This is a genomic window from Pseudomonas sp. PDM03 (assembly GCF_014852385.1).
GTDB classification, from domain to species: Bacteria; Pseudomonadota; Gammaproteobacteria; order Pseudomonadales; family Pseudomonadaceae; genus Aquipseudomonas; species Aquipseudomonas migulae.
The window spans coordinates 1-57,671 of the sequence record NZ_JACVBM010000003.1; the positions used below are offsets into that span (position 1 = coordinate 1).

At 60.2% G+C, this 57,671-nt stretch carries 47 protein-coding genes, 9 tRNA genes and 2 pseudogenes (1 of these 58 running past the window's edge); 16 read left to right on the forward strand and 42 right to left on the reverse strand.

The window, feature by feature from the left end; all coding sequences use genetic code 11:
* Positions 1-191: 191 nt before the first annotated feature.
* Positions 192-268, reverse strand: a tRNA-Val gene (locus IB254_RS06840).
* A 183-nt stretch (positions 269-451) separates the two neighbouring features.
* On the opposite strand from IB254_RS06840, the gene IB254_RS06845 reads away from it, so the two are divergent.
* Positions 452-1,735, forward strand: coding sequence for an NAD(P)/FAD-dependent oxidoreductase (locus tag IB254_RS06845; protein WP_192416848.1), 1,284 nt, complete (start codon positions 452-454; stop codon positions 1,733-1,735).
* 53 nt (positions 1,736-1,788) lie between these two features.
* On the opposite strand, the gene IB254_RS06850 is transcribed toward IB254_RS06845, so the two are convergent.
* The 15 genes from IB254_RS06850 to truA all read right to left on the reverse strand — a co-directional run bounded on the left by IB254_RS06850 (position 1,789) and on the right by truA (position 15,430).
* Positions 1,789-4,191 (reverse strand): TonB-dependent receptor, encoded by a 2,403-nt coding sequence (locus IB254_RS06850; RefSeq protein ID WP_192416849.1) that lies wholly within the window; start codon positions 4,189-4,191, stop codon positions 1,789-1,791.
* 67 nt (positions 4,192-4,258) lie between these two features.
* Entirely contained in the window at positions 4,259-5,206 is a 948-nt protein-coding gene (locus IB254_RS06855) for a FecR domain-containing protein (protein WP_192416850.1), read from the reverse strand.
* Complete coding sequence (locus IB254_RS06860) at positions 5,203-5,712, reverse strand: sigma-70 family RNA polymerase sigma factor (RefSeq protein ID WP_008037616.1); 510 nt, start codon at positions 5,710-5,712, stop codon at positions 5,203-5,205. The genes IB254_RS06855 and IB254_RS06860 overlap by 4 nt, the downstream gene beginning before the upstream one ends.
* Before the next feature lie 248 nt (positions 5,713-5,960).
* Positions 5,961-6,037 (reverse strand) — tRNA-Asp (locus IB254_RS06865).
* A 102-nt stretch (positions 6,038-6,139) separates the two neighbouring features.
* Positions 6,140-6,216 (reverse strand) — tRNA-Asp (locus IB254_RS06870).
* A gap of 54 nt (positions 6,217-6,270) precedes the next feature.
* A tRNA-Val gene (locus tag IB254_RS06875) sits at positions 6,271-6,346 on the reverse strand.
* 234 nt (positions 6,347-6,580) lie between these two features.
* On the reverse strand, positions 6,581-7,357 hold the full coding sequence (locus IB254_RS06880) for an SDR family oxidoreductase (protein ID WP_192416851.1): 777 nt from the start codon (positions 7,355-7,357) through the stop codon (positions 6,581-6,583).
* Positions 7,354-8,565, reverse strand: coding sequence for an O-succinylhomoserine sulfhydrylase (locus IB254_RS06885; protein WP_192416852.1), 1,212 nt, complete (start codon positions 8,563-8,565; stop codon positions 7,354-7,356). The genes IB254_RS06880 and IB254_RS06885 overlap by 4 nt, the downstream gene beginning before the upstream one ends.
* A 61-nt stretch (positions 8,566-8,626) precedes the next feature.
* A complete protein-coding gene (gene purF / locus IB254_RS06890; RefSeq protein WP_007935163.1) occupies positions 8,627-10,132 on the reverse strand; it encodes an amidophosphoribosyltransferase in 1,506 nt (501 codons plus the stop codon).
* Between the two features lie 41 nt (positions 10,133-10,173).
* Complete coding sequence (locus IB254_RS06895; RefSeq protein ID WP_192416853.1) at positions 10,174-10,734, reverse strand: CvpA family protein; 561 nt, start codon at positions 10,732-10,734, stop codon at positions 10,174-10,176.
* Between the two features lie 99 nt (positions 10,735-10,833).
* A complete protein-coding gene (locus IB254_RS06900; protein ID WP_008037624.1) occupies positions 10,834-11,499 on the reverse strand; it encodes an SPOR domain-containing protein in 666 nt (221 codons plus the stop codon).
* Complete coding sequence (gene folC / locus IB254_RS06905) at positions 11,483-12,790, reverse strand: bifunctional tetrahydrofolate synthase/dihydrofolate synthase (RefSeq protein WP_192416854.1); 1,308 nt, start codon at positions 12,788-12,790, stop codon at positions 11,483-11,485. The genes IB254_RS06900 and folC overlap by 17 nt, the downstream gene beginning before the upstream one ends.
* Positions 12,787-13,707: an acetyl-CoA carboxylase, carboxyltransferase subunit beta gene (accD, locus tag IB254_RS06910; RefSeq protein ID WP_008028281.1), complete on the reverse strand. Its 921-nt coding sequence runs from the start codon at positions 13,705-13,707 to the stop codon at positions 12,787-12,789. Before accD ends, folC begins: the two co-directional genes overlap by 4 nt.
* A 211-nt stretch (positions 13,708-13,918) precedes the next feature.
* The gene (locus IB254_RS06915) at positions 13,919-14,542 is read right to left on the reverse strand and encodes a phosphoribosylanthranilate isomerase (RefSeq protein ID WP_192226362.1); all 624 of its coding nucleotides are present in this window, start codon (positions 14,540-14,542) and stop codon (positions 13,919-13,921) included.
* A gap of 63 nt (positions 14,543-14,605) precedes the next feature.
* Positions 14,606-15,430: a tRNA pseudouridine(38-40) synthase TruA gene (gene truA / locus IB254_RS06920; protein WP_192417003.1), complete on the reverse strand. Its 825-nt coding sequence runs from the start codon at positions 15,428-15,430 to the stop codon at positions 14,606-14,608.
* Between the two features lie 191 nt (positions 15,431-15,621).
* On the opposite strand from truA, the gene IB254_RS06925 reads away from it, so the two are divergent.
* Positions 15,622-16,281: a M24 family metallopeptidase gene (locus IB254_RS06925; protein ID WP_192416855.1), complete on the forward strand. Its 660-nt coding sequence runs from the start codon at positions 15,622-15,624 to the stop codon at positions 16,279-16,281.
* A 188-nt stretch (positions 16,282-16,469) separates the two neighbouring features.
* Here the strand turns inward: IB254_RS06925 and IB254_RS06930 are convergent, their stop codons facing one another.
* The 7 genes from IB254_RS06930 to leuC form a co-directional block, all read right to left on the reverse strand.
* The gene (locus IB254_RS06930; protein ID WP_192416856.1) at positions 16,470-19,133 is read right to left on the reverse strand and encodes a FimV family protein; all 2,664 of its coding nucleotides are present in this window, start codon (positions 19,131-19,133) and stop codon (positions 16,470-16,472) included.
* 208 nt (positions 19,134-19,341) lie between these two features.
* Complete coding sequence (locus IB254_RS06935; protein WP_192416857.1) at positions 19,342-20,352, reverse strand: aspartate-semialdehyde dehydrogenase; 1,011 nt, start codon at positions 20,350-20,352, stop codon at positions 19,342-19,344.
* 262 nt (positions 20,353-20,614) lie between these two features.
* Entirely contained in the window at positions 20,615-21,727 is a 1,113-nt protein-coding gene (gene asd, locus IB254_RS06940; RefSeq protein ID WP_008037636.1) for an aspartate-semialdehyde dehydrogenase, read from the reverse strand.
* A gap of 68 nt (positions 21,728-21,795) precedes the next feature.
* Positions 21,796-22,878 (reverse strand): 3-isopropylmalate dehydrogenase, encoded by a 1,083-nt coding sequence (gene leuB / locus IB254_RS06945; protein ID WP_192226354.1) that lies wholly within the window; start codon positions 22,876-22,878, stop codon positions 21,796-21,798.
* A 79-nt stretch (positions 22,879-22,957) separates the two neighbouring features.
* On the reverse strand, positions 22,958-23,725 hold the full coding sequence (locus tag IB254_RS06950; RefSeq protein ID WP_192226352.1) for a class I SAM-dependent methyltransferase: 768 nt from the start codon (positions 23,723-23,725) through the stop codon (positions 22,958-22,960).
* A 134-nt stretch (positions 23,726-23,859) separates the two neighbouring features.
* Positions 23,860-24,504 (reverse strand): 3-isopropylmalate dehydratase small subunit, encoded by a 645-nt coding sequence (gene leuD / locus IB254_RS06955; RefSeq protein ID WP_008028298.1) that lies wholly within the window; start codon positions 24,502-24,504, stop codon positions 23,860-23,862.
* A 10-nt stretch (positions 24,505-24,514) separates the two neighbouring features.
* Entirely contained in the window at positions 24,515-25,933 is a 1,419-nt protein-coding gene (gene leuC / locus IB254_RS06960; protein ID WP_008028300.1) for a 3-isopropylmalate dehydratase large subunit, read from the reverse strand.
* Positions 25,934-26,079: 146 nt separating this feature from the next.
* Between leuC and IB254_RS06965 the strand changes: the two genes are divergently transcribed.
* Positions 26,080-26,970, forward strand: coding sequence for a LysR family transcriptional regulator (locus IB254_RS06965; RefSeq protein ID WP_008028303.1), 891 nt, complete (start codon positions 26,080-26,082; stop codon positions 26,968-26,970).
* A 66-nt stretch (positions 26,971-27,036) separates the two neighbouring features.
* On the forward strand, positions 27,037-30,315 hold the full coding sequence (locus IB254_RS06970; protein ID WP_192416858.1) for a PAS domain S-box protein: 3,279 nt from the start codon (positions 27,037-27,039) through the stop codon (positions 30,313-30,315).
* Between the two features lie 191 nt (positions 30,316-30,506).
* Here the strand turns inward: IB254_RS06970 and IB254_RS06975 are convergent, their stop codons facing one another.
* From IB254_RS06975 to gltX, 10 genes are all read right to left on the reverse strand, one after another.
* The gene (locus tag IB254_RS06975; RefSeq protein ID WP_192416859.1) at positions 30,507-30,953 is read right to left on the reverse strand and encodes an Hsp20 family protein; all 447 of its coding nucleotides are present in this window, start codon (positions 30,951-30,953) and stop codon (positions 30,507-30,509) included.
* 133 nt (positions 30,954-31,086) lie between these two features.
* Positions 31,087-32,046, reverse strand: a complete 960-nt coding sequence (locus IB254_RS06980) for a tRNA dihydrouridine synthase (protein ID WP_192416860.1) — start codon at positions 32,044-32,046, stop codon at positions 31,087-31,089.
* A gap of 202 nt (positions 32,047-32,248) precedes the next feature.
* Entirely contained in the window at positions 32,249-32,686 is a 438-nt protein-coding gene (locus IB254_RS06985; protein WP_008037643.1) for an acyl-CoA thioesterase, read from the reverse strand.
* 48 nt (positions 32,687-32,734) lie between these two features.
* Positions 32,735-33,568 carry an alpha/beta fold hydrolase gene (locus IB254_RS06990; RefSeq protein WP_192416861.1) on the reverse strand — a complete coding sequence of 278 codons (834 nt, stop codon included), beginning with the start codon at positions 33,566-33,568 and terminating at the stop codon, positions 32,735-32,737.
* A gap of 31 nt (positions 33,569-33,599) precedes the next feature.
* Positions 33,600-34,139 carry a TetR/AcrR family transcriptional regulator gene (locus IB254_RS06995; RefSeq protein WP_008037648.1) on the reverse strand — a complete coding sequence of 180 codons (540 nt, stop codon included), beginning with the start codon at positions 34,137-34,139 and terminating at the stop codon, positions 33,600-33,602.
* Positions 34,140-34,322: 183 nt separating this feature from the next.
* Positions 34,323-34,398: transfer RNA gene (locus tag IB254_RS07000), tRNA-Glu, on the reverse strand.
* Positions 34,399-34,478: 80 nt separating this feature from the next.
* A tRNA-Ala gene (locus IB254_RS07005) sits at positions 34,479-34,554 on the reverse strand.
* A 53-nt stretch (positions 34,555-34,607) separates the two neighbouring features.
* A tRNA-Glu gene (locus IB254_RS07010) sits at positions 34,608-34,683 on the reverse strand.
* A gap of 79 nt (positions 34,684-34,762) precedes the next feature.
* A tRNA-Ala gene (locus IB254_RS07015) sits at positions 34,763-34,838 on the reverse strand.
* Between the two features lie 239 nt (positions 34,839-35,077).
* A complete protein-coding gene (gene gltX, locus IB254_RS07020) occupies positions 35,078-36,559 on the reverse strand; it encodes a glutamate--tRNA ligase (protein WP_008037650.1) in 1,482 nt (493 codons plus the stop codon).
* 220 nt (positions 36,560-36,779) lie between these two features.
* Between gltX and IB254_RS07025 the strand changes: the two genes are divergently transcribed.
* Positions 36,780-37,829 (forward strand): HlyD family secretion protein, encoded by a 1,050-nt coding sequence (locus IB254_RS07025; protein ID WP_192416862.1) that lies wholly within the window; start codon positions 36,780-36,782, stop codon positions 37,827-37,829.
* 49 nt (positions 37,830-37,878) lie between these two features.
* Positions 37,879-39,321, forward strand: a complete 1,443-nt coding sequence (locus IB254_RS07030) for an MDR family MFS transporter (RefSeq protein WP_192417004.1) — start codon at positions 37,879-37,881, stop codon at positions 39,319-39,321.
* Positions 39,322-39,506: 185 nt separating this feature from the next.
* On the opposite strand, the gene uvrB is transcribed toward IB254_RS07030, so the two are convergent.
* A complete protein-coding gene (gene uvrB, locus IB254_RS07035; RefSeq protein ID WP_192416863.1) occupies positions 39,507-41,522 on the reverse strand; it encodes an excinuclease ABC subunit UvrB in 2,016 nt (671 codons plus the stop codon).
* Between the two features lie 338 nt (positions 41,523-41,860).
* Between uvrB and IB254_RS07040 the strand changes: the two genes are divergently transcribed.
* Positions 41,861-43,057: an amino acid aminotransferase gene (locus tag IB254_RS07040; protein ID WP_008028323.1), complete on the forward strand. Its 1,197-nt coding sequence runs from the start codon at positions 41,861-41,863 to the stop codon at positions 43,055-43,057.
* A 235-nt stretch (positions 43,058-43,292) separates the two neighbouring features.
* On the forward strand, positions 43,293-43,502 hold the full coding sequence (locus tag IB254_RS07045; protein WP_192416864.1) for a hypothetical protein: 210 nt from the start codon (positions 43,293-43,295) through the stop codon (positions 43,500-43,502).
* Here the strand turns inward: IB254_RS07045 and IB254_RS07050 are convergent.
* Entirely contained in the window at positions 43,499-43,729 is a 231-nt protein-coding gene (locus tag IB254_RS07050; RefSeq protein ID WP_008007186.1) for a hypothetical protein, read from the reverse strand. The genes IB254_RS07045 and IB254_RS07050 overlap by 4 nt on opposite strands.
* Positions 43,730-43,956: 227 nt before the next feature.
* On the opposite strand from IB254_RS07050, the gene IB254_RS07055 reads away from it, so the two are divergent.
* Positions 43,957-44,032, forward strand: a tRNA-Asn gene (locus IB254_RS07055).
* 218 nt (positions 44,033-44,250) lie between these two features.
* On the opposite strand, the gene IB254_RS07060 is transcribed toward IB254_RS07055, so the two are convergent.
* Complete coding sequence (locus IB254_RS07060) at positions 44,251-45,768, reverse strand: nucleobase:cation symporter-2 family protein (RefSeq protein ID WP_008028327.1); 1,518 nt, start codon at positions 45,766-45,768, stop codon at positions 44,251-44,253.
* Between the two features lie 253 nt (positions 45,769-46,021).
* Here IB254_RS07060 and IB254_RS07065 point away from each other — a divergent pair, with 253 nt between their 5' ends.
* A complete protein-coding gene (locus tag IB254_RS07065; RefSeq protein ID WP_192417005.1) occupies positions 46,022-46,306 on the forward strand; it encodes a BrnT family toxin in 285 nt (94 codons plus the stop codon).
* Positions 46,307-46,309: 3 nt separating this feature from the next.
* Entirely contained in the window at positions 46,310-46,642 is a 333-nt protein-coding gene (locus IB254_RS07070) for a BrnA antitoxin family protein (protein ID WP_192416865.1), read from the forward strand.
* A gap of 1 nt (position 46,643) precedes the next feature.
* Here IB254_RS07070 and IB254_RS07075 read toward each other — a convergent pair whose 3' ends face one another.
* Both IB254_RS07075 and IB254_RS07080 read right to left on the reverse strand, forming a co-directional pair.
* The gene (locus tag IB254_RS07075; RefSeq protein WP_192416866.1) at positions 46,644-47,471 is read right to left on the reverse strand and encodes an arylamine N-acetyltransferase family protein; all 828 of its coding nucleotides are present in this window, start codon (positions 47,469-47,471) and stop codon (positions 46,644-46,646) included.
* Positions 47,472-47,583: 112 nt separating this feature from the next.
* The gene (locus tag IB254_RS07080) at positions 47,584-48,378 is read right to left on the reverse strand and encodes an exodeoxyribonuclease III (protein WP_192416867.1); all 795 of its coding nucleotides are present in this window, start codon (positions 48,376-48,378) and stop codon (positions 47,584-47,586) included.
* Between the two features lie 127 nt (positions 48,379-48,505).
* On the opposite strand from IB254_RS07080, the gene IB254_RS07085 reads away from it, so the two are divergent.
* Positions 48,506-49,093, forward strand: a complete 588-nt coding sequence (locus tag IB254_RS07085; protein ID WP_192416868.1) for a GNAT family N-acetyltransferase — start codon at positions 48,506-48,508, stop codon at positions 49,091-49,093.
* A 30-nt stretch (positions 49,094-49,123) separates the two neighbouring features.
* Here IB254_RS07085 and IB254_RS07090 read toward each other — a convergent pair whose 3' ends face one another.
* Together IB254_RS07090 and IB254_RS07095 are read right to left on the reverse strand one after the other, a co-directional pair.
* The gene (locus tag IB254_RS07090; RefSeq protein ID WP_192416869.1) at positions 49,124-50,695 is read right to left on the reverse strand and encodes a GGDEF domain-containing protein; all 1,572 of its coding nucleotides are present in this window, start codon (positions 50,693-50,695) and stop codon (positions 49,124-49,126) included.
* Between the two features lie 64 nt (positions 50,696-50,759).
* A pseudogene (locus tag IB254_RS07095) lies at positions 50,760-51,065 on the reverse strand (class II aldolase/adducin family protein); the annotation flags it as partial.
* Here IB254_RS07095 and IB254_RS07100 point away from each other — a divergent pair.
* A pseudogene (locus IB254_RS07100) lies at positions 51,049-51,669 on the forward strand (LysR substrate-binding domain-containing protein); the annotation flags it as partial. The pseudogenes IB254_RS07095 and IB254_RS07100 sit on opposite strands and share 17 nt — an antisense overlap.
* Positions 51,670-51,773: 104 nt before the next feature.
* On the opposite strand, the gene IB254_RS07105 reads toward IB254_RS07100, so the two are convergent.
* Together IB254_RS07105 and IB254_RS07110 are read right to left on the reverse strand one after the other, a co-directional pair.
* Complete coding sequence (locus IB254_RS07105) at positions 51,774-52,565, reverse strand: lipopolysaccharide biosynthesis protein (protein WP_192417006.1); 792 nt, start codon at positions 52,563-52,565, stop codon at positions 51,774-51,776.
* Between the two features lie 135 nt (positions 52,566-52,700).
* The gene (locus IB254_RS07110) at positions 52,701-54,446 is read right to left on the reverse strand and encodes a L,D-transpeptidase family protein (protein WP_192416870.1); all 1,746 of its coding nucleotides are present in this window, start codon (positions 54,444-54,446) and stop codon (positions 52,701-52,703) included.
* Between the two features lie 81 nt (positions 54,447-54,527).
* On the opposite strand from IB254_RS07110, the gene IB254_RS07115 reads away from it, so the two are divergent.
* From IB254_RS07115 to IB254_RS07125, 3 genes are all read left to right on the forward strand, one after another.
* Positions 54,528-55,232, forward strand: coding sequence for a murein L,D-transpeptidase catalytic domain family protein (locus tag IB254_RS07115; RefSeq protein ID WP_192416871.1), 705 nt, complete (start codon positions 54,528-54,530; stop codon positions 55,230-55,232).
* Positions 55,233-55,347: 115 nt separating this feature from the next.
* Entirely contained in the window at positions 55,348-57,039 is a 1,692-nt protein-coding gene (locus IB254_RS07120) for a copper resistance system multicopper oxidase (protein WP_192416872.1), read from the forward strand.
* Between the two features lie 10 nt (positions 57,040-57,049).
* Positions 57,050-57,671, forward strand: partial view of a copper resistance protein B gene (locus IB254_RS07125; protein WP_192416873.1) — the 5' portion only. 266 nt of this gene lie beyond the right edge of the window; only the first 622 of its 888 coding nucleotides appear in the window; its start codon is at positions 57,050-57,052; its stop codon lies off the right edge, out of view.

Sequence of the window (57,671 nt, forward strand, 5' to 3'; positions counted from 1 at the left end):
CTTGATCGACGACCGACAATTTAAAGGTCAGCGTGTAGTCTCGCTGACTACGCCTTTTTACTGATTCCATTACGTCCTCCTGAAAAACAGATCAGAAGGTGTAAACCTTATTCAGGACGGGACACAGACAACAAAAAAGGGCCCACCTTTCGGTGAGCCCTTCTAGACCGCCCAGCAGAGCGGATTTTGTTTGGTAGGCGCGATTGGACTCGAACCAACGACCCCCACCATGTCAAGGTGGTGCTCTAACCAACTGAGCTACGTGCCTGCTGTGAGGCGGCATTCTACGGAATTCCGGAGGGGTGTCAACACCTTTTTTCGAGCTAACCCTATGAATATGCAAAATATTTAATTTCGCGGCTGCAAGGAAGATTTTGCGGTGGCTGGCGGTCGATTTTTAACTCGGGTAGGATCGATGCACTCGTAAAATATATTAAACAGAGGCAGCAGGATGGCGAACACACCCTACCCAGAGTCCTACTACGCCGCATCGGCCAATGCGGTTCCGCCGCGCCCGGCCTTGCAGGGTGATGTAGAGACTGATGTCTGTGTGATCGGTGCCGGTTACACCGGCCTGTCCTCGGCCCTGTTTCTGCTGGAGAACGGTTTCAAGGTCACGGTGCTGGAAGCCGCCAAGGTGGGTTTCGGTGCATCGGGTCGTAACGGTGGCCAGATCGTTAACAGTTATAGCCGCGACATCGATGTGATCGAGCGCAGCGTTGGCCCCAAGCAGGCGCAGTTGTTGGGGCAGATGGCGTTCGAGGGTGGGCGGATCATTCGTGAGCGGGTCGCCAAATATAATATTCAGTGCGACCTGAAGGACGGCGGTGTGTTCGCTGCGCTCACCGGCAAGCAGATGGGCCACCTGGAATCGCAAAAGCGTCTGTGGGAGCGTTTTGGTCACACGCAGCTTGAGCTGCTGGATCAACGCCGCATTCGTGAAGTGGTGAACTGCGAGCAATACGTTGGCGGCATGCTCGACATGAGCGGCGGGCACATTCATCCGCTGAACCTGGCACTCGGCGAAGCCGCGGCGGTCGAGTCGTTGGGGGGTACGATTTATGAGCAATCGCCGGCAGTGCGCATCGAGCGCGGCGCAACCCCGGTAGTGCACACGCCTCAGGGCAGGGTCAGGGCCAGGTTCATCATCGTGGCGGGCAACGCATACCTCGGCAATTTGGTGCCGGAATTGGCAGCCAAGTCGATGCCGTGCGGAACGCAGGTGATTACCACCGAGCCATTGGGCGAAGCGTTGGCCAAGAGCCTGTTGCCGCAGGATTACTGTGTCGAAGACTGCAACTACCTGCTCGACTATTACCGTCTGACCGGCGACAAGCGCCTGGTTTTCGGCGGTGGCGTGGTGTACGGCGCGCGGGACCCGGCGAACATTGAAGCGATCATCCGACCGAAGATGCTCAAGGCTTTCCCGCAGCTCAAGGACGTGAAGATCGATTACGCCTGGACCGGCAATTTCCTGCTGACCCTGTCGCGTCTTCCGCAGGTTGGACGCTTGGGCGACAACATCTACTACTCCCAGGGTTGCAGTGGCCACGGCGTGACGTACACGCACCTGGCAGGCAAGGTGCTGGCCGAAGCGTTGCGCGGCCAGGCTGAGCGTTTTGACGCGTTTGCCGACCTACCGCACTACCCTTTCCCCGGCGGGCAATTGCTGCGCACGCCGTTTGCGGCGTTGGGCGCCTGGTACTACGGATTGCGAGACAAGTTCGGCTACTGAGCAACACCGCACTACTTTGTGGGAGCGAGCGTGCTCGCTCCCACAGGTTCGATTCAGAAATCGACAGTCGCCGAAAGCAGGTACGTGCGCGGCGTCGACAGCGTCAATCCCGGCTCGCTGTCATCCGAAGCACCGGCCGAACTCCAGTAGCGCTTGCCCGCCACGTTCTCGATGTTGGCGCGCAAGGTGATGTTCTTTTCCTCGACCTTGAACGCGTAGCGGGCGCCTACATCAAAACGCTCCCACGAATCGATTTCCTTGACGTTGGACTGGTCCAGATACTGCGAGCTGGAATAGATGCCGCGACTGGTCAGGGTCAGCCCCTGCAAGGTCGGTACATCCCACTCGGCGCCGAGGTTGACGTTGTATTTCGGCGTCGCCGGCGCGTGGTTACCGTCGAAGGTGCCGTTGGCGGTGTTGGTCAACTCGCTGTCGATGTACATGACACCGCCGAGCAGACGGAAACCCTTGAGCGGCTCACCGAACACACTCAGTTCCACACCTTCGTTTTGGCGCTTGCCGTTCGGGCCGAAGACGCGGGTCGTGGCGTTGGTTTCATAGGCCGGCTGCTTGATCCGGAACACCGCAGCGGTCACGGCGAACGCACCTGCGTCATACTTGGCGCCGACCTCGACCTGCCGGCTGATGAACGGCGGGAAGATTTCGTCCTCGTTCACCGAAGTCGATGGCGCGATCTTGCCCTGGCTCAAGCCTTCCATGTAGTTGGCGTACAGCGACAGCTTGTCGGTTGCCTTGAACAGGATGCCGCCCGACGGCGAAACCTTTTCTTCATCGTAGGCCGTGTCGCCTTTGACATCGTCCGTCCAGTCGTCAACCTTCACCCGCTGCCAGCGGGCGCCGAGGGTCAGCAACACACGGTCATCGAAGAACCCCAGCGTGTCGGACAGCGCCAGACCGCTGAAGCGGTTCTCGGTGTAGACCTTCGAATCGAGTCGAGTGGGCCTGACAGGTGTCGGCGTTACCACCGGGTTATAGAGGTTGCTGTTGGCCGTGGCATAACGGGCACCGCCATTTTCGAAGTCCATGTAGAAATAGCTGGCCGCCAGGTTGACCTCATGGCTCACCGGACCGGTATGGAACCAGTTGCGCACCCCGGCGGTAGCCGTCCGGACACTTTCGTCACGGGTGAAGTCACGGGGTTGAACGCTAAAGTCGCCCCGATTGTTGGTGACCGCAACAGCATGACGAAGGAAGTCATGATTGCTTTCGCGCGCGCCCACACCGCCGTACAACATGACGTTATCGCTGACATCGAACTCACCGTTCACCGTGCCGAACGTGTCGTTGGTACTCGCCTTGCTCCAGGGTTGCGCATAGTTGTGACGGACATCGCTGGCGTGCGGAACCTGAGCGGTGGCGCCGACTTGCACGCGCTCCTGCGGGGCGTCGGTATCGCGCTCGGTGCGCCCCAGGTCGGTCGAGAGTCGCAGACGCTCACCGCGAAAATCCAGCCCCAGTACGGCCATCTCGCGGTCGACATTCTGGTGATCCCATTCGGTGTCGCCGGACTGTTTTACGCCGTTGAAACGAATGCCGAACTTGTTGTCCTCACCGAAGCGCCTGCCGATGTCCACGGCACCGCCAGTCTGGCTGTCGGACGCGTAGTTGCCGGTAAACGAAGTGATCGGCTTGTCGGTCGCGCGTTTGGGCACCACGTTGATCCCGCCACCCACGGCACCTCGCGGCGAGATGCCGTTGATGAGCTGGCTCGGGCCCTTGAGAATGTCGACGCGGTCGGCCATCTCCATGTCGATCATATAGGTCGGCAAAACGCCGTAGAGGCCGTTGTAGGCGACATCACTATTGAACAGGCTGAACCCGCGAATGGTGAACTGCTCATAGCGCCCACCGGCCGGGTTGGTGGCGCGAACGGAAGGATCACTGGCGATCAGCTCGCCCAGGGTACGCGCCTGCAAGTTCTTGACCGCCTCGCTGGTGTAGGTGGTCATGCTGAACGGCGTTTCCATGAAGTCTTTCGAGCCCAGCAAACCTTGCGAACCGCGACGCGCAACCTGACCGCCGGCATACACCTCGCCGTCCGCCCCGCCGGTGGCACCAAGAATCGAGGTCGGGGCCAGTTGCAGGCTGCTGCCTTCTGGCGCCGGGGTCAGGATGTACGCCTGCTCGCCCACCGCTTGCAACTGCAGACCGGAACCCTGCAACAGTCGTGCAAAGCCCTCCTCGACCGCGTAATCGCCAGACAGCCCAGCGCTGTTGCGACCGCTGACCAGCGCCGGGTCAACCGAGAGATTGACCCCGGACAGTCCGGCGAAACGGGTCAGCGCATCGCTCAGGCTGCCCGCAGGCACCTGATAATTGCGCCGGGCACTGTCTTCGGCCCAGCTTGCGCTGATGAACAATGGACTGGCACTCAGGCCAAGCAGCAGACTCAGGTGCAACAACGGACGCAGACGCGGATAACAAGGTGCAGGCATTGAATTTGCTCTCTTGATTCGTTCACATGCCTTGAATGACAAGCGAGTCGAAAAAAGGGGACAGGCTTTACACACTATTTTTGCGCGGCAGCAACGTGACCCAGTAACGGGTTCGGGAATGCACCTCCAGCGGCAGGCTGGCCGCTAGCAGCGCGAGGACGCGATCCGTGTCGTCGAGACGGAAACTGCCGGTGACACGCAGGGATTCCAGTTCAGGCTCCCAGCGTAGAACGCCCGGTCGATAAGTGCCGAGTTCGCGCAGGAAATCCCCCAGCGGCTGGTTCTTCGCCATCAGCACGCCTTCACGCCAACCTGGCGCAAGTGCATCGAATGGCGTGATCGCCCCGACACCCGCCGCTTCAAGGCTGACCTGCTGCCCCTCGCGCAATGCCTGTGCCGGCCCATGCAGGGGCTGCAACTGCGCGGAACCGTTGAACACCGACACCCGACAGCCGCGCGCCTCCTGGCGCACGCAGACTTCGCTTTGGCTGAGGATAACGTTACCGAACTTCGTCTGGATCGTCAGCGGTGCCGTGCCCGGCACCTTCAGCGACAGCTCGCCTTCTATCAGCTTCACGCGGCGGTTCTGCACATCCACATCGACGGCACTGGCGGTATTGAGCTGCAAGGAACTGCCATCGGCGAGCTGCACCTTTTTGCGCTCGCCAGTGGCGGTGTGCAGGTCGGCACGCCAGACGTCCAGAGGCAATTGTCGACTGATCAGCCAGGCCGTCGGCACCAACGCCACGGCGCCCAATGCGCGCTTCAGCACTGCGCGTCGGCCCGGATCAGGACGGTCCAGACTGCTCAGCGCCAGCGCCGACGGCAGATCGGCGAAACGCTGACGCAAGGCCTGGGCCTTCTGCCAGGCCTGCTCGTGGCTGGCGCAGGTGTCGCGCCAACGCTGCAAGTTCGCGCGGTCCTGCTCATTGGCGCCACCAGACTCGAGCAACGCAAGCCATTGCGCGGCAGCCCGGACGGCCTGACGGGGATCGGATGAAGACTGACTGTTCACAGTTCCACCAACAGGCAATGCTCATAGGCTTGCGCCATGTAACGTTTGATCGTGCGCTCCGACACCCGCAGGCGCTCGGCGATTTGCTGGTAGTTCAAGCCTTCAAGCTGACTCCAGAGAAACGCCCGGCGCACCGCCCTTGGCAGTCCGTCGAGCAGCTCATCCAGTGCTTGCAGGGTTTCCAGCAGCAACCAGCGCTGTTCGGGTGATGGCGCACAGTCTTCAGGCATCGACGCCAACGCAGCCAGATAGGCTTGCTCAAGGCTGCGACGCTGATAGAAGTTGCTCAGCAGGCGTTTGCCGACGGTCAGCAGATAGGCTCGGGGCTCTTGCAAGTCAGCGATGCGCTGAGAGCTGGCGAGCACGCGCAGGAACGTATCCTGGCTCAAATCCGCCGCATCACAGCCGTTGCCCATGCGCCTTCTCAACCAGCCTTCCAGCCAGCCCCGGTGATCGCGGTACAGGTCGTGGAGGGTTTGCTCCTTCGGCATCGCTGCATCACTCATCTCAAGAAGCCCTGTGCCAAGGAGTTATCGTAAATGAGAGTGATTCTAATTAATGTCGGAGCTACGAAGGAAGCCCTTTATGCAACGGACGCGCAGAAAGGTCATATGGGTAAGCGTGAAGCGGCATAAAAGCCAAATTTCAGACACAAAAAACCCCGGTCTTTCGACCAGGGTCTTTGCTATCGACTCGAAGATCACCAGAGGCTTCTTCGTAGCTCCAAGGCGTTCAGTGGGCCTTGAGGCAGATATGGCGCAGCGGACGGGACTCGAACCCGCGACCCCCGGCGTGACAGGCCGGTATTCTAACCGACTGAACTACCGCTGCGTATCGCTTTGGACTTGCGTCCTAACTCGTCTGATTGAAGCTCAGAGACTTTTCAATCTCTCTTTCAATCTCAAATCAGGGATAAACCTGACTCGGAAAATATGGCGCAGCGGACGGGACTCGAACCCGCGACCCCCGGCGTGACAGGCCGGTATTCTAACCGACTGAACTACCGCTGCGCGTCGGTGGAGGCTTTTCAGCTTCCCTCCTGCTTTCGCAAGAGTCTCAAGAAGTGGTGGGTGATGACGGGATCGAACCGCCGACATTCTGCTTGTAAGGCAGACGCTCTCCCAGCTGAGCTAATCACCCTTTGCTTCTCTGAGGCCGCGAAATTTACGCACCTAACGAAGCTAAGTCAATAGCAGGATTGAAGTTTTTCTGAAAAAGACAAAATCGTGTCATCCCCGGGGATGTGCGCGGCCGTCAGACCGCTTCGCGAGCAGGCTCGCTCCCACAGTGGACCGCGTTTTTAATGTGGGAGCGAGCCTGCTCGCGAAGAGGCAGGGACATCCGGCATCAATGTAGAAGCCCGCCCCCGCACTGCTATTCGCTGTAAATCATCTTCTTGGTCATGCCGCCATCGACCACAAACTCCTGGCCCGTGACGAAACCCGCATTCTTCGACAGCAACCAGGCAACCATCGCCGCCACGTCCTCGACCGTCCCTACCCTGCCCGCTGGATGCTGCGCATGGTCGGCTTCTGTGAGGGGTTCGGCACGCCGCACCCCAGGGTCTCGCGCATCGATCCAGCCAGGGCTGACGGCGTTGACGCGAATTTCCGGACCGAGGCTGATTGCCAAGGCGTGAGTCAAGGCCAGCAGACCGCCCTTGCTCGCCGCATAGGCCTCCGTGTCGGGTTCCGACTGCCCGGCGCGGGTCGAGGCCAGGTTGACGATCGCACCGCTGTGAGCACGCAGGTACGGCGCACAGTGCTTGGCCAACAGCATCGGCCCGCTGAGGTTTACCGCCAGTACCCGATTCCAGTAAGACAGATCGAGGCTTTCCAGGGTGATGTTGTGCGGGTCGGCCACTGCCGCGTTGCACACCAGCGCATCCAGACGCCCGAACTGTCCCAGCACTTCGGCGATGCCCAACGCCACCTGCCCTTCGTTCGAGACGTCCATGGCGATGAACCAGGCGTTGTCGCCCAGCACCTTCGCCACTTTCGAACCGCGCACCCGATCCAGGTCCGTCAGCACCACCTGCCAGCCTTCGCTGATCAGCCAGGCCGCGATCCCCAGACCAATGCCCCGCGCAGCACCGGTCACCAGTGCGACGCGACCATTGGAACCGGTAGTCGGCGTGGACAACTCGATCACAAGGCAGCCAACCCGCGCGCCAGATCAGCCTGCAGGTCGGCCACGTCTTCCAGACCGACCGCAATGCGGATCAGGCTGTCACGAATGCCCGCGGCTTCACGCTCTTGCGGCGCCAGACGGCCGTGGGAGGTGGTGCTCGGGTGGGTGATGGTGGTCTTGCTGTCCCCAAGGTTGGCGGTGATCGAAATCAATCGAGTCGCATCGATAAAGCGCCACGCGCCCTCTTTGCCGCCCTTGACCTCGAAACTCACCACGGCGCCGAAACCTTTCTGCTGACGCTGTGCCAACGCGTGTTGCGGATGGCTTTTCAGGCCGGCGTAATGGACTTTCTCGATACCGTCCTGCTGCTCCAGCCACTCGGCCAGTTGCTGGGCATTGGCGCAGTGCGCCTTCATGCGCAGGTTCAGGGTTTCCAGACCTTTGAGGAAGATCCACGCGTTGAACGGGCTCAAGGTTGGCCCGGCGGTGCGCAGGAAACCGACCACTTCTTTCATCTGCTCGCTGCGACCGGCCACTACGCCGCCCATGCAACGGCCCTGGCCATCGATGAACTTGGTCGCCGAGTGCACGACGATGTCCGCACCCATCTTCAGCGGCTGCTGCAGCGCAGGCGTGCAGAAGCAGTTGTCGACCACCAGCATCGCGCCTTTGGCGTGAGCGATTTTCGCCAGTTCGGCGATGTCCACCAGCTCGGCCAGCGGATTGGACGGCGACTCGACAAACAGCAATTTGGTGTTGGCCTTGATCGCTTCGTCCCAGCCGGACAGATCCGCCAGAGGCACATAATCGACTTCGATGCCGAAGCGCTTGAAGTACTTCTCGAACAGGCTGATGGTCGAACCGAACACGCTGCGCGAGACCAGCACATGGTCGCCGGCGCTGCACAGGCTCATCACCACCGCCATGATGGCGGCCATGCCAGTGGCGGTGGCCACGGCTTGCTCGGCGCTTTCCAGCGCGGCAATGCGCTCTTCGAAGGCACGCACGGTCGGGTTGGTGTAACGCGAGTAAACGTTGCCCGGCACTTCCCCGGCAAAACGTGCGGCCGCGTCGGCGGCGGTACGGAATACATAGCTGGAAGTGAAGAACATCGGATCACCGTGTTCGCCTTCCGGCGTGCGGTGCTGACCGGCGCGTACGGCCAGGGTATCGAACGCTACGCCTTCGAGGTCGCTGTCCAGCCGACCGGCATCCCAATCCTGACTCATGCTGTCACTCCTTGCCCTGTTCTAGTAGATACAAAACCGGCCCCTCAGGGCCGGTAGTTACTCAGTTGTTGTACAGATCAATGATCGCGCTGACTGCCTGCGTCTTGACCTTGGAGGCATCGTTGCGTGCCTGCTCGATCTTGTTCAGGTAAGCCTCGTCGACGTCGCCGGTCACGTACTGGCCGTCGAACACCGCGCAATCGAACTTGTCGATCTTGATCTTGCCGCCACCGACCGCTTCGATCAAGTCAGGCAAGTCCTGATAGATCAGCCAGTCTGCGCCGATCAGATCCGCGACGTCCTGGGTCGAACGGTTATGGGCGATCAGCTCATGAGCGCTCGGCATGTCGATGCCGTAGACGTTCGGGTAACGAACGGCCGGTGCCGCGGAGCAGAAGTAGACGTTTTTGGCGCCGGCTTCACGGGCCATCTGGATGATTTGCTTGCAAGTAGTGCCGCGAACGATCGAGTCATCCACCAGCATCACGTTCTTGCCGCGGAATTCCAGCTCGATGGCGTTGAGCTTCTGGCGTACGGATTTTTTCCGTGCGGCCTGGCCCGGCATGATGAAGGTCCGGCCGATATAACGGTTCTTCACGAAGCCTTCGCGGAACTTGACGCCCAGGTGGTTCGCCAACTCCAGCGCAGCGGTACGGCTGGTGTCCGGAATCGGGATGACCACGTCGATGTCGTGATCCGGACGCTCGCGCAGGATTTTCTCGGCGAGCTTCTCACCCATGCGCAGACGGGCCTTATAAACCGAGACACCGTCGATGATCGAGTCCGGACGCGCCAGGTAGACGTGTTCGAAGATGCACGGGGTCAGGGACGGGTTGGTCGCGCACTGACGGGTGTGCAGCTTGCCGTCTTCAGTGATGTAGACCGCTTCGCCCGGCGCCAGGTCGCGGATCAGGGTGAAACCGAGCACGTCCAGGGACACGCTTTCGGAGGCGATCATGTACTCGACGCCTTCGTCGGTGTGACGCTGACCGAAAACGATCGGGCGGATGCCGTGCGGGTCGCGGAAACCGACGATGCCGTAACCGGTCACCATCGCCACGACGGCGTAACCACCGACGCAACGGTTGTGCACGTCAGTGACGGCAGCAAACACGTCTTCTTCGGTAGGCTGCAACTTGCCACGCTGGGCCAGTTCGTGCGCGAACACGTTGAGCAGCACTTCCGAATCGGAATTGGTGTTGACGTGGCGCAGGTCAGATTCGTAAATCTCCTTGGCCAGCTGTTCAACGTTGGTCAGGTTACCGTTGTGCGCCAGGGTGATGCCGTAAGGCGAGTTGACGTAGAACGGTTGAGCTTCGGCCGAGGTCGAGCTGCCCGCGGTCGGGTAACGCACATGGCCAATGCCCATGTGACCGACCAGACGCTGCATGTGACGCTGATGGAACACGTCACGCACCAGGCCATTGTCCTTGCGCAGGAATAACCGGCCGTCATGGCTGGTCACGATACCGGCAGCGTCCTGGCCGCGGTGCTGGAGGACGGTTAGCGCGTCATACAGCGCCTGATTGACGTTCGACTTACCGACGATACCGACGATGCCACACATGCGACGCAACCCCTACTTAATGGATCTGAACTGAACACAACTCACTGAGGCGTTTTGGCCGTCGGCAAGAGGTGCTCCTTGAACGGTATTTCAGCGGGTACGCTGATACCGCTGGCAAGCCACTGACTGCTCCACCCGAGAATCAGGTTTTTGGACCAGTCTGCGACCAATAGAAATTTTGGCACGAGTTGCGACTGTTGCCACCACCCGTCCTGCTGTACCGGCCCCAGGCTCAACAGCCCGACCGCCACGACCACCAGCAACACGCCACGCGCGGCGCCGAAGGCCATGCCGAGGAATCGATCGGTCCCGGACAACCCGGTAACGCGAACCAATTCGCCGATAAGATAATTGATCATTGCGCCTACGATCAGCGTGGCGACAAACATTATTGCGCAGCCCGCGATCACGCGTGCCGATGGCGTTTCGATGTACCCGGTGAGGTATTCGGACAATGCACCACCGAACATCCAGGCGACGACTCCTGCGATGATCCAGGTCACCAGCGATAATGCTTCTTTGACGAAGCCGCGGCTCAGACTGATCAATGCGGAGATGGCGACGATTGCAACGATCGCCCAGTCAACCCAGGTAAATGGCACAGTGCAGCCTACAGACGGATAAGGCGGCGCATTTTAGCAGAGCCCATGCTTATCGGTAAGCTGCGATTGTCAGTGCATTTCAAATCGGGTCGATAGTTTTCAACCGCGCTCAGGCTGGAAGCGCACCACAAAACCCTTGAGGTTCTGTTGGCGGTTCAATAAGTCGCGCAGACGATCGGCTTCCGCACGCTCGATCAGCGGCCCGACGAACACCCGATTCTTGCCGTCAGCCGTGCGAATGTAGGCGTTGTAGCCTTGGCTGCGCAGGGTTTTTTGCAGGTTTTCTGCGCTGGCACGGCTCGACAGGCTGGCCAGTTGCACCGACCAGCTGACCGACAGGCCATTGGCGTCGACGCGGCTTTGAGTGGTGTCCGGTTTACCCGGTGCGGCGGTAATCGGCTGGCTCGGCGCAGTCGTTGGCTTGTTGACCGGAGCCGGTGCCGGAGGCGGCGTTACCGGTTTTGCGGCAGGCGCAGGTGCGACGGGCGCAGTCGGCGCGATCGGCATTACGGGTTCTTCCTGCTGCGCGATGTCGTCATCACTCGGCACAGGCTCCTGCGGCAAGACTTGCGGCTCAGGTACCGCCACCGGCTCGACCTGCACCTGCGGCACCGAAGGCGCTTGCGGGGCGGCTGGTGCTTCGACCGTCACCTGACGCTGCTCATCCTGACGGGAAAACAGCATCGGCAGGAAAATCACCGCCAGCGCCACCAGCACCAGGGCGCCGACCATGCGCTGTTTGTAAGCCTTATCCAGCAATGCCATTTGCCGCTTCCTCCGTGGAGCGCCGGGCCAGCCATTCAAGGGCCTCGGCAACACAATAAAATGATCCGAACAACAGAATTTCGTCGTCGCTCGTCGCCAGCGCGCACTGCCCTTCCAGGGCGGCGGCCACGCTGTCATAGGACGCGACTGAAGCACCGAGGTTGTGCAACACCCCGTGCAAATCGGCAACCGGTCGCGCCCGCGGCGAATCCAGCGGCGCAACAGCCCAGTGCTGGACACTAGCATTCAATTCGCCGACAACACCATCCAGATCCTTGTCCGCCAGCAATCCAAACACCGCCAGACGCTTGCCGGCCGGCGGTCGGCTCGCCAAACGACGGGCCAGGTATTCGGCGGCGTGAGGGTTATGCCCCACATCCAGCAACAGGTTCAGACGCTTGCCCTGCCAGTCGAACTGGCGGCGATCGAGGCGACCGACCACCCGCGTGGCTTTCAGCGCATCAATAATCTGCGCATCGACCCAAGGCAAACCAAGCAACAGGTACGCCTGCAACGCCAGCGCGGCGTTTTCCATCGGCAGATCGAGCAACGGCAGATCATGCAACTCGACTACACGCCCTTGAGCGTCAAGACCGCGCCATTGCCAGTTGTGATCGGTGACACCAAGGTCAAAATCGCGTCCCCGCAGGAAAAACGGGCAAGCCAGCTCGCGCGCCTTGTCCAGCAGAGGTTGAGGAGGATTCAGGTCGCCACAGAGCGCAGGCGCGCCCCGGCGGAAGATGCCGGCCTTTTCATAGGCCACTGACTCACGGGTGTCGCCCAGATAATCCGCGTGATCCACGCCGATGCTGGTCACCAGCGCCATGTCGGCATCCACCACGTTGACCGTGTCCAGCCGCCCACCCAGACCGACTTCCAGCACCACGGCATCCAGCGCTGACCGTTGAAACAGCCAGAACGCCGCCAGGGTGCCCATTTCGAAGTAAGTCAGGGAGGTTTCGCCACGCCCCGCCTCTACCGCAGCAAAGGCTTCGCACAGCTCGGCATCCGTCGCTTCGACGCCGTTGACCTGCACCCGCTCGTTGTAACGCAGCAGGTGCGGAGAATTGTAGACACCAACATTCAGACCCTGCGCCCGCAGCAATGAAGCCACGAATGCGCAGGTGGAACCCTTGCCGTTGGTGCCGGTGACCGTGATCACCCGAGGCGCCGGCTTGCCCAGCCCCATGCGGGACGCTACCTGTTGCGAGCGCTCAAGGCCCATGTCGATGGCCGAAGGGTGCAACTGCTCAAGGTAGGCGAGCCACTCGCCAAGGGTGCGTTGGGTCATATGTTTGCAGGCACCGGCGGAACGACGATCGGCTCGATTGGCGCGGCGACGAATTTCGGCGTCGGCTTGCCGGTCAGTTGCGCCAGCAGGTTACCCAGGCGCGGACGCAGTTCCTGACGGTGAATGATCATGTCGATCGCACCGTGCTCCAGCAGGAATTCGCTGCGCTGGAAGCCTTCCGGCAGTTTTTCGCGAACGGTTTGCTCGATCACGCGTGGACCGGCGAAGCCGATCAGGGCTTTCGGCTCGCCGACGATCACGTCGCCAAGCATCGCCAGGCTGGCGGAGACGCCGCCGTAGACCGGATCGGTCAGCACGGAAATGAACGGAATGCCTTCTTCACGCAGACGCGCCAGTACCGCAGAGGTCTTGGCCATTTGCATCAGGGAAATCAGGGCTTCCTGCATCCGCGCACCACCGGAAGCGGCGAAGCAGATCATCGGGCATTTGTTTTCCAGGGCGTAGTTGGCGGCGCGTACGAAGCGCTCACCGACGATCGCCCCCATGGAACCGCCCATGAAGGAGAACTCGAAGGCCGAAACCACCACCGGCATGCCCAGCAGGGTGCCACTCATGGAGATCAGCGCGTCTTTCTCGCCGGTCTGTTTTTGCGCAGCGGTCAGGCGGTCCTTGTACTTCTTGCCGTCGCGGAATTTCAGACGGTCGACTGGCTCCAGGTCCGCACCCAGCTCGCTGCGGCCTTCGGCGTCGAGGAAGATGTCGATACGGGCGCGGGCGCCGATACGCATGTGGTGGTTGCACTTCGGGCAAACATCCAGGGTCTTTTCCAGCTCCGGACGATACAGCACAGCCTCACAAGACGGGCATTTGTGCCACAGACCTTCAGGCACCGAGCTCTTCTTGACCTCGGAACGCATGATCGAAGGGATCAGTTTGTCTACTAACCAGTTGCTCATGCTTTCTTTCTCCAGTACCGGCGGCCCGAACGCTCTGGTTCGCAGCCCCGCGTATGCCCTTCAGCTAAATTCATGTGTGTGTGGCGATGATCGGTGGGTGGCCGGGTCAGTGAAGCGTGACCTGCGTACAACCCATCAATCCTCAGCCGTGCCTGCTTTGTGCAGCGCAGTGCATTTTGGGACGGCGGCAGTCTGCCAGCCGTCACATCAACTACTTGCTGCTACGTACCGCGTTAATGAATGCCTGAATCTTTGCGTGATCCTTGATACCCTTGCTCGCCTCTACTCCACCACTGACGTCCACGGCGTAAGGCCGAACCCGGGCAATCGCTTCGGCGACGTTGTCCGGCGTCAAACCGCCCGCCAGGATGATCGGCTTGCTCAAGCCTTGCGGTATCAGAGACCAGTCGAACGCTTCGCCGGTTCCGCCAGGGACGCCTTCAACGTAGGCGTCGAGCAGGATACCGCTGGCACTTGGAAACGCATTGCATGCCGCCGCGATATCGTCGCCGGCCTTGACCCGCAGCGCCTTGATGTACGGCCGATGCCAGCCTTCACAATCCGCAGCGGTTTCGTCGCCATGGAACTGCAACAGGTCCAGCGGCACGGCGTCGAGCAACTCTCCCAACTCGCAACGGCTGGCGTTGACGAACAAACCCACAGTCGTCACGAACGGCGGCAGCGCCTTGATGATGTCGCGCGCTTGCTGGAACGTCACAGCCCGCGGGCTCTTGGCGTAAAACACAAACCCGATGGCATCAGCCCCGGCCTCGACCGCCGCCAACGCATCTTCTATGCGGGTAATCCCGCAAATCTTGCTGCGAACGGCTGACATGTCGATAAAACCTCAGGGCAAATCCGAGAAAGTCCCGGATGGTAACAAATGCGTTCGAGGGCGTCAGCCGTCAAGTTCGGTGAAACCGGTCAGGAAGTGTGGGCCAATGTAACGTTCAGGCAATTCGAACTCGTCGCGGTACTCGACCTGCACCAGATACAGGCCGAATGGATGCGCCGTTACCCCGCCGGAACGGCGAATGCGGCTCTCCAGCACTTCCTTCATCCACTCCACCGGACGCTCACCGGCGCCGATGGTCATCAATACCCCGGCAATGTTACGCACCATGTGGTGCAGGAAGGCGCTGGCGCGGATATCCAGCACGATCATCTTGCCGTGACGCGTGACGCGCAGGTGATGCAGCTCCTTGACCGGCGATTTGGCCTGGCACTGGCCGGCGCGAAAAGCGCTGAAATCGTGGGTGCCGACCAGGTATTGCGCAGCCTCGGCCATGCGCTCGACGTCGAGCGGACGGTGATTCCAGGTAATTTCTTCGTTCAGGTGCGCCGGGCGGATCTGATCGTTGTAGATCACGTAGCGATAGCGCCGGGCGATGGCCTTGAACCGTGCATGGAAATGCGCCGGCATGACCTTGGCCCAACTGACGCTGACGTCGTGGGGCAAGTTGATGTTGGCGCCCATGACCCAGGCTTTCATCGACCGCTCGACCGTCGTATCGAAATGCACCACCTGCCCGCAGGCATGCACGCCGGCGTCCGTGCGCCCGGCGCACAGCAGCGACACGGGTGAGTCGGCAACTTTGGACAAAGCGTTTTCCAGGGTTTCCTGCACCGTGAGCACGCCGGAGGCCTGACGCTGCCAGCCGCGATAGCGAGAGCCTTTGTATTCAACGCCCAACGCGATGCGGAAAAAGCCGTCGGCCGCCATTTCGGCGGCCGGGTTATCTATATTTGCCAAGGAGTGACAGCCTGCTGATCTACGCAAAGGCGGGCATTATAAGGCCGCCGGACCGGGACGCCAGAGGCGTGTGTCGTTTGTGCCGTTGCAGTGTCCATACAGACTTCGCTATATAGATAACTACACAACGAAAAAAAACAGTACACCACCGAGACCTGATGATGAATGCACCTCTCAAAGAAGCCGTCGGCCTGGCGTACAGCCTGGAAGGCATGCTGCACGCCAAACGCAAGACGTGGGAAGCGATCGACGAAATGGCCCGACGCATCAAACCCGGCATGCGTGAATCCGAGGCGCTGGCCATGAGCCTTGAGGTATTGAACGAGCTGGGAATGGACCGCATCTGGCACCCGTCAAAGATCCGCTTTGGCGAAAACACCCTGAAAACCTTCAAGCAACGCTCCGAAGGCGATCCGGTACTGGCCGAGAACGACATTTTCTTTATCGACCTCGGCGTGGTCTGGGATCGCCATGAAGGCGACTCCGGCGCAACGTTCGTCGTTGGCGACGATTCCGAGATGAAGGCATGCGCGGCGGCCGCGAAGACCTTGTTCGATCAGGTTCACGATTACTGGCGTACACAGCAGGTGGCCGGCCCCGAGTTGTATCGCTACGCCGACGAACAGGCGACGGCGATGGGCTGGAAGCTGAACCTGGAAATCAAGGGGCACCGGGTCAGTGATTTCCCCCATGCGATTTATCGTGCCGGAGATCTGGGGAATTTCGAGGAATGCCCGAATGTGGGGTTATGGATTCTGGAAATCCAGATCGCCCACCCTACCCGGCCGTTTGGTGCGTTTTATGAGGATTTGCTGGCCTGACAGTTTTAGCCATTTGCGCTGTTTGATATGACCCCATCGCGAGCAGGCTCGCTCCCACAGGGTTCGCTGATTTCCTTGTGGGAGTGAGCCTGCTCGCGATGGCTATGCCACTGCGACTATCAATACATTGCTGAAACAAAAACGGCAGCCTCAATGGGCTGCCGTTTTGTTTATGCCTTACCGGTCATTCAAGCCAGACGCGAAAGCATTTCCTTGGCTTCGCTCTTCTGACCCGCATCACCTTCGCTGACCACCTCATTGAGGATGTCCCGCGCGCCGTCGGCGTCGCCCATGTCGATGTAGGCCTGGGCCAGATCGAGTTTGGTGGCGACTTCGTCGGTGCCGGAGAGGAAATCGAATTCCGGTTCGTCAGCGGCGGAAGCCAATGCGTCTTCGGCAGTGAAGGTCGGCTCGCTAATGCTCTGCGACAGACGATCCAGCTCGGCGTTGACGTCATCCAGCTCAGCGGCGAATGCATCCGGAGCGTCCATTTCATCGGCCAACGACAGATCGAAATCCGCCGGCAGCTCCAGATCATCCAGCGCGACCTCAGGAGCGGCGGCTGGTACTTCCACGGCAGGCAAGTCCTTGACGTCGTCATCCAGGCTCAACAGGAAATCGTCTTCATCGAGGATCCCTGGCGACTGATCGGCACCGAGGTCCATGTCCAGATCGAAGTCCGACAGGTCGTCGAGGTTTTCCTTGATTTCAGTCTGTTGCTGCAACACCGACTCGAAGCTCAGGTCGTCATCCAGCGGGAATTCATCCAGTTCGGCCAAAGCCTCTGGTTCTGGTTCTGGTTCTGGTTCTGGCTCTGGCGTCGGCTCAGGCGCAGCCACCACAGGAACGACGTTTTCCAGATCATCCAGACTCAAATCAAACGCGCTGTCGAAGTCGTCATCGGCCAGTGCCGGCGCCGGCTCTTCGGACTCGTCCATCAACAGGTCCTTGACGTATTCGGCGTCCAGTTCGGCGGCGACGGCCGCAGCAGCCAGACCACCCGCCACGACGACCGCCATGGCCGGGAAGCGGCTTTTCAGCTCTTCGACACGGGCGAAGTTTTCGCCGTTGGCCACGAGCTGACGCTCCTGCGCCACGAACGCATCGCGGTCGCCCTGCTGACCGTAGACTTCCATCAGCTTCAGACGCAGGTCACTGCGCTGAGGCTCTTGCTTGATGCCCTCTTCCAGCAACGCAGCCGCCTGATTCAGGCGACCGGCAGCCATGTGCGACTGTGCCTTGGCCAGCACGTCGTCATCACGATCAGCAGCAGGCGCGACCAGTGGCGCGGCGATCGGCGGCATGACCACCACCGGCTCAATGACCGGAGCCGGAGCCGGAGCCGGAGCGGGAGCCGGGGTTGGTGTGGGTGCAGGAGCTGGCGCGGTCGCGAGCTTCACGCTTGGCGGCGGCACTTCCAGACCTTCGAAGCTGCTTTCAGGCAAATCCAGATCAGCGGAGAAATCCTGCTCCTCGGACAAGGCACGGGCCATCCGCAGGTGTTTCTCGGCTTCCTGCTGGGCTTTGCGGCGACGGGCCAGCAACAGCAGCAACAGCAGCAGAACCACTGCCCCGCCGCCAACCAGACCCAACAGCACCGGATTGGTCAGCAGATCGTTGAATTTCTGATCGTCAGACGCGGCTGGCGCTGGCTCGACAGGCGCTTCAGCCGGAGCTGGCGCTGCCTCAGGAGCGGCCGCCACCGGGGCTGGCGTTATGGGCGCAGAGCCCGGCGTCAATTCGGCCGAGATCGCCGGGGTCGCCGCGACAGCAGCAGCCGGCGCACCCGCAGCACCTTCGGCCTGCATCTTGGCCAGTTGATTGTTCTTCAGCTCGATCAGGCGTTGCAGCTTGTCCAGCTGACTTTGCAGATCGGTCATGCGGCTTTTCAGTTCAGCATTGTCACGACGGGTCGTGTCGAGGCTTTCCTGGGTCAGGGCCAGTTTGTTGCTCAAGGCCTTCGCATCACCTGCAGCACCTTTGCCACCGGCCTTGCCGGACTCGGCAGACACCAGGCTCAGTTTGTCCTTGGCGGGCTGCACAGGAGCGCCTTCAGCGCGAGGGCGCTTGGTCGCGTCGAGTTGCTGCTGCCCTGCTCCAGGCTTCGCCACATAGCGACGCCCCTGACGCCACGCAGTGTTCTGCGCAGCGACTTCGGCGATGGCTTTGGGTTGCGGCACGCTGGCGACTTGCGTCTGGTCCGGCAGGCGCAGCACCTGACCGGTTTTCAGCAGGTTGATGTTGCCGTTGATGAAGGCATCCGGGTTCAGCGCCTGGATGGCCAGCATGGTTTGCTGAACCGAGCCGCCATTACGCGCCTTCGCAGCGATTTCCCAGAGGGTATCGCGCGGCGTGGTGGTGTATTGGGTCGGCTTGGTAGCGCCGGTCACCGGTGCAGCGACAGTCTGGGTCGGTGCCGGCTGCGCAGCCGCTTCAGCGGTTTGCGGCGAGAATTTGGACGGATCGAGCAGCACGCTGTAATCGCGCAGCAGGCGACCGTTGGGCCACATCACCTGAACCAGGAATTTCACCATCGGTTCGGACAGCGGCTTGCTGGAGGTCACGCGCAAGACGCTTTTGCCACTGGCGTTGAGCACCGGGGTGAAGCTCAGGTCATTGAGGAATGCCTGACGGTCGACACCCGCCTTGGCGAAATCTTCGGGCGACGCCAGGCTCGGCACCAATTCGGCAGCCGTGAGTTCCTTGACGTCGAGCAATTCGATTTCCGCCACCAGCGGCTGGTTCAGCGACGACTTCAGGGTCAATTCCCCGAGCCCGAGCGCATGCGCCATACCGGAGGACAGCGCCGAGGCGGCCGCTATTGCTAACACCAGTTTGCGAACTTGAACCATAGCCTCATCCTTTGTTTGAACATTCCTCGGCCAGCGAGAAGGTGTTGATAGTCGCTGCCGTAAGGCATTGCGCGCGGCGGCGAAGGGTCGTCGCGCGCGATCATTTCTTTCATGCCCCGGAAAGCCTCGCAGGGTGGCTTGCCTTCAGCAATCCGGTCGAGCATGACGCCCGACCAGAATCATTCTGCAAATTGTTGCCAAGTATCTTTTACAGCAGGTCTTTTATCAACAATTCAGCCACCTGCACAGCATTGAGCGCCGCGCCTTTGCGTACGTTATCTGACGTCAGCCACACATTAAGTTCCGACGGGTCGTCGATTCCAGCGCGAACCCGACCGACGTAGACCACATCCTGCCCTACCGCATCGCCGACCGGCGTCGGGTAATCGCCGGCTTCCACCAGCTCGATACCCGGAGCGTCTTCCAGCGCCGCGTTGACTTTTACCAGGTCCACAGCGCTTGCAGACTGCAGGGTCACGTTAAAGCTATCGCCAAAAAACACCGGGGCTTGAATGCAAGTGACGGAAATCTTTAATGAAGGCAAGGCCATGACCTGACGCAGCTCACGCACCAGACGCTTTTCCAGCAGCGTATGGCCGTTTTCATCCGGCTTGCCGACTTGCGCCAGCAGGTTGAAGGCCATCTGCCGATCGAAAAAGGTCGGCTCCAGCGGACGCACATTGAGCAGTTCGGCGGTTTGCCGGGCCAGTTCCGTGACGGCTTCGCGGCCCTGGGCAGAAACGGCCAGGCTGGCGGTCACATTGACGCGCTGCAGATCGAGCAGACCGAGCAAAGGTGCGAGCACCACGGCCAAGGTGGTGGCCGACGGGCTCGGGCTGCTGACTTGGAATGGCTTTTTCAAACCGGCCAGAACCTGAGCATTGGCTTCCGGTACCACCTGCGGCGCCTGATCGGCGGGCAAGGCGCCGGACAGATCGATCAGCGAGCAACCGGCCGCTGTGGCGCGCGAGGCGAAACTCAAGGTCACCGCCGGACCTGCGGCGAAGAACACCAGCTGTACTTTGCTGAAGTCGAACTCATCGACTTCCCTCACCCGCACATTCTTGCCGCGAAACGGCACCGAATGACCGGCGGACTCGCTGCTGGCCAGCAGGTGCAGGTTACCGACCGGAAAGTCGCGCTCTTCGAGAATCTGCACGAGCGTTTCGCCGACAGTACCGGTGGCGCCGATCACGGCAATATCAAAGGACTGGCTCATGGGTGTACCTCTGGCGAAACGGGGGGAGCGGCACTTTACCGGGTGGAGGGTGTGCAGGCAATTCTGCCGGGGATCTGCGGCGCCGGCGGGATCGCCATCGCCAGCAAGCCGGCTCCTACAGGGAGCGCGCTTAATCTCAAAATTGTAGGAGCCGGCTTGCTGGCGATGGCGGACTGCCTGGCAACCCGTCAACATCAGGCTGTCGGAAATAAAAAAACCCGCGCCCCTTTCAAGGCACGGGTTCTTTCATTGCTTCAATCGATCAACGCTCAAGCAGAATCCGCAGCATGCGACGCAGCGGCTCGGCCGCGCCCCACAGCAGCTGGTCGCCGACGGTGAACGCGCCGACAAACTGCGAACCCATGTTCAGCTTGCGCAGACGGCCAACCGGAACATTCAGGGTGCCGGTAACCTTGGTCGGGCTCAGCTCCTGCATGCTGATGTCGCGGTTGTTCGGCACCAGCTTGACCCAAGGGTTGTGCTGGCTGATCAGCCCTTCGATGTCGGCGATCGGCACGTCTTTGTTCAGCTTGATGGTCAGTGCCTGGCTGTGGCAGCGCATGGCGCCGACGCGCACGCAGATGCCATCGACCGGGATCGGGCTCTTGAAGCGACCGAGAATCTTGTTGGTCTCGGCCTGGGCCTTCCACTCTTCGCGGCTCTGACCGTTCGGCAGTTCCTTGTCGATCCACGGGATCAGGCTGCCGGCCAGCGGTACGCCGAAGTTTTCGGTCGGGTACGCGTCGCTGCGCATGGCTTCGGCCACACGGCGGTCGATGTCGAGGATGGCGCTGGCCGGGTCGGCCAGTTGATCGGCGACAGCGCCGTGGGTCACGCCCATTTGCTTGATCAGTTCACGCATGTGCTGCGCGCCGCCACCGGAGGCTGCCTGATAAGTCATGGCGCTCATCCACTCGACCAGACCGGCTTCGAACAGACCGCCCAGGCCCATCAGCATCAGGCTGACGGTGCAGTTGCCGCCGATGTAGTTCTTGGTGCCCGCGTCGAGCTGCTGGTCGATGACCTTGCGGTTGACCGGGTCCAGCACGATGACCGCGTCATCCTGCATGCGCAGGCTGGAAGCGGCGTCGATCCAGTAACCCTGCCAGCCGGCTTCGCGCAGCTTCGGGAAAACTTCGCTGGTGTAGTCGCCACCCTGGCAGGTCAGAATCACGTCGAGGGTTTTCAGCTCTTCAATGCTGTAAGCGTCCTTGAGCGGAGCAATGTCCTTGCCCACGGACGGGCCTTGGCCACCGACATTGGAAGTGGTGAAAAACACCGGCTCGATAAGATCGAAATCCTGCTCTTCCAGCATCCGCTGCATGAGCACGGAACCGACCATACCGCGCCAACCGATCAGACCTACACGTTTCATCGCAACTACACCTTCTTGAAAAGTGGGCCGCTGCTTTCGAAGTGGAAAGTGGCAGCGGGCCCGAGAGATTACAGATTCCGCAGCGCGGCGACTACTGCGTCACCCATTTCCTGCGTACCGACTTTAGTGCAACCGGTCGACCAGATGTCGCCCGTCCGCAGGCCCTGATCCAGCACCAGGCTCACGGCTTTCTCGATGGCATCCGCTGCATCCGACTGGTTGAAGCTGTAACGCAACATCATCGACACCGACAAAATGGTCGCCAACGGGTTGGCAATGCCTTTGCCCGCGATGTCCGGCGCCGAACCGTGGCAAGGCTCGTACATGCCCTTGTTGTGGGTATCCAGCGATGCCGACGGCAGCATGCCGATGGAACCGGTGAGCATCGACGCCTGGTCGGACAGGATATCGCCGAACATGTTGTCGGTGACGATCACGTCGAACTGCTTCGGTGCGCGCACCAGTTGCATGGCGGCGTTGTCGACGTACATGTGGCTCAGTTCGACTTCCGGGTAATCCTTGGCCACTTCTTCGACGATTTCACGCCACAGTTGGCTGGAAGCCAACACGTTGGCCTTGTCCACCGAGCACAGCTTCTTGCCGCGCACCATGGCCATGTCGAAACCGACACGGGCGATGCGGCGGATTTCGCTTTCGCTGTACGGCAGCGTGTCGTAGGACTGACGCTCGCCATTTTCCAGGGTGCGGGTGCCACGCGGCGCGCCGAAGTAGATGCCGCCGGTCAGCTCGCGAACGATCAGGATGTCCAGGCCGGAAACGATTTCGGCTTTCAGGCTGGAAGCTTCGGCCAGTTGTGGGTACAGGATCGCCGGACGCAGGTTGCCGAACAGGCCCAGTTGCGCACGAATCTTCAGCAGACCACGCTCAGGACGGATGTCACGCTCGATGGTGTCCCATTTCGGGCCGCCCACGGCGCCCAGCAAAACAGCATCGGCGGCGCGAGCACGCTCCAGGGTTTCGTCGGCAAGAGGCACACCGTGCTTGTCGATGGCTGCGCCGCCGATCACGTCGTGGCTCAGTTCGAAGCCCAGGCTGTACTTGTCGTTCGCCAGTTCCAGCACCTTGACCGCTTCGGCCATGATTTCCGGGCCAATACCGTCACCTGGGAGAATCAGAATCTGCTTGCTCATGCTTTCCTCATGTCATCAGTCGGTGTGCCCTTGGGCACGCCCGGAAAAATTCTATCGCTCGGTGCTTATGTTTCCGAGCTTATCGTTCTGCCATCAGCACCAGTACATCGGTACTGAACGAACCATCGGCCTCAATCTCAAAATATTCGCGTACTTCGTTGCCCATCGACTGCTGCAATTCGAGGATCGCTGCGCGCATTACTTGTGGCGTGCGCATACGCTCGACCCAGCTGGTGTACTCCAGACGCAGGCGTTGACGCGTGGTGCTGCGAGTGTGCAACCCCGCCTCGCTGACCTGACGCAGCCACTCGCCGGCGGAATAATCGCGCACATGGCTGGTGTCGCGCAGCACTTCGACACTTTGCAGGTAAGTGTCGAACAACGGGCTGCCCGGTGACAACACGTCGATGAACGCCGCCACGCCGCCCGGCTTCAACACCCGCCGGACTTCACGCAGGGCCAGGCCGAGATCGCTCCAATGGTGCGCCGAATAACGGCTGAAGACGAAGTCGAATTCGCCATCGGCGAATGGCAACCGCTCGGCGGCACCCAGGACCGTGGACACGTTGCCCAGCCCACGATCAGCGGCAGCACCGGCGACCACGTCGAGCATTTGCTGCGACAGGTCGTAAGCCACTACCTCCTTGACCAGCGACGCCACGTGAAAACTCACGTGACCGGCGCCGCAACCGAGGTCCAGCACGCGGGCATCGCCCTGCCCGGCCAGCTCAGCCTGTAGCAGCGCAAACTCAGTGCCTTGAGCGTGGACGGCGCTGCTCAGGTAGGCCGAGGCCTGTTCGCCGAATTGCTTTTGGACTACCTGGCTGTGCTGGGCGGTGCTGGTCATGTGGACTTCCTTTTTCGGGTGAGTCTTGGGGTGTTTTTTCGAGCCTCATCGCGAGCAGGCTCACTCCTACAGGGGTTCGCATTTCAAATGTAGGAGTGAGCCTGCTCGCGATGGCGGCATTCGCCATACGCTAATCAAGCGTCGCGAAACAACCAAGGCTGGCTCGCACGGTGCTTGGCTTCAAACGATGCAATCGCCTCGTGATCCTGCAAAGTCAGGCCGATGTCATCGAGGCCGTTGACCAGGCAATGCTTGCGGAACTCGTCAAGCTCGAAGCTGTAGACCTTGCCGTCCGGCCGGGTCACGGTCTGGGCTTGCAGGTCGATCTTCAACTCGTAGCCAGGATTCGCCTCGACCTGCTGGAACAGTTCATCCACTTCAGCGTCGCTCAAGATGATCGGCAGCAAGCCGTTCTTGAAGCTGTTGTTGTAGAAGATGTCGGCATAGCTCGGCGCAATGATGCTGCGGAAACCGTACTCTTCCAGCGCCCATGGCGCGTGCTCGCGGCTGGAGCCGCAACCGAAGTTCTCGCGGGCCAACAATACGCTGGCGCCCTGGTAGCGCTCGGCGTTGAGGACGAAATCCTTGTTCAGCGGACGCTTGGAGTTGTCCTGGTAGGCATAACCCACGTCCAGGTAGCGCCATTCGTCAAACAGGTTCGGGCCAAAACCGGTGCGCTTGATCGACTTCAAGAACTGCTTCGGAATGATCTGGTCGGTGTCGACGTTGGCACGATCCAATGGCGCGACCAAACCGGTGTGTTGGGTAAAAGCTCTCATGTGCGGTTCCTCAGATCAGTTCGCGAACGTCGATGAAACGACCGTTGACGGCAGCCGCCGCGGCCATGGCTGGGCTGACCAGGTGCGTACGGCCACCGGCGCCCTGACGCCCTTCGAAGTTGCGGTTGGAGGTCGATGCGCAATGCTCGCCCGACTCCAAACGGTCCGGGTTCATCGCCAGGCACATCGAGCAACCCGGTTCACGCCACTCGAAACCGGCTTCGAGGAAAATCTTGTCCAGGCCTTCGGCCTCGGCTTGCGCCTTCACCAGACCCGAGCCCGGCACCACGATGGCTTGCTTGATGGTCGAAGCCACTTTGCGGCCCTTGGCGATCACCGCCGCAGCGCGCAGGTCTTCGATCCGCGAGTTGGTGCAGGAGCCAATGAATACGCGGTCCAGCTGAATGTCGGTGATCGCCTGATTGGCGGTCAAACCCATGTACTTCAAGGCGCGCTCGATGGAACCGCGCTTGACCAGGTCCATTTCTTTCGCCGGGTCCGGCACGTTCTGATCGACCGCCAACACCATCTCGGGCGAAGTGCCCCAGCTGACTTGAGGTTTGATCTGAGTGGCGTCGAGCTCGACGACGGTGTCGAACACCGCATCAGCGTCGGAAACCAGGTCTTTCCAGGCTTCGACAGCGAGGTCCCATTCCGCGCCTTTCGGGGCAAACGGACGGCCTTTCACGTACGCCACGGTTTTTTCATCCGCCGCCACCAGACCTACGCGAGCGCCGGCCTCGATGGACATGTTGCAGATGGTCATGCGGCCTTCGATAGACAAGTCGCGAATGGCGCTGCCGGCGAACTCGATGGCGTGGCCATTACCGCCAGCGGTGCCGATCTTGCCGATAACTGCGAGCACGATGTCCTTGGCGGTCACGCCGAACGGCAGTTTGCCTTCGACCGACACCAGCATATTCTTCATTTTCTTGGCGACCAGGCACTGCGTGGCGAACACGTGCTCGACCTCGGAAGTACCGATGCCATGGGCCAGGGCGCCAAACGCGCCGTGAGTCGAGGTGTGCGAGTCGCCGCAGACCACGGTCATGCCCGGCAAGGTGGCACCCTGCTCCGGACCGATCACGTGAACGATGCCCTGACGCACGTCATTCATTTTGAATTCGGTAATGCCATATTCATCGCAGTAGTCGTCGAGGGTCTGAACCTGCAAACGCGAGACCTGGTCGGTAATCGCTTCGATGCCGCCCTTGCGATCCGGAGTGGTCGGTACGTTGTGATCCGGCGTGGCGATGATCGAGTCGACGCGCCAAGGCTTGCGCCCGGCCAGGCGCAGGCCTTCGAAAGCTTGGGGCGAAGTCACTTCATGGATGATGTGGCGGTCGATATAGATCAGCGACGACCCATCGTCGCGCCGTTTCACTTCATGGGAATCCCAAAGCTTGTCGTAAAGCGTTTTGCCGGCCATCAGACGGTCCTCATCAGCGTGTTTCTATGCCCTGGGCTTTGAACAATTCAATAACCCTTTGGCTTGTGAGGTCGATCCTAGGGGGTTACATTAAATAACTCAAATTCATATTTTTTATGCTTTGGATAACCAACTGGAATACGACGATGGATCTGGCCAACCTCAATGCCTTTATTGCCATTGCCGAGACAGGAAGCTTCTCCGGTGCCGGCGAACGGCTGCACCTGACGCAACCGGCGATCAGCAAACGGATCGCCGGGCTGGAGCAGCAATTGAAGGTGCGACTGTTTGATCGACTAGGCCGCGAAGTCGGCCTGACCGAAGCCGGACGCGCCCTGCTGCCACGGGCTTATCAGATTCTGAACGTGCTGGACGACACCCGCCGCGCCCTGACCAACCTGACTGGCGAAGTGACCGGCCGCCTGACGCTGGCCACCAGTCACCACATCGGCCTGCACCGTTTGCCGCCCTTGTTAAGGGAATTCACCCGACGCTACCCACAAGTGGCGCTGGATATTCAGTTCCTCGATTCGGAAGTGGCCTACGAAGAAATCCTCCATGGCCGCGCCGAACTGGCCGTCATCACCCTCGCGCCCGAGCCTCATGCCCTGGTCAAGGCCACGCCGGTGTGGGATGACCCGCTGGATTTCGTGGCCGCGCCGGAGCATTCACTGATCAGCAATGGCGCGGTCAGCCTGGCGGACATCGCCCTGCATCCGGCGGTGTTTCCCGGTGGTAACACCTTTACTCACCATATCGTGCGGCGCCTGTTCGAAGCCCAAGGCTTGACGCCGAACATCGCCATGAGCACGAATTACCTGGAAACCATCAAGATGATGGTGTCGATCGGCCTGGCCTGGAGCGTGTTGCCGCGCACAATGCTTGACGATCAGGTTGCGCGAATACCTTTGCCCGGCATACAACTGACTCGCCAGCTAGGCTATATCTTGCACACCGAACGGACGCTGTCGAACGCAGCACGGGCTTTTATGGCCTTGCTGGATGCACAACTCGATCTGCCAGGGACTCAAGGCTAATTTGTGCTACTCCTATAGAGCCTCAAATACCTGCGCCTAACGCCCCATTCAGCCCAAGGCCTGCCAATGCCGAAATCTGTTGACCGTATTCCGCCGATGCCACGTATTCAGGCGCTTGACCCGAAACGATCCGAGCAGAGCTGGGAGAGTGCGCCGCAGCTGCTGGCCGCCCTCAACGGCGCACGTTTGGGCGCCTGGTATTGGGACATCGAACGCGGGCAGATCAGTTGGTCGCGGGGTACGCAGGCACTGTTCGGCTTCGACCCCCGGCAACCGTTGCCGGCGGATCTGGAATACCTCGACCTGTTGCCCCCGGAGGATCGAGCGAAAACCCTCCGTGCCTTCCACGCGGTGATCGCCGGCGCGCCGCTGGAACAGGCGATGCATCACCGCATCCGCTGGCCCGATGGCAGCCTGCACTGGCTGGAGATCAACGGCAGCCTGCTGCCGGATAAACACGGGCGACCACGCATGATCGGGGTGATCCGCGAGATCACCCACCAGCGCCAGCGCGAACAGGCGCTGAGCAGCTCGGAAAAACGCTTCGCGACGCTGTTTCACCTGTGCCCGAACATGGTGCTGCTGACTCGCCAGGAAGACGGGCTGATCACCGAAGCCAACCAGTATTTCGAAAGCCTGTTCGGCTGGCCGGTGCAAAACGCGATTGGCCGCACCACGCTGGAACTGGGCCTTTGGGTGCACCCGGAGCAACGGGAGAAACTGGTCAAGGCGACCAAGGCCAAAGGTGAGCTGGTCAGCATGGAGGTGCAGTTCCGCGCCAGTAATGGCCAGGTCCACGACGGTATTCTCAGCGCGCAAAAGGTCGAGCTCGAGGGCCAACCCTACCTGCTAAGCACCTTTCTCGACACCACCGAACGCAAGGCTGCCGAACTCGCCTTGAAAGACAGCCAGGAACGCCTCGATCTGGCGCTGGACTCGGCGCAACTCGGCACCTGGGACTGGCACATTCCCAGCGGCATGTTGTATGGCTCGGCCCGCGCCGCGCAGTTGCACGGACTGGACCCCATACCGTTCCATGAATCCTTCGACGAGTTTTTCGAAGGCGTGCCCGGCGAGGAGCGCGACAGCATGCGCGACGCCTATCGCAGCCTGCGCGAAGGTCCGGCCGGCAACTATCAGTTGACCTACCGCGTACAACTGGAGGACGGCACTTCGCGTTACCTGGAAAGCCGCGCCCGCCTCTACCGCGATGAAAACGGCGCACCGCTACGCATGGCGGGGACCTTGCTGGACATTACCGATCAGGTCGAACGCGAACAGAAGCTGGTCGCCTCCGAAGAGAAATTTGCCACCCTGTTCCAGGTCAGTCCGGACCCGATCTGCGTTACGCATCAGGACACCGGCCAGTTCATCGAGATCAACTCCAGTTTCACCCAGACCTTCGGCTGGAGTACCGCCGAGGTGATTGGTCGCAGCGCCGACGAAATCGGCCTGTGGGACGCCTCGGCGAAAAGCCTGCGCCGGATCGAACAAGTCATCCGCGAACAGGGCCTGAACAACGTCGCCATCATCGTCCAGCACAAGGACGGCCAGTCGCTGACCTGCGTGATTTCCAGCCGCCAGATCAGCGTCGGCGAACAGCCTTGCATCGTCACGACCTTGCGCGATATCACCCAGCAACAACGCTCGGAAGCGGCGCTCAAGGCCAGTGAAGAGAAGTTCGCCAAAGCTTTCCACTCCAGCCCCGACGCCATCACCATCACCGAACGCGACACCGGGCGCTATCTGGAGGTCAACGACGGTTTCTGCCGCCTGACCGGCTACCGCGCCGATGAAGTTGTCGGCCGCACGGTGTACCAGGTCGGCATCTGGGCCGAAGAGAAACAACGCTCGGCACTGCTCGCCGAGCTGCAGATCAAGGGCCGGGTGCATCACCAGGAAATGCTCGGCCGCAACAAGCGCGGCGATTTGCTGACCGTCGAAGTCTCGGTGGAACCGATCACCCTCAATGAAACCGCGTGCCTGCTGCTGACCGCGCGGGACGTCAGCCTGCTGAAAAACGCCGAAGCACAGATCCGCCACCTGGCCTACCACGACCCGCTGACCAACCTGCCCAACCGCGCGCTGTTGATGGATCGCCTGAGCCAGCAGATCGCCCTGCTCAAACGCCACAACCTGCGCGGCGCCCTGATGTTTCTGGACCTCGACCACTTCAAGCACATCAACGATTCGCTCGGCCACCCGGTGGGCGACACGGTGCTGAAGATCATCACTGCGCGCCTCGAAGCCAGCGTGCGCATGGAAGACACCGTGGCACGCCTGGGCGGTGACGAATTCGTGGTGCTGCTCAGCGGCCTGGAAGGTTCGCGCAATGAAGTCAGCGAGCAGGTCCGCGAGCTGGCGGACACCTTGCGCGAACTGTTGTCGGAACCGATGTTCCTCGACGGCCAGCGCCTGCAAGTGACACCGAGTATCGGTATCGCACTGATTCCCGATCATGGTTCGACCCCGACCGACCTGCTCAAACGCGCCGACATCGCGCTGTATCGGGCCAAGGATTCGGGACGCAACACCACCCAGATGTATCACAACACCATGCAGAAGGCCGCCAGTGAACGCCTGCGCATGGAAACCGACCTGCGCCTGGCCCTTTCCCGGGGCGAATTCGACGTGCATTACCAGCCTCAGGTGGACGCGCGCGACAATCGCATCGTCGGCGCCGAAGCGCTGGTGCGCTGGAACCATCCGGAATTGGGCGCGCAATCGCCGACTGAATTCATCAAGGTCCTGGAAGACAGCGGACTGATTCTGGAAGTCGGCACCTGGATCGTCGACGAAGCCTGCGATGCCTTTAAACAGCTGATCGCCAAGGGCCTGATCGACCCGCTCGACTTCAGCCTGTGCGTGAACATCAGCCCACGACAATTCCGCCAGAACGACTTCGTCGAGCGCATCGAGCTCAGCCTCGCCACCCACGGCCTGCCCTGCTCGCTGCTGAAACTGGAGATCACCGAAGGCATCGTCATCCAGAATCTGGAAGACACCATCAGCAAAATGCGCCGTCTGAAAAAACTCGGCATCAGTTTCGCCATGGACGACTTTGGCACCGGTTATTCCTCGCTGACTTACCTCAAGCGATTGCCGGTCGACACCCTGAAAATCGACCAGTCGTTCATTCGCGACGCGACTACCGACCCGAACGACGCCGAGATCATCCGCGCCATCGTCGCCATGGCCCGCAGCCTGGAGTTGAAAGTGATTGCCGAAGGGGTGGAGACGCCGGAGCAGTTGGAGTTTTTGCAGGGGCTGGGCTGCCATTTTTATCAGGGCTATCTGCACAGCCAGCCGCTGCCGGTGGAGGAATTCCAGAAACTTCTGAAATAACCCGCACTTCCTGTAGGAGCGAGCCGGCTCCGGGCGGCGTTCCGACGATGGTCGTCAACGATGACGCGTACTGCCTGGATAAACGCGTCGCCCAGAAGTCCATCGTCGGAACGCCGCCCGGAGCCGGCTCGCTCCTATAGATAGCGGGCACAAAAAAGGGCGCCATTGGCGCCCTTTTCAATTGCCCCGCCTTAGTGCTGCAGAGCGGGTTTTTGCGTCCCGTTGATTGGGATGCGTTTGGCTTTCGCCTCTTCCGGAATGACGCGCAGCAGGTCGATGCTCAACAGACCGTTGCTCAGGTCGGCGGCCTTGATTTCAATATGGTCCGCCAGGCGGAAGGACAGTTTAAAGGCCCGCTGTGCGATGCCCTGGTACAGATAAGTGACGTCTTCGTTCGCGTCACGTTTGCCGCCACTGATGGTCAGCACACCTTTCTCGACTTGCAGGTCCAGGTCTTCTTCCTGGAAACCGGCGGCCGCTACGACGATGCGATATTGGTCGTCACCGTGTTTTTCAACGTTGTAAGGTGGATAAGTGCTGCCTGGCTCGTTGCGCAGTGCGGTTTCGAAAAGGTCATTGAAACGATCGAAACCAACCGAGGAACGGAACAGTGGTGCCATGGAAAATGCAGTGCTCATGATTCAAATCTCCTGAAAAAATATCAGCAAGTTTTTTTGTCTCCGCGACCCGAATTCGGCATCGCGTAATCCTTAAATAAGGACCGCCGATTGCTTTTCAAGAGATTATTTTCTGTTTTTTTTGAAAGAGGTTTTAGGCCGCTTCCAGCACCTGTAACCCCAGCAAACGCGAAACCTGATCCAGTTCGGTTTCACGGCGAAGCAGGGTGAACAGCTCAACCGCTTCGGGATAATTGCGCGTCAGCATCGCCAGCCACTGCTTCAGGCGACCGGGCGATTGGCGTGGTGTCATCTGGGCTTTGGCTTGCAGCCAGAAGTCCTGAATCAACGGCAGCAGCTCGGCCCAGGTCATCTCGACCACCTCTTCACCGGCACGGGCGGCGGCGATCTGCCGGGCCAGGTCCGGACGCGACACCAGCCCGCGACCGAGCATGATGTCCTCCACGCCGCTGATTTCGCGGCAGCGGCGCCAGTCTTCGACGCTCCAGATATCACCGTTGGCGAATACCGGCACCTTGACCACTTCCTGCACGCGAGGGATCCACTCCCAATGCGCCGGTGGCTTGTAGCCGTCCATCTTGGTCCGCGCATGCACCACGATGTGCTCCGCGCCGCCTTCGGCCAGGGCCGTGGCGCAGACCAGCGAACCGTCAGGGCTGTCGAAGCCGAGACGCATTTTCGCGGTGACCGGAATGTGCGCCGGAACGGCGCGACGGACATGCTCGACGATCTGGTTCAGCAGCTCGGGCTCTTTGAGCAGTACCGCGCCGCCACGGGACTTATTCACGGTCTTGGCCGGGCAGCCGAAGTTCAGGTCGATGACTTCGGAACCCAGCTCACAGGCCAGCGCGGCGTTTTCCGCCAGGCACACCGGATCGGAACCCAACAGCTGCACGCGCAATGGCACGCCGGAAGCGGTGCGCGCATCCGTCAGCAGTTCAGGACCGAACTTGTGGAAATAGGCAGGGGTGAGCAGTTGGTCGTTGATCCGGATGAACTCGGTCACGCACCAATCGATACCGCCCACACGGGTCAGCACGTCCCGCAGGATGTTGTCGACCAACCCCTCCATGGGCGCCAAAGCAATTTGCATGAAAAACACACTCGACGAAAAACGTGCGGCAGTTTACTGGTTTCGGCGGTTAGAAGGTATTTCGTCAGACCGGACGCTTTCGCGGGCAAGCCTCGCTCCTACAGGTTTTGTATCGTTCGCATGATGGGCGAATGAAGCAAAACCCTGTAGGAGCGTGCGGTGCGGCGATCCGACTTGCCCGCGAAGAGGCCCGCAAAGACACTCAAATCGCGACTTGCAACGCCGGGCCGTAACCTTCGATGAACTCCGCCGGCATGCGCTTGGGTTTGCCCGTGGACAGCTCAATGCAGACAAACGTGGTTTGCGCGCGCAGTAACGTGGTGTTGTCGCTCGGGCGCTTGAGCTGGAAGTGTCGAGTCATTTTCAGGCGCTGGTCCCAATCGACGATCCAGGTCGCCAATTGCAACTCATCGCCCTCATAGGCCGCCGCCAGGTAATCGATCTCGTGCCGCACCACCGCCATCGCCCGATCCAGCCGCCGGTACTCGACCAGATCGAGGCCGAGCCGCTGCGAGTGGCGCCAGGCGCAGCGTTCGAGCCAGGTCACGTACACCGCGTTATTCGCGTGACCCAACCCGTCGATGTCCTCGGCGTCCACCGCAAGATCAATGATAAATGGCGTTGCCCGATCCCAGCCCATGCCCCACTCCCGATCAGATGATGTCGACCGGGGCAGTGTAACGGATGCTCAGGCCGATTGGCGCGATTGCAGGCTGCGACCGGTCAGCAGTGATAACACGCCATCAATCACCCGCGGGTCGGCAAGCACCCGTTGATGACCGCCCTCCTCCAGCCGCAGCAAGCGACTGTCGAACCAGGCCTCGTGGATCAGCTGGGATTCCTTGACCGGGACGAAGTTGTCGTCTTCGGCATGAACGATCAGGCCAGGCATGTCGAGCTGATAGCGCGAGACATCCAATGCAGCCGCGCGCATGCCGACGTCTTTTTCGACTTGGCGAATGAACGCCGAACGGGCTTTTGGCGGTAGCCGCACGTAGCGGGCGAAACCGCGCAGAACCCCTAGAATCCGCGCCGGAGCGCCGATGGTCACCAGGGTTTCGGTACGCAGGCCCAACTGAACGGCGAGCATGGCGCTGGCACCGCCCATCGAGTGACCGATGACCGCTTGCAGCGGCGGCAACTCGGCAGCGGCCTCAAGCATGGCCCGGGCGAACAGCACGACGTTGGCTTCGTTGCCCGGCGAGCGACCGTGAGCCGGACCGTCCAGGGCGACTACGGTGTACCCGGCCTCAACCAGCGCAGTGATCAGACTGGCAAACTGCGTTGGCCGACCTTCCCAACCGTGCATCAGCAATACCGCCGGGCCTTGCCCCCAGCGCAATGCCGAGAGGCCGAAACGGAGCGTGATGCGCTCGGATCTCGCCAATAACGGCAACTCCCAATCACGCGGCGGCAGATCCCGCGGCGTCATGAACGCCAGTCGCATTTTGCTCGCGACCAGTTTCGGTGCAAACCAGCCCAAGGTGCCATTAACGCCACGAACCCACTTTAACGTGCTCATCGCTCTCACTCCTCAGGCCATTACCTTCAGGTCATTGCACCGCCGACTTGGCGGCACGCAGCAATCGATCAGACAACTCTCCCGGCCCCAGCGCCCGCGCCAGAGCCAATCCACCGACCATCAAGGCCATGTCGGCCAGGGCTTTGTCGGTGTCTTCCGGGCTGGCCGCCAACTGCGCGACCATCATTTCCACGTGTTCATTCAACGCCACCCGAAATGCGTCCGGCAGGCGTCCCAGCTCGCCGACGGAGGCCGGGATCGGGCACGCGGATTCAGAGGAATCCCGGTGTTTGCGTGACAGGTAAAACGCCGCCACCAACGCGCGACGCTCTTCACCGGTCAACTCGGCGTCCATGTCGGCGATCAAGCTACGGCGGTGACCGAGCAGTTGCTTGAACGCTTCCAGCATCATCGCGTCCTTGCTTTCGAAGTGCGCATAGAAGCCGCCAACCGTCAGGCCGGCTGCGCCCATCACTTCGCCCACGCTCGGTTCGGCCGGGCCACGCTGAATCAGCGCTGCGCTGGCGGCCTTGAGAATGCGTTCGCGGGTTTGAGCTTTTTTATCGTTCATCGTTGCCTCCGAATATTACGACTAGAATATTATTCTCATAATAATTTTCCGCAAGTCGTAGATGTGACCGCTGGTCTGAAGAACAGTTTGAGAGAAATGGGGGATTTGGCCAAACGCCAGACAAACAAAAGGGCCATTCAATAATTGAATGACCCTTATAAAATCCCGCAGAGCGGGTAATCGTGGCGTCCCCTAGGGGACTCGAACCCCTGTTACCGCCGTGAAAGGGCGGTGTCCTAGGCCACTAGACGAAGGGGACGCAAAACCTTCTATACAACTGATCAGTGCTGAGAGCTGATCGATTCAAGGCCGGTGTGGCCAGACCTTGAACTGTAAAATTGGTGGAGCTAGACGGGATCGAACCGTCGACCTCTTGCATGCCATGCAAGCGCTCTCCCAGCTGAGCTATAGCCCCGGATTTTTCGCCTCGCGGCGGAGCGGCATCTTGCGACATCGCTTCTGTAAAACTGGCGTCCCCTAGGGGACTCGAACCCCTGTTACCGCCGTGAAAGGGCGGTGTCCTAGGCCACTAGACGAAGGGGACGCAAACCCTTCTATACAACAGATCAACGCTGAGTGTTGATCGCTTCAAGGCCGGTGTGGCCAGACCTTGAAGTGTAAATTGGTGGAGCTAGACGGGATCGAACCGTCGACCTCTTGCATGCCATGCAAGCGCTCTCCCAGCTGAGCTATAGCCCCTCATCGCTGAGGACGGGGCGAATCTTAATGGCGCTTCGGAAACGTGTCAAATTTATTTTTAACAATTTTCAAAGTTTTTTGCCGACATAACAATCACTTACCGCCCTCCCCCCGTAAATCCGGGGTATACGTGGATCTGTAGGAGCCAGGCTTGCCGGCGAACGGGACGCTGCGGTGTGTCTGTTACACCGCGTCATCGTTCTTCGCGAGCAAGCAACGCTCCTACAGGACCGTGGTGATCAGGCGATGTTGCCCAGGAGTTTTTCCCACTCCTTGTTTTCCTTCTTCGACACGCCACCGAGCAAGTCGATGGCCTGGCGCAGACGGAAACGCGTCAGGTCCGGGCCGAGGATTTCCATCGCATCCAGCACCGACACCGAACTCGCCTGACCAGTGATCGCAGCGAACATCAGCGGCATGGCGTCACGCAGCTTCAATTCCAGGGACTCGACCACCGCTTGAATGGTCGCGGTGATGCTGTCCTTCTCCCACTGACGCAGGCTTTCCAGCTTCCACAGAATCAACTGCATCAACTGACGAACCTGATCACCCGACAGCTTTTTCGATTCAAACAGCTTGGCATCCGGGTTCACGCCACCGGCAAAGAAGAACCCGGCCAGCGGTGCGACCTGGCTGAAGGTTTCAACGCGGCCCTGCACGTGCGGCGCGATCTTCATCATGTACTCGGGGTTCAGCGCCCAAGTCTGCAAGCGGCTGGCGAACTCTTCCACTGGCAGGTCCCGCAGCCACTGGCCGTTGAGCCACGACAGTTTCTCGATGTCGAAAATCGGCCCGCCGAGGGAGACGCGGCTCAGGTCGAAGTTGTCGACCATTTCCTGCAGCGAGAACTTCTCGCGCTCATCCGGCATCGACCAGCCCATGCGCCCCAGGTAGTTGAGCATCGCTTCCGGCATGAAGCCCATGCGCTCGTAGAACGTCACCGAGGTCGGGTTCTTGCGCTTGGACAGCTTGCTCTTGTCCGGGTTACGCAGCAGCGGCATGTAGCACAGCTCCGGTTGTTCCCAGCCGAAGTATTCGTACAGAAGAATCAGTTTCGGCGCCGAAGGCAGCCATTCTTCGCCACGCAGCACGTGGGTGATGCCCATCAGGTGGTCATCGACCACGTTGGCCAGGAAGTACGTGGGCAGGCCGTCGGTCTTCATCAGGACTTGCATGTCCATGCGATCCCACGGGATCTCGACGTCGCCACGCAGCATGTCCGGCACCACGCACACGCCTTCGCTCGGCACTTTCATGCGGATCACGTGCGGTTCGCCAGCGGCCAGGCGACGTGCAACTTCTTCCTTGGACAGCAGCAGCGCACGACCGTCGTAGCGCGGGGTTTCGCCGCGAGCCATTTGCTCGGCGCGCATCTGGTCCAGCTCTTCAGCGGTGCAGAAGCACGGGAAGGCATGGCCCATCTCGACCAATTGCTGGCAATACTTCTGATAGATGTCGCCGCGCTCGCTTTGACGGTAAGGACCGTGCGGGCCGCCGACGTCCGGGCCTTCGCTCCAGTCGATGCCCAACCAGCGCAGGGCGTCGAAAATCTGCTGTTCGGACTCGCGGGTCGAACGCAATTGATCGGTGTCTTCGATCCGCAGGATGAACTCACCGCCGTGCTGCTTGGCAAAGCAGTAGTTGAACAAAGCGATGTAAGCGGTACCTACGTGGGGGTCCCCGGTAGGCGATGGCGCGATGCGCGTGCGGACGGTGGTCATGGCAAGTCTCGAAATGAAGATAAAACAAAGGGCGAATGGTAACAGGCGTTGCCCGCCCGGCTCCAGTGAGCAGGGCATTTAAGCCAAGTTTGCGTCTACAACGGGCCTGGGCCGGGATGAATGGTGGATTATCAGCCGATGGCATTTACCCACTATCGACTGTATGCCAAATTCGCCTGCTGATAACTTTCCTTACAATTTCTCGACTACAGTTTGCCCCATGCCTGCCCAACTCAAGCGTCGCCTGTCTTTTTTCCTGCTGATCGTCCTGTTGATTGCCGGGGCCTTGTTTGCCCAGTGGTTCTTCAAGGGACGGTTTTATGAAAGCACCGATAACGCCTATGTCCAGGGCGAGATCACCCGTGTGTCGAGCCAGTTGGGCGCTCGCATCGATCAGGTGCTGGTGCAGGACAACCAGCACGTCGAAAAGGGCCAGTTGCTGATCAAGCTCGAAGGCGATGACTTCCACCTCGCTGTCGATCGCGCCAACGCCGCCCTCGCCACCCGCCAGGCCGAACGCCTGCAAGCCCAGAGCAAACTGACGCAGCAAGCCAGCCTGATCGCCTCCAGCGAAGCGCAAGTCGCATCCAGCCAGGCCAGCCTCGGCCGCTCGCAGATTGACTTGTCCCGCGCGCAAACCCTGCGCAAACCCGGCTACGTATCGGAAGAGCGCGTGACCACCCTTTCCGCCGATACCCACATCGCCCGCTCGCAGGTGACCAAGGCCCAGGCAGACGCACAAAGTCAGCGCCAGCAAGTCAACTCCCTCAGCGCCGAGATCAAGCGCCTCGACGCGATGATCGCCAACGCCAAGACCGATCTGGCCCAGGCTGAATTGAACCTGACCCGCAGCGAAATCCACGCGCCCATCAGCGGCATGATCGGCCAGCGCGCCGCCCGCGAAGGCCAATATGTGCAGGCCGGCGCTTATTTGCTGTCGATCGTCCCGGATCAGGACATCTGGATTCAGGCCAACTTCAAGGAAACCCAGATCGGCCACATGCAGCCCGGCCAGAAAGCCGAACTGACCTTCGACGCCTACGGCGACACGCCAATCGAAGCGCGGGTCGACAGTCTGTTTGCTGCCTCGGGCGCACAGTTCAGCCTGTTGCCGCCGGACAATGCCACGGGCAATTTCACCAAAGTCGTACAACGGATTCCGGTAAAACTGACCTTCGCCGCGGACAACCCTCTGCACGGCAAGATTCGTCCGGGCATGTCGGTCACCGCCAAAGTGAACATCAAAGACACCCCTGACGATGGCCGGTGATCAACTGATCCGCCCGGCCGGCGAACCGACCCGGCGGGACTGGATCGCCGTGATGAGCGTGATGCTCGGCGCCTTCATGGCGGTACTCGATATCCAGATCACCAACTCGTCGCTCAAGGACATTCAAGGCGCGCTGTCGGCGACGCTGGAAGAAGGCTCATGGATTTCCACGTCGTACCTGGTCGCGGAAATCATCATGATTCCGCTCACAGCGTGGCTGGTGCAGCTGCTGTCCGCACGCCGTCTGGCGGTGTGGGTTTCGCTTGGATTTCTTGCCTCGTCCCTGCTCTGCTCGATGGCGTGGAGCCTGGAAAGCATGATCATTTTCCGCGCGCTGCAAGGCTTCACCGGCGGCGCGCTGATCCCGCTGGCGTTCACCCTGACGCTGATCAAGCTTCCCGAACACCATCGCGCCAAAGGCATGGCCATGTTCGCCATGACCGCAACGTTCGCGCCCTCCATCGGCCCGACGCTCGGCGGCTGGCTGACGGAAAACTGGGGCTGGGAATACATCTTCTACATCAACATCCCGCCGGGCCTGATCATGATCGCCGGTCTGATGTATGGCCTGGAGAAAAAAGTAGCGCACTGGGAACTGCTGAAAAGCACCGACTACATGGGGATTCTTACGCTCGGTATCGGCCTCGGCTGCCTGCAGGTTTTTCTGGAGGAAGGCCATCGCAAGGACTGGCTGGAATCAAACCTGATCGTGACCCTGGGCAGTATCGCGCTGATCAGCCTGATCACCTTTGTGATTGTGCAGTTTTCCAAACCCAATCCGCTGATCAACCTCGGGATCCTGGGCAATCGCAACTTCGGCTTATCGAGTATTTCCAGCCTGGGAATGGGCGTCGGGTTGTACGGTTCGATCTTTCTGTTGCCGCTGTACCTGGCGCAGATCCAGAACTACAACGCCCTGCAGATCGGCGAAGTGATCATGTGGATGGGCGTGCCGCAGCTGTTCCTGATTCCGCTGGTGCCGAAGCTGATGAAGGTCATCTCGCCGAAATGGCTGTGCACCCTGGGCTTCGGCTTGTTCGGCCTGGCGAGTTTTTCCTCGGGGGTGCTGAACCCGGATTTCGCCGGGCCGCAGTTCAACCAGATCCAGATCATCCGCGCACTCGGCCAGCCTCTGATCATGGTGACCATCTCGCTGATCGCCACCGCGTATATCCTGCCGCAGGACGCGGGTTCGGCGTCGAGCCTGTTCAACATCCTGCGCAACCTCGGCGGCGCCATTGGCATCGCCCTCCTCGCCACGTTGCTGGATGCGCGAACCAAGACCTACTTTGATTATTTGCGTGAATCGATTGTGCCGAGCAACCCGCAGGTCGCCGAGCGCATGGCGTCGCTGACGGACCGGTTAGGCAGTGAAGCGGCGGCGCTGGGCAAGCTCAGTGAAATTGCCCATCAACAGGCGTCGATCATGGCTTACAACGATGCGTTTCACTTTGTCGGGATTGCGCTGGGGATCAGCATGATTGCGGTGTAGTTGACCAAGCAGTTGCCGGCGGGGTTGAAGGCTGGCGAAGCACATTAAATTGGTGTTGCCCCAATCGCGAGCAGGCTCGCTCCCACAGGGTTTGTGGACGAGCACAAATTATGTGAACACCCTCAAATAACTGTGGGAGCGAGACCGGCTTGCCGGCGATGAGGCCAGTAAGGGCACTGCAAAACTCAGACAGTAATCAACCGCTCCCGCAGCTTGGCAATCTCGTCGCGCATCTGCGCCGCCGCTTCGAATTCCAGGTCGCGGGCCAGTTGGTACATCTTCTCCTCCAGCGCCTTGATCCGCTTGGCGACTTCTCCCGGCGAACGCAATTCCGCTTCGTACTTGGCGTTTTCCTCGGCAGCCTTGGCCATGCCTTTGCGCTTCTTGCTGCGCGAACCCGGCACGGTGGCGCCTTCCATGATGTCGGCGACGTCCTTGAACACACCCTTCGGCGTAATGCCGTTGGCCAGGTTGAAGGCGATCTGCTTGTCGCGACGACGCTCGGTTTCACCGATCGCCCGCTCCATGGAACCGGTGATGCGATCCGCATACAGAATCGCCCGACCGTTGAGGTTACGCGCCGCACGACCGATGGTCTGGATCAGCGAGCGCTCGGAACGCAGGAAGCCTTCCTTGTCCGCATCGAGAATCGCCACCAAGGACACTTCCGGCATGTCCAGGCCTTCACGCAACAGGTTGATCCCTACCAGCACATCGAAGGTGCCGAGGCGCAAATCGCGGATGATTTCCACGCGCTCCACGGTGTCGATGTCCGAGTGCAGATAACGTACGCGCACGCCATGGTCGGCCAGGTAATCGGTCAAGTCTTCGGCCATGCGCTTGGTCAGCGTCGTGACCAATACCCGCTCATCCAGTGCAACGCGTTTGCTGATTTCCGAAAGCAGATCGTCGACCTGGGTCAACGCCGGACGGATTTCGATTTGCGGGTCCACCAGCCCGGTCGGACGCACCACCATATCAATGACACGCCCGGCGTGTTCCGCCTCGTAGTTGCCCGGCGTGGCCGAGACAAAAATCGTTTGCGGGCTGATGCCTTCGAACTCGTCAAAGCGCATTGGCCGGTTGTCCAGCGCCGAAGGCAGTCGGAAACCGTACTCCACCAGCGTTTCCTTACGTGAGCGGTCGCCCTTATACATGGCGCCGACTTGCGGCACGCTGACGTGGGATTCGTCGATCACCAGCAAGGCGTCGGCCGGCAAGTAATCGAACAAGGTCGGCGGCGCTTGTCCTGGATCGCGACCCGAGAGGTAGCGGGAATAGTTTTCGATGCCGTTGCAATAACCCAGCTCGAGGATCATCTCCAGGTCGAAACGGGTACGTTGTTCGAGGCGCTGCGCTTCCACCAGTTTGTTGTTGGAGCGCAGGTATTCCAGGCGCTCCTGCAACTCGACCTTGATCCCCTCGATGGCGTCGAGCAGGGTTTCTCGCGGCGTCACGTAGTGGCTTTTCGGGTAGAAGGTGAAACGCGGCAGTTTGCGAATCACCTCGCCCGTCAGCGGATCGAAGGCCGACAGGCTCTCGACTTCGTCGTCGAACAGCTCGATGCGGATCGCTTCGAAATCGGATTCTGCCGGGTGGATATCGATCACATCACCGCGCACGCGGAAGGTCGCACGGGCGAAATCCATGTCGTTGCGGGTGTATTGCAGATCGGCGAGACGACGCAGCAAGGCGCGCTGATCGAGCTTGTCGCCACGATCCACGTGCAACACCATTTTCAAATAGGTTTCCGGGCTGCCCAGACCGTAGATGCATGACACCGTGGTGACGATGATCGCGTCCTTGCGCTCCAGCAGCGCTTTGGTCGCCGAGAGTCGCATTTGCTCGATGTGGTCGTTGATCGAGGCGTCTTTCTCGATGAAGGTGTCCGAGGACGGCACATACGCTTCAGGCTGGTAGTAGTCGTAGTAGGAAACGAAATACTCGACAGCGTTGTTCGGGAAAAACGCCTTGAATTCGCCGTACAACTGCGCGGCCAGGGTCTTGTTCGGCGCCAGCACCAGCGTCGGGCGCTGAACCTGGGCGATAACGTTGGCGATGCTGAACGTCTTGCCCGAACCGGTCACACCGAGCAACGTCTGGTGCGCCAGCCCGGCCTCGATGCCCTCGACCATCAGGCGAATGGCTTCCGGCTGGTCGCCGGCGGGCTCGAAGCGGGTGACTAGCTGGAATTCAGACATGAAATACCTCTGGGTTCACCCGTACGCGGTCAAACCGGACAGGAACGAGAAAGACCGCAAACGACCGACGTCGCCCGAGGAAAAAACTGGATTGTGCTCAATGTGGAGTCGATTGCCCTCTCTTTCAAGGCAAACGTCCTACATCCCTTGAAGCCTCTGACGCGATCAATCGACTAACGGTCGAAAAATAATCGGAAAAACTTACAGTAAAAGCCGAATCGACTGTCGCCATCAATCGCGGATGACCTCTATACTAGCTCCCCGTTTGTGCACCGCTCTAGTGCATTCGGCTGGAGCGCGACACGTCCCTCCACACTCCATTCAGAGCCGCCGCAAAAATGAGCCTGTTCTCCGCTGTCGAAATGGCACCACGCGATCCAATCCTGGGCCTCAACGAAGCATTCAACGCCGATACCCGTACCAACAAGGTCAACCTGGGGGTCGGTGTTTACTGCAACGAGGAGGGGCGAATTCCACTCCTGCGCGCCGTTGTCGAAGCCGAGACGATTCGCGTCGCTCAACACGCTTCCCGTGGCTACTTGCCGATCGACGGCATCGCTGCCTACGACCAGGCCGTGCAAAAACTGCTGTTTGGCAATGACTCGCCGCTGATCGCTGCTGGTCGCGTCATCACCACTCAGGCCGTTGGCGGTACTGGCGCGCTGAAAATCGGTGCCGACTTCCTCAAGCAACTGCTGCCGAACGCCGTCGTGGCGATCAGCGACCCGAGCTGGGAAAACCACCGCGCGCTGTTCGAAACCGCTGGTTTCCCGGTGCAGAACTATCGTTACTACGACGCCGCGACCCACGACGTTAACCGTACCGGCCTGCTGGAAGACCTGAACGCCCTGCCGTCCGGCTCGATCGTTGTCCTGCACGCCTGCTGCCACAACCCGACCGGTGTTGACCTGAGCCCGGCGGACTGGAAAAACGTTCTGGAGGTGGTGAAAGCCAAAGGTCACGTGCCCTTCCTCGACATGGCCTACCAGGGCTTTGGCGATGGCATCGACGAAGACGCCGCAGCCGTGCGTCTGTTCGCTGAGTCGGGCCTGACTTTCTTCGTCTCCAGCTCGTTCTCCAAATCGTTCTCGCTGTACGGTGAGCGCGTTGGCGCCCTGTCAATCGTCAGCGAATCGAAAGAAGAAAGCGCGCGCGTGCTGTCGCAGGTCAAGCGCGTGATCCGCACCAACTACTCCAACCCGCCGACCCACGGTGCGAGCATCGTTGCCGCTGTATTGAACAGCCCGGAACTGCGCGCCCAGTGGGAAGAAGAACTGGCCGAAATGCGCCTGCGGATTCGCGGCATGCGCACCCAGATGGTTGACCTGCTGGCGAAACAGGCTCCTCAGCGCGATTTCAGCTTTGTCGGTCGTCAGCGCGGCATGTTCTCCTACTCCGGCCTGACGGTTGAGCAAGTGACCCGTCTGCGCAGCGAGTTCGGCATCTACGCCCTGGACACCGGCCGCATCTGCGTGGCGGCGTTGAACCAGAGCAACATCGACGTGGTGACCAAGGCTATCGTTGCGGTGATCTGAGTCGCACGGTGATACGAAAACGGGAAGCCCTTGGGCTTCCCGTTTTTTATTGGCCGCAGATAATTCTCAACCCGCCAACCAAGCCCTCTAGACTGCACACATCTACCCTGTAGGAGCCGGCTTGCTGGCGATAGCGGTGGGTCAGTCAGCTTATTTATTGGCTGGACGGACGCCATCGCCAGCAAGCCGGCTCCTACAAGGTTTGTGTACACCACTGAATTCGATGTGAGCCAATATGAAAAACGATGACCTGCGCGCTGAGCGCGATGACCTGGATGAGCTGAATGACTTCATCCCCCGCACCCCGGCCAAACGCAGCAACAATCTGGTGCTGCAAGTGGCTGCGGGGGTCTTTCTTGGCGGCCTGGCGCTGTGGCTGGTTCAACTGGGCGCGACACTGCTGTACGCCAAACTGATGCTCGCCACCATTACGTTCGGCGGTTAAGCCAGTTCGGTCGCGCGCTGGCTGGCTGCATCGTCATAAGCGACGTACAGCGACTCGGCGACCTGGCTTTTGATGGCCTTGGTGCTTTCCAGGCCCAGGACAAAACCTTCGGCCTTGCCGCCAGCGCGATTCAATTCGTCAGCGGTGCTGGCCTGAGTAATTGCGTCAAACAATTTTTCGGCGTGCGGACCGACCCCTTTGGGCAGGCTGATCTGAGCGATGCTCATGCGAACACCTCGTTGTGGCGAAGTGTGAGGGTTGGGTGATTCATGGCGCGTACCTTTTCGGCGAATGGCCGGCAGCGCGTGTCACCACTTCCGGGCGGCCATGGTAGACCTCTGGTGCGATTCTGGTAACCGCCAATCGCCGATAAACCGCCGTCCGTCCCGACGAATCGCTCAAATTGCCAACAGGTGCTTGACTTCTCTTTTTGAATCAGTAACATACACGCCATTCCGCGATAGCTCAGTTGGTAGAGCAAGTGACTGTTAATCACTGGGTCCCTGGTTCGAGTCCAGGTCGTGGAGCCAGACAGCAAGATCGAAAAGCCCCTGAATCGAAAGGTTCAGGGGCTTTTTTGTGGGCGTTGGAAAAGATGACTTAAGACCTGTAGGAGCCGGCTTGCCGGCGATGAGGGCCTTGAAGAATGCATCGTTCTTCAGGCCGCCATCGCCGGCAAGCCGGCTCCTACAAGGGTTGCGTGTTAGTCCATCCATGTAAAAGGCGCCCCTGGGGGCGCCTTTTTTATTCAGACATGTTCACTGCTTTTGACATGCACCGCCTTCGGCTCGCCATGCCCATGATCCGTCTCTATCACCGGGATCTCCTTCCCGTCGCAGTCATGCAGCTTGCCTTCGCTGAAGTAATCCCCTTCGCGCAACGCGGCCAGATCCTGATAGCGCAGGACCCGTTCAGTACCGGCAGCAAACACCGACTGCTGATCCGAGTTGCCGGCAGTGAGGTGGTTGAACGCCAGGTTCAGCACGATGGCCATGATTGCCGAGGAGCTGATGCCCGAGTGGAAGATCGTCGCGAACCAGCTTGGGAAGTGGTCGTAAAAGTTCGGCGCGGCAATGGGGATCATACCGAAACCGATGGAAGTGGCGACGATGATCAGGTTGACGTTGTTGCGATAGTCGACCTTGGACAGCGTACGAATTCCGCTGGCCGCCACGGTGCCGAACAGCACGATCCCGGCGCCGCCGAGCACGGAGGTCGGTACCGCTGCGATGACCCGCCCCATGAAGGGCAGCAGGCCGAGGATCACCAGAAACAAGCCGCCGGTAGCCACCACGTAACGGCTCTTGATCCCGGTCACCGCCACCAGCCCGACGTTCTGGGCGAACGCACTCTGGGTGAAAGAACCGAAGATCGGCGCGATCATGCTCGACAGCATGTCGGCGCGCAGACCGTTGCCCAGACGCTTGGAGTCGACTTTGGTGTCGATGATTTCACCGACCGCGAGGATGTCCGCCGAGGTTTCGACCAGCGTCACCATGACCACGATGCACATCGACAGGATCGCAGCGAAGTGGAAGGTCGGCATGCCGAAGTGGAATGGCGTGGGGAAGCCGAACATCGGGCCCTGGGTGACGGACGAGAAGTCCGCCATACCGAGGAATACCGCGATGAGCGTGCCGATGACCATGGCCAGCAGAATCGACAACCGGGAGATGGTCGCGCTGCCGATCTTGCTCAGCAACAACACTAGCACCAGCGTTACCGCCGCCAGGCCGATGTTCGCCATGCTGCCGAAATCCGGCGCATGGCTGTTGCCACCCATGGCCCAGCGCGCGGCCACCGGCATCAGCGTCAGGCCGATGGTGGTGATCACGATGCCTGTCACCAACGGCGGGAAGAACTTGGTGATTCGCGAGAACACCGGCGTGATCAGCAAACCGATCAACGACGCGGCAATCACCGCACCCAGAATCGACTGAAACCCGCCCTCCCCGCCACTGCTGACAATCGCCACCATCGTCGCGACGCCCGAGAAGGACACGCCCTGCACCAGCGGCAACTGACAACCGAAAAACGGTAAACCGAGGGTCTGCAGCAATGTTGCCAAGCCCCCCGCAAACAATGAAGCAGCAATCAACAAACCGATGTCCGCCGGCGAGAGCCCGGCCGCCTGGCCGATGATCAAAGGCACCGCGACAATGCCGCCGTACATGGTCAGAACGTGTTGCAGGCCGTAAGCCATATTCGCGCCGACACCGAGGTTTTCGTCCTCAGGCCGTTGGTGTGAAACATGGGGCGTTTTCATGGTTGGGGGGTTCCCTGGTTTTTGTTATGCGCACACTGTATGCAAGACTCAGGACAAATGTCTATAGAGTTGTATACAACTCACCAGTCAGATTATGGACATGTGTCCATGCAGTCCTTTCCCTGCGCTGTTTCCCCCTCCAAAAAAACATTTGAAATACATCCTTCCTGCGCCTTCTCCCCCGCCCGCTAGTCTTTGGCATTCCAAGCGACCGCCGGCACGGACGCCTCTCGCTTATACATATAAAGTATGCATAACGAAGTCATTCGAGATTCAGTTTCACAAGGCAAAGAACGCAGCTAACAAATTAAAGCACCAAGGGATCAGCCTCGCGGAGACCGAGGCGGTGTTTTATGACGAGAGAGCCCTCTCGCTGGAAGACAACCATCACGATGAGCAGCGGTGGATCATCATGGGGCTGGATGCCAAAGGTCGATTGTTGGTCGTTGCGTACACCTGGCGCGAGCCGAATTTCGTTCGAATCATTTCCGCGCGCGCCGCTACCAAAAATGAGCAGCGCCGATATCTGGAGGCTTGAACCATGAAAGACGAATACGATTTCAGTAACGCCAAACGCGGAGCGGTTGCCTCGAGCAAAGGCAAAACCCGCATCACCATCATGCTCGATGATGTCGTGTTAGACGCGGCGCGCCTCGCCGCCGAGAGCGAAGGTTTCGGTTATCAGACGGTGATCAACAACACCTTGCGCAAGGCCTTGCTCGACGATGGAAGCAAGAGCGCAGCGGCCATCCCGAACACCGCTGTTGTAAATGCCGGACATTTCAAAGAAGGGATAACGGCCGCCGAGCTAAAAAGCCTGGAGAAAAAACTATCGGAGGTGCTCAGTGAAATTCATCGCGTGATGAAGCCTTGAGCTACGTCGCCACGATCAACCGCGCAAGCACTTGTTTGAGCGTTGTGTGCTCTGGCACCCGAATCCCGAACTCGCGCTCCAGCAATCCGACCAGCTCATCCACATCCGTCACCTGCAGACGTTCGCTCTCCCCGCCCATCCGGTGAATCGCAAAACTGCCGTTGTTGAGCGTACGCCGCCAGCCTTCCCCCGTTCGCGCCACCATCAGCTGCCTGGCAAAAGACGATTCAGGGTGGGTCGAGACGTACCAGTTGCCGACGGCGAAATCGATGTCTTCCTGCCGTTGCAGGTCGAAGATGTACATCGCCCGCCACTCACCGGCAACGTTGGCGCGCAAGGTGTAGCCATCGGCATGTTGCTCGATGCGATAGGGTTCGTGGGGCGTGCGCTGTTCGGCCTGGGTATCGAGCAGCAGCGGTGCCGTAGGCACCATGCCACCGAAGCCGACATCGGTGATGTAGCGCACGTCATCCAGGATAACCAGGCTCAAGCGGTGTGTCCGCGCTGTCCACGCGCCCTCGGGTTGGCCCATGACCACTCGGCCGGAGATGCCACGGGCGTTGAAGCCCAGCGCCTGAAGCAGCGCCAGGAACAGATTGTTGAGTTCGTAACAGTAACCGCCACGACCATCGTGCAGGACTTTTTGCTCGATGGACGGCAGATCGATGAGCACTGGCTCGCCTGACAGCGTGGTGAGGTTTTCAAACGGGAATGCGCCGGTATGACGCAGTTGCAGTTGACGCAGGGTGTCCAGGGTCGGCGCCGGTGGCGCATCGAAGCCCAGGCGTTGCAGGTACAACGCAAGATTGCTCAGGCGGGGCTCGCTCATTGCTCGGTCCTTATGCAGTGGCCGCAGATCTCTGCGCCTATGGCCGCCATGTATAAGGGAAAAAGTGGTACGACCGACAATTGATTTCGCCAATCGCCACCCGACCGAAAAATCAACGACGCTTGCGCGAACTCAGTTGAATCCACGTCGGTGCGTGGTCACTGGCATGCGGTTCATTGCGTACCCAGGCATCGACACCGGCCTCCTGCAAATAGGGGCTCAACGCCGGGTTGAGTAACAGGTGATCGATACGCAACCCGGAATTTTTCTGCCAGTGCTGTCGGAAGTAATCCCAGAAAGTGTAAAGCCGATCCTGCGGATAAAGGTAACGCAGGGAATCGGTCCAACCCTGGTCCAGCAACCGCTGATAACACTCGCGGCTTTGCGGTTGCAGCAACGCATCCTTGAGCCAGGAGCGTGGGTTGTAGATATCCAGGTCGGTCGGCACCACGTTGTAGTCACCCGCCAGCACCACCGGATGTTCACTGCGCTGGAGACCCTCGGCGTGTGCGATCAGCCGCTCGAACCATGCCAGCTTGTAATCGAACTTCGGCCCCGGTTGCGGATTGCCATTGGGCAGATACAGACAGCCGACCAACACACCATGTACGGCGGCTTCCAGATAACGACTATGGGTATCGCTGTCGTCCCCCGGCAGACCGCGCCGACTCTCCAGCGGTTTTGCATCCCGCGCCAGAATCGCCACCCCGTTCCACGACGATTGGCCCTGCCAGATCGCTCCGTAACCGGCCCCCTCAAGTTCTGCGACGGGGAACGCACTGTCCACCGACTTCAGCTCCTGCAAACAGGCGATGTCCGGTTTTTCCCGCTGCAGCCAGGCCAGCAGGTTCGGTAGTCGGGCGCGCATGCCGTTGACGTTGAACGTTGCGATTCGCAGATTTTTCATGGGCGGACACTCCGAATGAGGGTGTTCAGTGTGTGACCTCCACGCCTTCATGTGGTTGCGTCGGCAGTCGGATCTACGGCGTAATAGGCGCCCGACGCCTGCCTGATCTGCCGAGAAAACCGACGCCATGGAAACACCGCTGGAAGGCAACAGAATCTGCCTGCGCCCACTGCAATACGCCGATGCCGATGCGCTGGTACACGCCGCCGAAGATGGCGAACTGTGGAACCTGACTGTCACCGTCGTGCCCTCCCCGACCACGGTGCACAGCTACCTGAAAAAAGCCCTCGACGGCCGGGATGCAGGCACTGTTCTGCCCTACGTCATCGTGCTCAAGGACACCGGCGAGGTCATCGGTTCGACGCGCTTCTGGAAAATCGACCGGCTCAATCGCAAGCTCGAAATCGGCAGCAGCTGGATCTCGGCTCGCTGGCAAAAAACCTTCGTCAACACCGAAGCCAAATACCTGATGCTGCGCCACGCCTTCGACGTACTGGACTGCGTGCGGGTGCAGTTCACCACCGACGAGAACAATCAGAAGTCGCGCAACGCAATCCTCAGGCTCGGCGCGCAACAGGAAGGTATCGTGCGTCACGAACGGATCATGCCGGACGGACGCAAGCGCAACTCGGTGCGGTTCAGCATCATCGATGATGAATGGCCGATGGTGCGTCAGCGGCTCGAACAAAAACTTGCCGACTACAGCCTTCGCTAATCCACACAGACCGCTCGTGCCTGAGTCGTCTCAACGATCCGAGCGCATCAACTCCTCGATCCCGCCGTCGATGGACAGCACCGCCGAACGGTTTCGTCCTGAATGCTTGGCCTGATACAAGGCGGCGTCCGCACGCCCGATGAACACTTCGGTGCTGTCCAGCCGCGTGGGCACAAACGAATAGCAGCCAAGGCTGACCGTGACGAAACCGTTGGGCGAACCGCTGTGGCTGATGTTTTTGGCCATGACGGCGCGACGGATATGCTCGGCAATGACCATCGCACCGTGAATATCGGTATCCGGCAGCAACACTGCGAACTCCTCACCACCGTACCGCACCGCCAGATCGGCTTTTCGATGGCAGCAACCCTTCACCGCCCGCGCCACTTGCGCCAGGCAATGGTCCCCCGCTACGTGGCCATAAGCGTCGTTGTAGCGCTTGAAGTAATCGATATCGAGCATGATCAGGCTCAATGAACTCGACTGACGGATGCCACGGCCGAACTCGATGTCCAGCGCTTGCTCGAACAGTCGGCGATTGGCCAGGCCGGTCAAGCTGTCGTGGGTCGCGATGAGCTTCAGCGCCTCCTTGGCCTTGCGCAAATCCGCCTCGACCTGCTCGCCGAGGCGAACCTGGCGCACGAACACCCAGCCGAACAACCCAATGCCCAGCACGACAAGGGCAACGATGACACTGGATCGAAACGCAGTGTCGTACCACCCCTTGAGAATCGAATCCCTGGACGATGCCGCCGACACAACCAGCGGATAGGCGTCGAGCTGTCGGTAGCCATACAACCGCACGGTGCCGTCGACCACCGAACGGAACGTTGCATTGCCGGAGGGCGCGTTGGGCAGCAACGTCTGAAAGATCTCGCCATTGGCCAACGACGTGCCGATCTGCGCTTCGACAAACGGCCGGCGCGCCAGCAACGTCCCGTCGGTCAGCCCCAAAAACATCGAGCCATTGTCATCAAGGCTGAAGCTTTTGAAGAACTGGTCGAAGTAGGACATCTTGATGCCGGCCAGCAACACGCCCTGGAAATGGCCGTTTTTGTCGTTGATGCGCTTGGAGACCGGAATGATCCACTCGCCATTCTCACGACTGCGAATGGCCGGTCCGATGTGCGCCACGGACGATACGTTCTGCTGGTGATACATAAAGTATTCGCGGTCCGCCACGCCTCGACCACGCGGCAGATCCGCAAAAGAGGTCACGATCCACTGGCCCTTCTGGTCAAACAGCAAGATCCCGTGCAATTGACTCAGCGCCTGCACCCGCTGGGCGAACGTTTTCTGAAGACGTGGTCGCTGCGGCGGACCGTAGCCGTCGGCCTGAATCCAGTCAACCAGACTGGTCAACACCAGGTCGGCTTTCATGAAGGTGTCTTCGGCCTGCTGCGCCATGGCTCGCGTCAGGTTCGATGACGCCACTTCGGCCACGGCCAGATCGTGCCGGCGCGATTGCTCCAGTTGCAGGTAAAGCAAACCGCACAGGCACAGGCACACCACAACAATGAACAGCATCGCTGCCTTGCGCAGCGGTAACCGTTTCAAAGCAACGCCAGTGGCGATGTGCGGGTCGTTTTGGAGAATAGGCAAAGCTCATCCTGCAAGGGTAAGGCATGGGCGAAGGCCCAAAACCCTTATATTTTGCGAGCTTAGTCTACGCCGTAATGAGGGGCAATCGTCCTTTGGACAGCCGGCGCATCGCACTGTGCAAATGCGCCCGCGCGCTTTCGGCATCCCCCAGGCGCATTTGTTCGTAGGCGCGCCGGGCAATCGGCTCGGGCACAGGCTTGAGATCGCGCTGGGTCGCCATCGCCATGAGTTGCACCTGGGCGGCACGTTCGAGGTAATACAGATCGTCCCACGCCTCGGCGATGGTTGGTCCGGCGACAATCACACCGTGGTTTTTCAGAAACAGAATGTCGGCATTGCCCATGACACTGGCGCTGGCCCTGTCCTCGGAGGCGGTGGAAGCCTTGGCCAGCGACCTCGACCTGGAAATCCTGCGCATCGGCGTACCGGAAGATTTCGATGCCCGGCGCATGGCCGTGATCCTTGCCGGATTCAACCGGGCCAGGCCTGAAGCGCGCCTGGAAACCGTCAGTGGCATGAGCACCGATCTCAAGCAAAAACTCGCGGCGGGCACCCTCGATATTGCCCTGGTCAAACGCGAACCGGACAGCGGCCCCTGCTGGGCGGCGTGGCCGGAAACGCTGGTGTGGGTCAAGGGTGCGGGGGTCGACTCGGCCAACGGGGTATTGCCCTTGGCCTTGTTCCCACAGGGCTGCATTTATCGGCAACGAGCGATCCGTCTGCTGGATGTGGCGCAGCGGCCCTGGCGCGTTGCGTTTGGCAGCCACGGCCTGACGGGTATTCAGGCGGCGGTGGCCTCCGGGCTGGGCGTGTCGGTGCTGCCCGCTTCGGCGGTGTTGCCTGAGCACCGCGTGTGCAGCGATCTGCCCGAACTGCCGCCGACCGAGTTGGCGCTGATCAGCCGCGAGGGCGCGTTGACCGGGTTGCAGCGAGCCTTGGTGGCGTTTTTGCAGGAGGAGCTGGGCAAGGCATGAACAAGAAGACTGCGTGCAGGTACCGAGCGGTTGACACCGGTTGAAGCTCGCGCAAAAAAACGGGTGCCTCAAGAGCACCCACATTCATGAAGCACAGACAATCCTCAGAGCATCCTGTCGACTTCATCCAACGTCACCCGGGGAATAAGTTCGCCAGGAATCCTTGAAGAACCGGACAAGTTGTAAACCTGAAAATCATCATTCACGACGTACTTCGACAGGATCTTGAACGAGGGCAGAATTCTCGTAAAAAAATGCTGATCGAGCATGCACGGTGAGGCGTCGGCATCGTCTTCTTCATAGAAACGCCGCACTGACTGATTCAAGTCGACACCCACCAAAAACACCTTGTTAAAACCTGCGTGGTAGGCAATTTGCAGCGCCAGATAGGCCACCGTGCGCGCATCAAAAAAGCCGCGCTTGAGGTTCTTGCTGAACCCCAGGGTTCTGTTGCGACCGTTTCCAAGCCTGCGACTTCTGATGAGTTCCTTATCACCCCTGAAGACCAGGTCAGTCCAGGAAAGCTTGGGCGCCTTGGTCAGCAGGTACAGGTCCCCTTCGGGCATGACGGCCGAACGCCGGATGTGCTCTTCCCACACGGCAACCCGCTCACTGAGGTGCATCCCCGCCGCCAGCAATTCGGGCTGTTCCCGGTAAAAGGCAATGTCGGTGCAGGCATAAAAGAACGGCTTGATATCGGTACCGATGAACTTCGAGATGGCCCCGTTCATGGTGATCATCGGAATGTCTGCGTAGTTCTCCAGCGGAAAATCCTTGGCGGTTGCTCCCGAGGCAATGATGAACACCGGTCCTTTTTGAATGTTGCGGCACTCATCGAGGTCATGCACACGAGGCAAACCTGCAATGGGTACCGTGTTTTCTGGCACAACATCCATCTTCACTGTCCCTGTTCCTTTGGGTCTTTTTCATTGTGGTAGTTTTCAACCATGGCGCAAACCGCGTCGCTGCAGCCGCTGCGGACTGGCCTCGCCGAATGAACAGGAGCCGACCTCTGCAACTGCAGCTCCCTGCTATTCGCCAGTGCTTTTTTGCCCGGCCGCCAGCGCAGGCAGTCCTGCCTGCTGCCATTGCGGAGCAGGCAGTTCCGAACGCAGATTCAATCCCCGCAGAACCGCAGAGTCGTACCCGTAGACATCGGGCTTGAACATCACGCGACCATCATTACTCAGGTCCACCGTCCAGTAAGCCAACAGCACCGGCACCTTGACGGGAAGCCGGATGTTTTCGGTCTTGCCGTTGGCCAACTGCGCCTGGATCCCGGTGCTGTTCCAGTGCACCGGATCGTTGAACAACAGCTCCACCAACTGCAGCGGGTTCTCGACCCTGATGCAGCCTGAACTGGTGGCGCGACGAGATTGAGCAAACAACTCGCGATGCGGCGTGTCGTGCAGATAAATCGCGTATTCATTGGGAAACCGGATCACGACCTGGCCCAGCGAGTTGTCCGGCCCGGCATCCTGTCGCAGCGTAACGCCGCGCGGGTTGGACCAATCGACCGTCGATGGGTCGAGCAAGTTCCCTTCACGGTCAATCGGCTTGATTCGGTTGGCGGCAAGGTAGCCGGGATTTTTCTGAATCTTGGGCAACATGTCCTTGACCAGAATGGTCGGGGGCACGGTCCAGGTAGGGTTGAACGTGACGTAAGTAATCTCTGACTGGAACACCGGCGTACTGCGAAACGGTTTGCCGACTTGCACCCGAGAACGCCAGATCGGCTTGCCGTCGCGGTAGAGCGCAACTTTGTAACCAGCTATGTCAACAATGACAAAAGTGCCCTGAAGTTTGTACAGCAACCAACGCGCACGCTCCATGTTCACCCGAACCTGGTCGATCCGCGCCTCAACCGACACATTCAACGCCGCGAGCGTCGCCGCCCCGGCAACACCGTCCGCGCCCAGGTATTGTTCGGCTTGATACTTTTTGACCGCCGCGGTGACGACAGCGTCGTAGTCGCTACGTGGTTTCAACTGTGGGGCCAGATAACCACCGGCCGCCAAACGGGCTCGCAGCTGCGCGACCGCAGGTTCGTCCATACCAGGCTTGAGCGACTTGTCTTCGGCAACCTTCGGCCAGCCACCCGCATCCCGAACCTTGCGCAGTTGCGCCAAACCCATGCGCAAGCTGCCATAAACCGCTTCTTGCGGTGGCGCTTGAGCGAATGCCCGGGCGACGTCATGGCTGTCGAGGGCGGCGAAGAAGGTGTTCACGTCTTCACGCGGATCGACGCCGACCGGGTCGAAATTCCAATGAATGTCCAGGCGCGAAGGGTCGACTTTGCCGCGCCGCAATTGCAGGAGCGCGGCGATGAACGTTCGCGTGGCGACGACATCGAAACTCGCCCGCTGCGCCGGGGTTTGCATCGACGCTCGTGCCTTGGCCAGTTCATCAATATGAAAATCTGCCGGCTCCAGACCATCCGCTTGTGTGTTGTCCAGGCTTTTCAGCAGTTGGCTGACATCACTGTCTTGTGTCCACGCTGCGCGATAACCGCGATGCATATAGAAATCCATCACCACACGGTTGACGTCTACCCGTTGATGCCTGGGGGATGTGAGCAGCGGCGGAAACGCCGAAGCCAACGGCGCCAGCATGCTTTGAATCGTCTGACCGACGATGTCATCCGCTGCAGCCTCACTGGCGTTGATAGATGTAGATGACCGCTCGATCGGCGAAGTTTGCGCAATCGCTGCACCGCTGATCAGAAAGCCCATAAAAAATACACGGCTTATGACGAATAACCTTGTTAACTGCCCCATGGATAATCCTTAATCTCCCGCATTCACCGGCTAGCCGCGCTCGCGCTGCTAGACTCGAAACAATCATGATGAGACACGCATATGGCGCTAGACCGCTTCGGCTTCCTAATTACGGCCCTGCTGCTGAGTTCAACGTCAGTCACGGCAGCCTACGCCGACTCACTTGAAGCCGCTTTGGTCAAAGCCGCTCCAGACGCTAACGCCAAGGTGATTGCACTGGCCGTACGTGCCTCTCAATGCAGCTTGGCCCAAGGTGCCGCGCCTGTCCAAAGACTTGCCGTCATCGATTACTCCCTGCCCTCCACCGAACAACGCCTTTGGGTGTTTGACCTTAAACAGCGCAAATTACTGTTTCACGAATTGGTTGCCCACGGTCGCAACAGCGGCGAGAACATGGCGGTCAAGTTTTCCAATCAAAACGAAAGCTTCGCCACCAGCCTGGGCTTGTATCGTACGCAGTCAAGTTACGTTGGGCAGAACGGTTATTCGTTGCGCATGGAAGGACTCGAACCGGGCTTCAACGACAACGCCTTCGACCGGGCGATCGTCATTCATGGCGCGCCTTATGTCAGCCCGGTGCTTGCACGGGCAAACGGGCGGATTGGCCGCAGCCTCGGCTGCCCGGCGGTACGGCCGGCGATTGCGCACAAGCTGATTGACTCGATGAAAGACGGGCAACTGTTGTTTTCGTACTACCCGGATCAGCGCTGGCTGAAAAAGTCTTCGTATATCAATTGCGGTAGCGGGACGGTGGCGTCGACCGCCAAGCCTTCCACCAACCGTTGAACACCGCGTTGAAACTGTCAAAACTGTAATCCCCGCCTCAGTCTGCTGAAAGGCATCGCCCGTTAGCCTCGTCGTCAAGTTGTCTCCCAACTGACGGACCGGGAATAAAAACGGCATGCACTCCAACACTTCAAGACGCACCTTCGTAAAGGGGCTGGCCGCGGGCGGATTGCTCGGCGGCCTCGGGTTATGGCGCACGCCTGTGTGGGCGCTCACCCGCCCTGGCGAACCGCAGATGCTCACGGGCAGCGATTTCGAGCTGTTCATCGGCGAAACCCCGGTCAACATCACCGGCAATCCGCGCACCGCGATGACCATCAACGGCGGCATTCCCGGCCCGCTGCTGCGCTGGCGTGAAGGCGACACGGTTACGCTGCGGGTGAAGAACCGGCTCAAGGAAACCACCTCCATTCACTGGCACGGCATTTTGCTGCCGGCCAACATGGACGGCGTGCCGGGCCTGAGTTTTCACGGCATCGAACCGGGCGGCGTGTACGTCTATCAATTTCAGGTCCGGCAGAACGGCACCTACTGGTATCACAGCCATTCGGGCCTTCAGGAGCAGTCCGGCGTTTACGGTCCGCTGGTGATCGACGCCAAGGAGCCGGAGCCCTTTGAGTACGACCGCGATCACGTGGTGATGCTGACCGACTGGACCGACGAAGACGCGGCCAGCCTGATGAACACCCTGAAAAAACAATCCGACTACTACAACTACAACAAGCGCACCGTGGGCGATTTCATCGACGACGTCAGCAAAAACGGTTGGGCCGCCACGGTCGCCGTTCGAAAGATGTGGGCCGAAATGAAGATGAATCCCACAGACCTCGCCGACGTCAGCGGCGCCACTTACACCTACTTAATGAACGGCCTGGCGCCGGACTCGAACTGGACGGGTGTGTTCCGGCCAGGTGAAAAACTGCGACTGCGGTTTATCAACGGTTCGGCCATGACCTACTTCGACGTGCGTATTCCCGGCCTGAAAATGACGGTGGTCGCGGCGGACGGGCTGCATGTCAAACCGGTGAGCGTCGACGAATTCCGCATCGCGGTGGCCGAGACCTTTGATGTGATTGTCGAGCCGACGCAGGACGCTTACACCGTGTTCGCCCAGTCTATGGATCGCACCGGATATGCGCGCGGCACGCTGGCGATGAAGGCGGGTTTGTCCGCGCCGGTGCCTGCACTCGATCCGCGACCGTTGGTGACCATGGATGACATGGGCATGGGCGGGATGGATCACGGCAGCATGGCCGGCATGGACCACAGCGCGATGGGTGGCATGCAAGCGCATCCCGCGACGGAAAACGACAACCCGCTGGTGGACATGCAAGCCATGAGCACCTCGCCGAAATTCGACGATCCCGGCCTTGGCTTGCGCAACAACGGCCGCCGCGTCCTGACCTATTCCGACCTGCGCAGCACCTTCGAAGACCCGGACGGCCGCGACCCGGGCCGCACCCTCGAACTGCACCTCACCGGCCACATGGAAAAGTTCGCGTGGTCGTTCAACGGCGTGAAATTCTCCGATGCCGAACCGCTGCGCCTCAAGTACGGCGAGCGCGTGCGCATCGTGCTGGTCAACGACACGATGATGACCCACCCCATCCACCTGCACGGCATGTGGAGCGACCTCGAAGACGAGAACGGCGAGTTCATGGTGCGCAAACACACCATCGACATGCCCCCCGGCTCCCGACGCAGCTATCGGGTGACCGCCGACGCACTCGGCCGCTGGGCCTATCACTGCCACCTCCTGTACCACATGGAAATGGGCATGTTCCGTGAAGTTCGCGTGGAAGAATAAGGCGCTACCCATGACCAGACTTACATCGATTTTTCTCGCCGTTTGCACGACGGGCCTGACGCTTTCTTCGGCGAGCGCCGCCACCAACCACATGCAGAACATGGATCACAGCCAGATGCCGGGCATGGACCATGGCCAGATGCAGGGCATGGACGACGGCCAGATGCAGCCCGCCGCGCCCACTGAAAGCCGCACCCCGATCCCGCCGCTGACCGATGCCGACCGCGCCGCCGTGTTCGTCAGCCCCGGCGGCCATAACGTGCATGATTCCGCGCTCAATCACTACTTCCTCGCCGACAAACTCGAATGGCAGGACGCCGACGATGGCAGCGCGCTGGCCTGGGATTTATCGGGCTGGATCGGCGGTGACATTGATCGCCTGTGGCTGCGATCCGAAGGCGAGCGCAGCAACGGCAAAACCGAAGACGCGGAAGTCCAGGCGCTATGGGGCCATGCGATCTCGCCGTGGTGGGATGTGGTGAGCGGCGTGCGCCAGGACTTCAAACCCGGCGCCCCGCAAACCTGGGCTGCGTTCGGCGTGCAAGGCATGGCGCTGTACAACTTCGAAGCCGAAGCCACGGCGTTCATCGGCGAAGGCGGCCAGAGCGCGGTGCGGCTGGAAGGTGACTACG

Coding starts and splice junctions, on each gene's coding strand:
- IB254_RS06965 (WP_008028303.1), top strand. CDS start 26,080: ATGGATCTGGCCAACCTCAATGCCTTTATTGCCATTGCCGAGACAGGA.
- purF (WP_007935163.1), bottom strand. CDS start 10,132: ATGTGTGGCATCGTCGGTATCGTCGGTAAGTCGAACGTCAATCAGGCG.
- IB254_RS07070 (WP_192416865.1), top strand. CDS start 46,310: ATGAAAGACGAATACGATTTCAGTAACGCCAAACGCGGAGCGGTTGCC.
- IB254_RS06850 (WP_192416849.1), bottom strand. CDS start 4,191: ATGCCTGCACCTTGTTATCCGCGTCTGCGTCCGTTGTTGCACCTGAGT.
- IB254_RS07085 (WP_192416868.1), top strand. CDS start 48,506: ATGGAAACACCGCTGGAAGGCAACAGAATCTGCCTGCGCCCACTGCAA.
- IB254_RS06990 (WP_192416861.1), bottom strand. CDS start 33,568: ATGAGCACGTTAAAGTGGGTTCGTGGCGTTAATGGCACCTTGGGCTGG.
- IB254_RS06995 (WP_008037648.1), bottom strand. CDS start 34,139: ATGAACGATAAAAAAGCTCAAACCCGCGAACGCATTCTCAAGGCCGCC.
- IB254_RS07045 (WP_192416864.1), top strand. CDS start 43,293: ATGAAAAACGATGACCTGCGCGCTGAGCGCGATGACCTGGATGAGCTG.
- uvrB (WP_192416863.1), bottom strand. CDS start 41,522: ATGTCTGAATTCCAGCTAGTCACCCGCTTCGAGCCCGCCGGCGACCAG.
- IB254_RS07105 (WP_192417006.1), bottom strand. CDS start 52,565: ATGGATGTTGTGCCAGAAAACACGGTACCCATTGCAGGTTTGCCTCGT.
- IB254_RS06885 (WP_192416852.1), bottom strand. CDS start 8,565: ATGAGTCAGGATTGGGATGCCGGTCGGCTGGACAGCGACCTCGAAGGC.
- asd (WP_008037636.1), bottom strand. CDS start 21,727: ATGAAACGTGTAGGTCTGATCGGTTGGCGCGGTATGGTCGGTTCCGTG.
- leuD (WP_008028298.1), bottom strand. CDS start 24,504: ATGAGAGCTTTTACCCAACACACCGGTTTGGTCGCGCCATTGGATCGT.
- truA (WP_192417003.1), bottom strand. CDS start 15,430: ATGGCGGCCGACGGCTTTTTCCGCATCGCGTTGGGCGTTGAATACAAA.
- IB254_RS06985 (WP_008037643.1), bottom strand. CDS start 32,686: ATGGGCTGGGATCGGGCAACGCCATTTATCATTGATCTTGCGGTGGAC.
- IB254_RS07040 (WP_008028323.1), top strand. CDS start 41,861: ATGAGCCTGTTCTCCGCTGTCGAAATGGCACCACGCGATCCAATCCTG.
- IB254_RS06925 (WP_192416855.1), top strand. CDS start 15,622: ATGAATGCACCTCTCAAAGAAGCCGTCGGCCTGGCGTACAGCCTGGAA.
- leuB (WP_192226354.1), bottom strand. CDS start 22,878: ATGAGCAAGCAGATTCTGATTCTCCCAGGTGACGGTATTGGCCCGGAA.
- leuC (WP_008028300.1), bottom strand. CDS start 25,933: ATGGCCGGCAAAACGCTTTACGACAAGCTTTGGGATTCCCATGAAGTG.
- IB254_RS07075 (WP_192416866.1), bottom strand. CDS start 47,471: ATGAGCGAGCCCCGCCTGAGCAATCTTGCGTTGTACCTGCAACGCCTG.
- IB254_RS06950 (WP_192226352.1), bottom strand. CDS start 23,725: ATGACCAGCACCGCCCAGCACAGCCAGGTAGTCCAAAAGCAATTCGGC.
- IB254_RS07080 (WP_192416867.1), bottom strand. CDS start 48,378: ATGAAAAATCTGCGAATCGCAACGTTCAACGTCAACGGCATGCGCGCC.
- IB254_RS06845 (WP_192416848.1), top strand. CDS start 452: ATGGCGAACACACCCTACCCAGAGTCCTACTACGCCGCATCGGCCAAT.
- IB254_RS06930 (WP_192416856.1), bottom strand. CDS start 19,133: ATGGTTCAAGTTCGCAAACTGGTGTTAGCAATAGCGGCCGCCTCGGCG.
- IB254_RS07110 (WP_192416870.1), bottom strand. CDS start 54,446: ATGGGGCAGTTAACAAGGTTATTCGTCATAAGCCGTGTATTTTTTATG.
- accD (WP_008028281.1), bottom strand. CDS start 13,707: ATGAGCAACTGGTTAGTAGACAAACTGATCCCTTCGATCATGCGTTCC.
- IB254_RS06900 (WP_008037624.1), bottom strand. CDS start 11,499: ATGGCATTGCTGGATAAGGCTTACAAACAGCGCATGGTCGGCGCCCTG.
- IB254_RS07115 (WP_192416871.1), top strand. CDS start 54,528: ATGGCGCTAGACCGCTTCGGCTTCCTAATTACGGCCCTGCTGCTGAGT.
- IB254_RS06860 (WP_008037616.1), bottom strand. CDS start 5,712: ATGAGTGATGCAGCGATGCCGAAGGAGCAAACCCTCCACGACCTGTAC.
- IB254_RS07050 (WP_008007186.1), bottom strand. CDS start 43,729: ATGAGCATCGCTCAGATCAGCCTGCCCAAAGGGGTCGGTCCGCACGCC.
- IB254_RS07025 (WP_192416862.1), top strand. CDS start 36,780: ATGCCTGCCCAACTCAAGCGTCGCCTGTCTTTTTTCCTGCTGATCGTC.
- IB254_RS06970 (WP_192416858.1), top strand. CDS start 27,037: ATGCCGAAATCTGTTGACCGTATTCCGCCGATGCCACGTATTCAGGCG.
- IB254_RS07120 (WP_192416872.1), top strand. CDS start 55,348: ATGCACTCCAACACTTCAAGACGCACCTTCGTAAAGGGGCTGGCCGCG.
- IB254_RS06915 (WP_192226362.1), bottom strand. CDS start 14,542: ATGTCAGCCGTTCGCAGCAAGATTTGCGGGATTACCCGCATAGAAGAT.
- IB254_RS06975 (WP_192416859.1), bottom strand. CDS start 30,953: ATGAGCACTGCATTTTCCATGGCACCACTGTTCCGTTCCTCGGTTGGT.
- IB254_RS06980 (WP_192416860.1), bottom strand. CDS start 32,046: ATGCAAATTGCTTTGGCGCCCATGGAGGGGTTGGTCGACAACATCCTG.
- folC (WP_192416854.1), bottom strand. CDS start 12,790: ATGACCCAACGCACCCTTGGCGAGTGGCTCGCCTACCTTGAGCAGTTG.
- IB254_RS07060 (WP_008028327.1), bottom strand. CDS start 45,768: ATGAAAACGCCCCATGTTTCACACCAACGGCCTGAGGACGAAAACCTC.
- IB254_RS06935 (WP_192416857.1), bottom strand. CDS start 20,352: ATGAGCCAGTCCTTTGATATTGCCGTGATCGGCGCCACCGGTACTGTC.
- gltX (WP_008037650.1), bottom strand. CDS start 36,559: ATGACCACCGTCCGCACGCGCATCGCGCCATCGCCTACCGGGGACCCC.